This window comes from Streptomyces similanensis, assembly GCF_039543625.1.
In the GTDB taxonomy this organism is placed as follows: Bacteria; Actinomycetota; Actinomycetes; order Streptomycetales; family Streptomycetaceae; genus Streptomyces; species Streptomyces similanensis.
Genome location: NZ_BAABKC010000086.1, coordinates 57,672 through 114,283 on the forward strand (window position 1 = coordinate 57,672; position 56,612 = coordinate 114,283).

51 protein-coding genes (2 of these 51 cut by a window edge) are annotated in these 56,612 nt (G+C 72.3%); 27 read left to right on the plus strand and 24 right to left on the minus strand.

Annotated elements, in window-relative coordinates:
* The 6 genes from ABEB07_RS27095 to ABEB07_RS27120 all read left to right on the plus strand — a co-directional run.
* Positions 1-268, plus strand: partial view of a histidine triad nucleotide-binding protein gene (locus ABEB07_RS27095; protein ID WP_176148904.1) — the 3' portion only. The gene continues 86 nt to the left of window position 1, outside the view; the window shows 268 of its 354 coding nt (coding positions 87-354); its start codon lies beyond the left edge, outside the window; its stop codon occupies positions 266-268.
* Positions 269-274: 6 nt separating this feature from the next.
* Positions 275-1,180, plus strand: a complete 906-nt coding sequence (locus ABEB07_RS27100; protein ID WP_345670699.1) for a ribonuclease Z — start codon at positions 275-277, stop codon at positions 1,178-1,180.
* A gap of 20 nt (positions 1,181-1,200) precedes the next feature.
* Positions 1,201-2,193, plus strand: coding sequence for an adenosine deaminase (locus ABEB07_RS27105; protein ID WP_345670701.1), 993 nt, complete (start codon positions 1,201-1,203; stop codon positions 2,191-2,193).
* Between the two features lie 164 nt (positions 2,194-2,357).
* Entirely contained in the window at positions 2,358-3,647 is a 1,290-nt protein-coding gene (locus ABEB07_RS27110) for a glucarate dehydratase family protein (protein ID WP_345670702.1), read from the plus strand.
* A gap of 239 nt (positions 3,648-3,886) precedes the next feature.
* The gene (locus ABEB07_RS27115; protein WP_345670753.1) at positions 3,887-5,005 is read left to right on the plus strand and encodes a carbohydrate kinase family protein; all 1,119 of its coding nucleotides are present in this window, start codon (positions 3,887-3,889) and stop codon (positions 5,003-5,005) included.
* A gap of 240 nt (positions 5,006-5,245) precedes the next feature.
* The gene (locus ABEB07_RS27120) at positions 5,246-7,315 is read left to right on the plus strand and encodes a glycoside hydrolase family 31 protein (protein ID WP_345670754.1); all 2,070 of its coding nucleotides are present in this window, start codon (positions 5,246-5,248) and stop codon (positions 7,313-7,315) included.
* A 140-nt stretch (positions 7,316-7,455) separates the two neighbouring features.
* Here ABEB07_RS27120 and era read toward each other — a convergent pair whose 3' ends face one another.
* Positions 7,456-8,409 (minus strand): GTPase Era, encoded by a 954-nt coding sequence (gene era, locus ABEB07_RS27125; RefSeq protein WP_164584848.1) that lies wholly within the window; start codon positions 8,407-8,409, stop codon positions 7,456-7,458.
* A 256-nt stretch (positions 8,410-8,665) separates the two neighbouring features.
* Here era and ABEB07_RS27130 point away from each other — a divergent pair, with 256 nt between their 5' ends.
* Both ABEB07_RS27130 and ABEB07_RS27135 read left to right on the plus strand, forming a co-directional pair.
* On the plus strand, positions 8,666-9,979 hold the full coding sequence (locus tag ABEB07_RS27130) for an ammonium transporter (protein ID WP_345670755.1): 1,314 nt from the start codon (positions 8,666-8,668) through the stop codon (positions 9,977-9,979).
* Complete coding sequence (locus tag ABEB07_RS27135) at positions 9,976-10,314, plus strand: P-II family nitrogen regulator (RefSeq protein ID WP_176148899.1); 339 nt, start codon at positions 9,976-9,978, stop codon at positions 10,312-10,314. The genes ABEB07_RS27130 and ABEB07_RS27135 overlap by 4 nt, the downstream gene beginning before the upstream one ends.
* A gap of 30 nt (positions 10,315-10,344) precedes the next feature.
* Here ABEB07_RS27135 and ABEB07_RS27140 read toward each other — a convergent pair whose 3' ends face one another.
* Positions 10,345-10,701 (minus strand): cytidine/deoxycytidylate deaminase family protein, encoded by a 357-nt coding sequence (locus ABEB07_RS27140; protein WP_176148898.1) that lies wholly within the window; start codon positions 10,699-10,701, stop codon positions 10,345-10,347.
* Positions 10,702-10,801: 100 nt separating this feature from the next.
* Positions 10,802-11,623 carry a helix-turn-helix transcriptional regulator gene (locus ABEB07_RS27145; RefSeq protein ID WP_239146440.1) on the minus strand — a complete coding sequence of 274 codons (822 nt, stop codon included), beginning with the start codon at positions 11,621-11,623 and terminating at the stop codon, positions 10,802-10,804.
* 145 nt (positions 11,624-11,768) lie between these two features.
* On the opposite strand from ABEB07_RS27145, the gene ABEB07_RS27150 reads away from it, so the two are divergent.
* A complete protein-coding gene (locus ABEB07_RS27150; protein WP_345670703.1) occupies positions 11,769-13,196 on the plus strand; it encodes an MFS transporter in 1,428 nt (475 codons plus the stop codon).
* A 15-nt stretch (positions 13,197-13,211) separates the two neighbouring features.
* Here the strand turns inward: ABEB07_RS27150 and ABEB07_RS27155 are convergent, their stop codons facing one another.
* The 7 genes from ABEB07_RS27155 to ABEB07_RS27185 all read right to left on the minus strand — a co-directional run bounded on the left by ABEB07_RS27155 (position 13,212) and on the right by ABEB07_RS27185 (position 19,409).
* Complete coding sequence (locus tag ABEB07_RS27155; RefSeq protein WP_176148896.1) at positions 13,212-13,571, minus strand: MmcQ/YjbR family DNA-binding protein; 360 nt, start codon at positions 13,569-13,571, stop codon at positions 13,212-13,214.
* On the minus strand, positions 13,568-14,881 hold the full coding sequence (locus tag ABEB07_RS27160; RefSeq protein ID WP_176148895.1) for a hemolysin family protein: 1,314 nt from the start codon (positions 14,879-14,881) through the stop codon (positions 13,568-13,570). Before ABEB07_RS27160 ends, ABEB07_RS27155 begins: the two co-directional genes overlap by 4 nt.
* Before the next feature lie 5 nt (positions 14,882-14,886).
* A complete protein-coding gene (gene ybeY / locus ABEB07_RS27165) occupies positions 14,887-15,384 on the minus strand; it encodes an rRNA maturation RNase YbeY (RefSeq protein WP_164584855.1) in 498 nt (165 codons plus the stop codon).
* A 12-nt stretch (positions 15,385-15,396) separates the two neighbouring features.
* Positions 15,397-16,476, minus strand: a complete 1,080-nt coding sequence (locus ABEB07_RS27170; RefSeq protein WP_345670705.1) for a PhoH family protein — start codon at positions 16,474-16,476, stop codon at positions 15,397-15,399.
* A gap of 188 nt (positions 16,477-16,664) precedes the next feature.
* Positions 16,665-17,993, minus strand: coding sequence for a GH1 family beta-glucosidase (locus ABEB07_RS27175; protein WP_345670706.1), 1,329 nt, complete (start codon positions 17,991-17,993; stop codon positions 16,665-16,667).
* Positions 17,994-18,050: 57 nt separating this feature from the next.
* On the minus strand, positions 18,051-18,317 hold the full coding sequence (locus ABEB07_RS27180; protein ID WP_345670707.1) for a protealysin inhibitor emfourin: 267 nt from the start codon (positions 18,315-18,317) through the stop codon (positions 18,051-18,053).
* Between the two features lie 21 nt (positions 18,318-18,338).
* Complete coding sequence (locus ABEB07_RS27185; RefSeq protein WP_176148892.1) at positions 18,339-19,409, minus strand: M4 family metallopeptidase; 1,071 nt, start codon at positions 19,407-19,409, stop codon at positions 18,339-18,341.
* Positions 19,410-19,787: 378 nt separating this feature from the next.
* Between ABEB07_RS27185 and leuA the strand changes: the two genes are divergently transcribed.
* Entirely contained in the window at positions 19,788-21,509 is a 1,722-nt protein-coding gene (gene leuA / locus ABEB07_RS27190; protein WP_164585281.1) for a 2-isopropylmalate synthase, read from the plus strand.
* Positions 21,510-21,692: 183 nt separating this feature from the next.
* On the plus strand, positions 21,693-22,391 hold the full coding sequence (locus tag ABEB07_RS27195; protein WP_176148891.1) for a TerB family tellurite resistance protein: 699 nt from the start codon (positions 21,693-21,695) through the stop codon (positions 22,389-22,391).
* A gap of 109 nt (positions 22,392-22,500) precedes the next feature.
* On the opposite strand, the gene ABEB07_RS27200 is transcribed toward ABEB07_RS27195, so the two are convergent.
* Complete coding sequence (locus ABEB07_RS27200) at positions 22,501-23,064, minus strand: GNAT family N-acetyltransferase (protein WP_345670708.1); 564 nt, start codon at positions 23,062-23,064, stop codon at positions 22,501-22,503.
* Positions 23,065-23,404: 340 nt separating this feature from the next.
* Between ABEB07_RS27200 and ABEB07_RS27205 the strand changes: the two genes are divergently transcribed.
* The 6 genes from ABEB07_RS27205 (at position 23,405) to ABEB07_RS27230 (ending at position 30,284) form a co-directional block, all read left to right on the plus strand.
* Positions 23,405-24,160, plus strand: coding sequence for an SCO2525 family SAM-dependent methyltransferase (locus tag ABEB07_RS27205; protein ID WP_176148889.1), 756 nt, complete (start codon positions 23,405-23,407; stop codon positions 24,158-24,160).
* Between the two features lie 52 nt (positions 24,161-24,212).
* Positions 24,213-26,057 (plus strand): SCO2524 family protein, encoded by a 1,845-nt coding sequence (locus ABEB07_RS27210; protein WP_176148888.1) that lies wholly within the window; start codon positions 24,213-24,215, stop codon positions 26,055-26,057.
* 3 nt (positions 26,058-26,060) lie between these two features.
* A complete protein-coding gene (locus ABEB07_RS27215) occupies positions 26,061-26,978 on the plus strand; it encodes an SCO2523 family variant P-loop protein (protein ID WP_176148887.1) in 918 nt (305 codons plus the stop codon).
* A complete protein-coding gene (locus ABEB07_RS27220) occupies positions 26,975-27,940 on the plus strand; it encodes an SCO2522 family protein (protein WP_345670710.1) in 966 nt (321 codons plus the stop codon). The genes ABEB07_RS27215 and ABEB07_RS27220 overlap by 4 nt, the downstream gene beginning before the upstream one ends.
* 1 nt (position 27,941) lies before the next feature.
* Positions 27,942-28,955, plus strand: a complete 1,014-nt coding sequence (locus ABEB07_RS27225; protein WP_345670711.1) for an SCO2521 family protein — start codon at positions 27,942-27,944, stop codon at positions 28,953-28,955.
* Positions 28,956-29,033: 78 nt separating this feature from the next.
* Entirely contained in the window at positions 29,034-30,284 is a 1,251-nt protein-coding gene (locus ABEB07_RS27230) for a hypothetical protein (RefSeq protein WP_345670712.1), read from the plus strand.
* Between the two features lie 64 nt (positions 30,285-30,348).
* On the opposite strand, the gene ABEB07_RS27235 is transcribed toward ABEB07_RS27230, so the two are convergent.
* Positions 30,349-31,878 (minus strand): alpha/beta hydrolase, encoded by a 1,530-nt coding sequence (locus tag ABEB07_RS27235; protein ID WP_345670713.1) that lies wholly within the window; start codon positions 31,876-31,878, stop codon positions 30,349-30,351.
* Positions 31,879-32,055: 177 nt separating this feature from the next.
* On the opposite strand from ABEB07_RS27235, the gene recO reads away from it, so the two are divergent.
* Together recO and ABEB07_RS27245 are read left to right on the plus strand one after the other, a co-directional pair.
* Complete coding sequence (gene recO / locus ABEB07_RS27240) at positions 32,056-32,802, plus strand: DNA repair protein RecO (protein ID WP_164584628.1); 747 nt, start codon at positions 32,056-32,058, stop codon at positions 32,800-32,802.
* A gap of 64 nt (positions 32,803-32,866) precedes the next feature.
* Positions 32,867-33,715, plus strand: coding sequence for an isoprenyl transferase (locus ABEB07_RS27245; protein ID WP_345670714.1), 849 nt, complete (start codon positions 32,867-32,869; stop codon positions 33,713-33,715).
* Positions 33,716-33,803: 88 nt separating this feature from the next.
* Here the strand turns inward: ABEB07_RS27245 and ABEB07_RS27250 are convergent, their stop codons facing one another.
* The 4 genes from ABEB07_RS27250 to ABEB07_RS27265 form a co-directional block, all read right to left on the minus strand.
* Positions 33,804-34,214, minus strand: a complete 411-nt coding sequence (locus ABEB07_RS27250) for a transcriptional repressor (protein ID WP_164584630.1) — start codon at positions 34,212-34,214, stop codon at positions 33,804-33,806.
* 62 nt (positions 34,215-34,276) lie between these two features.
* Positions 34,277-35,179, minus strand: coding sequence for a metal ABC transporter permease (locus ABEB07_RS27255; RefSeq protein ID WP_345670715.1), 903 nt, complete (start codon positions 35,177-35,179; stop codon positions 34,277-34,279).
* Positions 35,179-35,946 (minus strand): metal ABC transporter ATP-binding protein, encoded by a 768-nt coding sequence (locus tag ABEB07_RS27260; protein ID WP_345670716.1) that lies wholly within the window; start codon positions 35,944-35,946, stop codon positions 35,179-35,181. The genes ABEB07_RS27255 and ABEB07_RS27260 overlap by 1 nt, the downstream gene beginning before the upstream one ends.
* Positions 35,947-35,975: 29 nt before the next feature.
* Positions 35,976-36,935: a metal ABC transporter substrate-binding protein gene (locus ABEB07_RS27265; RefSeq protein ID WP_345670717.1), complete on the minus strand. Its 960-nt coding sequence runs from the start codon at positions 36,933-36,935 to the stop codon at positions 35,976-35,978.
* Between the two features lie 239 nt (positions 36,936-37,174).
* Between ABEB07_RS27265 and ABEB07_RS27270 the strand changes: the two genes are divergently transcribed.
* Positions 37,175-38,557: a glycine--tRNA ligase gene (locus ABEB07_RS27270; RefSeq protein ID WP_176148878.1), complete on the plus strand. Its 1,383-nt coding sequence runs from the start codon at positions 37,175-37,177 to the stop codon at positions 38,555-38,557.
* A gap of 105 nt (positions 38,558-38,662) precedes the next feature.
* Here the strand turns inward: ABEB07_RS27270 and ABEB07_RS27275 are convergent, their stop codons facing one another.
* Positions 38,663-39,733 carry a chitinase gene (locus tag ABEB07_RS27275; protein ID WP_345670718.1) on the minus strand — a complete coding sequence of 357 codons (1,071 nt, stop codon included), beginning with the start codon at positions 39,731-39,733 and terminating at the stop codon, positions 38,663-38,665.
* A 184-nt stretch (positions 39,734-39,917) separates the two neighbouring features.
* Here ABEB07_RS27275 and ABEB07_RS27280 point away from each other — a divergent pair, with 184 nt between their 5' ends.
* Positions 39,918-40,928 (plus strand): aldo/keto reductase, encoded by a 1,011-nt coding sequence (locus ABEB07_RS27280; RefSeq protein WP_345670719.1) that lies wholly within the window; start codon positions 39,918-39,920, stop codon positions 40,926-40,928.
* 48 nt (positions 40,929-40,976) lie between these two features.
* Complete coding sequence (locus tag ABEB07_RS27285; protein WP_176148875.1) at positions 40,977-41,564, plus strand: TetR family transcriptional regulator; 588 nt, start codon at positions 40,977-40,979, stop codon at positions 41,562-41,564.
* 262 nt (positions 41,565-41,826) lie between these two features.
* Here the strand turns inward: ABEB07_RS27285 and ABEB07_RS27290 are convergent, their stop codons facing one another.
* The 4 genes from ABEB07_RS27290 to ABEB07_RS27305 form a co-directional block, all read right to left on the minus strand.
* Complete coding sequence (locus tag ABEB07_RS27290; protein WP_345670720.1) at positions 41,827-42,750, minus strand: hypothetical protein; 924 nt, start codon at positions 42,748-42,750, stop codon at positions 41,827-41,829.
* A 543-nt stretch (positions 42,751-43,293) separates the two neighbouring features.
* Positions 43,294-44,118 (minus strand): hypothetical protein, encoded by an 825-nt coding sequence (locus ABEB07_RS27295; RefSeq protein ID WP_345670721.1) that lies wholly within the window; start codon positions 44,116-44,118, stop codon positions 43,294-43,296.
* Between the two features lie 225 nt (positions 44,119-44,343).
* Positions 44,344-45,483, minus strand: a complete 1,140-nt coding sequence (locus ABEB07_RS27300; RefSeq protein ID WP_345670722.1) for a serine hydrolase domain-containing protein — start codon at positions 45,481-45,483, stop codon at positions 44,344-44,346.
* Positions 45,484-45,622: 139 nt separating this feature from the next.
* Entirely contained in the window at positions 45,623-47,053 is a 1,431-nt protein-coding gene (locus ABEB07_RS27305) for an MFS transporter (protein ID WP_345670723.1), read from the minus strand.
* A 101-nt stretch (positions 47,054-47,154) separates the two neighbouring features.
* On the opposite strand from ABEB07_RS27305, the gene ABEB07_RS27310 reads away from it, so the two are divergent.
* Positions 47,155-48,132 carry a helix-turn-helix transcriptional regulator gene (locus tag ABEB07_RS27310; RefSeq protein ID WP_345670725.1) on the plus strand — a complete coding sequence of 326 codons (978 nt, stop codon included), beginning with the start codon at positions 47,155-47,157 and terminating at the stop codon, positions 48,130-48,132.
* 52 nt (positions 48,133-48,184) lie between these two features.
* On the opposite strand, the gene ABEB07_RS27315 is transcribed toward ABEB07_RS27310, so the two are convergent.
* The gene (locus tag ABEB07_RS27315) at positions 48,185-48,922 is read right to left on the minus strand and encodes a DUF4232 domain-containing protein (protein WP_345670727.1); all 738 of its coding nucleotides are present in this window, start codon (positions 48,920-48,922) and stop codon (positions 48,185-48,187) included.
* A gap of 298 nt (positions 48,923-49,220) precedes the next feature.
* Between ABEB07_RS27315 and ABEB07_RS27320 the strand changes: the two genes are divergently transcribed.
* From ABEB07_RS27320 to ABEB07_RS27330, 3 genes are all read left to right on the plus strand, one after another.
* Positions 49,221-49,565: a trypco2 family protein gene (locus ABEB07_RS27320; RefSeq protein ID WP_239146252.1), complete on the plus strand. Its 345-nt coding sequence runs from the start codon at positions 49,221-49,223 to the stop codon at positions 49,563-49,565.
* Positions 49,562-51,784 carry a trypsin-like peptidase domain-containing protein gene (locus ABEB07_RS27325; RefSeq protein ID WP_345670729.1) on the plus strand — a complete coding sequence of 741 codons (2,223 nt, stop codon included), beginning with the start codon at positions 49,562-49,564 and terminating at the stop codon, positions 51,782-51,784. Before ABEB07_RS27320 ends, ABEB07_RS27325 begins: the two co-directional genes overlap by 4 nt.
* 168 nt (positions 51,785-51,952) lie before the next feature.
* Entirely contained in the window at positions 51,953-52,975 is a 1,023-nt protein-coding gene (locus tag ABEB07_RS27330; RefSeq protein WP_345670730.1) for an SHOCT domain-containing protein, read from the plus strand.
* 49 nt (positions 52,976-53,024) lie between these two features.
* On the opposite strand, the gene ABEB07_RS27335 is transcribed toward ABEB07_RS27330, so the two are convergent.
* Positions 53,025-54,476: an MFS transporter gene (locus ABEB07_RS27335; RefSeq protein ID WP_345670731.1), complete on the minus strand. Its 1,452-nt coding sequence runs from the start codon at positions 54,474-54,476 to the stop codon at positions 53,025-53,027.
* A 105-nt stretch (positions 54,477-54,581) separates the two neighbouring features.
* On the opposite strand from ABEB07_RS27335, the gene dusB reads away from it, so the two are divergent.
* A complete protein-coding gene (dusB, locus tag ABEB07_RS27340; RefSeq protein WP_164583642.1) occupies positions 54,582-55,727 on the plus strand; it encodes a tRNA dihydrouridine synthase DusB in 1,146 nt (381 codons plus the stop codon).
* Positions 55,728-55,781: 54 nt separating this feature from the next.
* Here the strand turns inward: dusB and ABEB07_RS27345 are convergent, their stop codons facing one another.
* Positions 55,782-56,612 carry the 3' end of an alkaline phosphatase family protein gene (locus ABEB07_RS27345; RefSeq protein ID WP_425589084.1) on the minus strand. 1,056 nt of this gene lie beyond the right edge of the window, so 831 of the gene's 1,887 nt are visible here — the last part of the coding sequence; its start codon lies off the right edge, out of view; the stop codon is at positions 55,782-55,784.

A 56,612-nucleotide genomic window follows, 5' to 3' on the forward strand; every position in this document is an offset into this window, starting at 1 on the left:
GACCCTCGCCTTCCGCGACATAAACCCCCAGGCGCCCACCCACGTCCTGGTGATCCCGAAGGCGCACTACCAGGACGCCGCCGCCCTCGCCGCCGGCGCCCCGCAGCTCGTCGCCGACGTCCTGTGCGAGACCCAGGCCGTCGCCGACGAGGAGAAGCTGGACAGCTACCGCACCGTCTTCAACACCGGCGCCGGCGCCGGCCAGACCGTGTGGCACGCGCACGCCCACGTCGTCGGCGGCCGCGGCCTGCAGTGGCCCCCCGGATAGGCAGCCGTGTCCGTGCGTGAACTCGTCGTCCTCGGCACCGCGAGCCAGGTCCCGACCCGGCACCGCAACCACAACGGCTATCTGCTGCGCTGGGACGGCGAGGGCATCCTGTTCGACCCCGGCGAGGGCACCCAGCGGCAGATGCTGCGCGCCGGGGTCGCCGCCCACGACCTGAACCGGATCTGCGTCACCCACTTCCACGGCGACCACAGCCTGGGCCTGGCCGGGGTGATCCAGCGCGTCAACCTCGACCGGGTGCCGCACGAGATCACCGCGCACTACCCGCGCTCCGGCCAGCGCTTCTACGACCGGCTGCGGCACGCCACCGCCTACCGCGAGACGGTCGCCCTCACCGAGGCCCCCGTCGACGCCGACGGCCCCCTCGCCGTGACGCCGTCCTACACGCTGGAGGCCCGCCGCCTCTCGCACCCGGTCGAGTCCTACGGCTACCGGCTGACCGAGCCCGACGGCCGCCGTATGCTGCCCGAGCGGCTCGCCGCGCACGGCATCCAGGGCCCGGACGTCGGCCGCATCCAGCGCGACGGCGCGCTCGACGGCGTCCCGCTGGAGGCCGTGAGCGAGGTGCGGCGCGGCCAGCGCTTCGCCTTCGTCATGGACACCCGGCTGTGCCCCGGGGTGCACGCCCTCGCCGAGGGCTGCGACCTGCTGGTCATCGAGTCCACCTTCCTCGACGAGGACGAGGCGCTGGCCGAGGAGCACGGCCACCTCACCGCCGGCCAGGCCGCCCGCGTCGCCCGCGAGGCCGGCGTACGGCACCTCGTCCTCACCCACTTCAGCCAGCGCTACAGCGACCCCGAGGAGTTCGAGCGCCAGGCGCGGGCGGCGGGCTTCGAGGGAGAACTGACCGTGGCGCACGACCTACAGCGCGTACCGGTACCGAAACGTCGGTGAACAGGCCGTACGATGCTCTGATGCCTCTGCCCAAAGCCGAACTGCACCTCCACATCGAAGGCACGCTGGAGCCCGAGCTGGCCTTCCGACTGGCCGCGCGCAACGGCGTCCAGCTGCCGTACGCGGACACCGACGCCCTGCGCGAGGCCTACCGGTTCGAGGACCTCCAGTCCTTCCTAAACCTGTACTACGAGCTGATGGCCGTCCTGCGCACCGAACGCGACTTCGAGGACCTCGCCGACGCCTACCTCGCGCGGGCCGCCGCGCAGGGCGTGCGGCACGCGGAGATCTTCTTCGACCCGCAGGCCCATCTCGCGCGGGGCGTGGACATGAGCACGGTGGTCGAGGGCCTGTGGCGGGCGCTCGGCGGCAGCGAGGAGAGGCACGGCGTCTCCACCCGGCTGATCATGTGCTTCCTGCGCGACGAGTCCGCCGAGTCGGCGCTCGCCACGCTCGACGCCGCCAAACCGTACCTGGACCGGATCACCGGCGTCGGCCTCGACTCGGCCGAGGTCGGGCACCCGCCGGTGAAGTTCCGCGCGGTGTACGAGGCGGCCGCGGCCCTCGGTCTGCGGCGCGTGGCGCACGCCGGCGAGGAGGGCCCGCCCGCCTACATCACCGAGGCTCTCGACGTCCTCGGCGTCGAACGCGTCGACCACGGCCTGCGCTGCATGGAGGACCCCGCGCTGGTGGACCGCCTGGTGCGGGAGCGGATACCGCTGACCCTGTGCCCGCTGTCGAACGTCCGGCTGCGCACCGTCGACACCCTCGCCGACCACCCGCTGCCCGCCATGCTGGACGCCGGCCTGCTGTGCACGGTCAACTCCGACGACCCCGCCTACTTCGGCGGCTACGCCGGCGACAACTTCGACGCCGTCCACCGCGCCCTCGGCCTGACCGAGGACCGGCTGCGCGAACTGGCCCGCAACTCCTTCCTCGCCGCCTTCCTGGAGGACGACGAGGAGCTGCGGCAGCGGTATCTCGCCGAGGTGGCGGCCTACGAGTTCGGGTAGGCCCCGGGCGACGTGATCCATTGACGGGTACGGCGCGGATACCTAGGCTCGGTGAGCGCTGTTCTCATCCGTGAGACATGTTCTCGTACATGAACAACGGCATAGAACAACGCCATGAACAACGCCTCGATCATCGAAGCCGAGCCGAGCCGGAGGAGCCGCCCGTGACCCGCGACCTCGCCCTCGCCGAGGTACGGCTGACGCCGATCCTGGTCGCCGACCCGCCGCTGCTCAACACCCAGGGCGTGCACCAGCCGTACACACCGCGCCTGATCGTGGAGGTGGTGACGGCCGACGGGATCACCGGCCTCGGCGAGACCTACGGCGACACCCGGTACCTGGAAGTCGCCCGCCGGCTCGCCGACCGGCTCGTCGGCCACCGGGTCAGCGATCTGAACGCCCTGCACGCGCTGGACGTCCCGGTGGCCGCCGACGGGGTGGCGGACGGCGTCGGCGCGGGCGGGCTGCGCGGCGTCCAGAACGCCGGCAAACTGCTCCTGTCCGTCGTCTCCGCCTTCGAGGTCGCCTGCCTCGACGCGCTCGGCAAGGCGCTCGGGCTGCCCGTCCACGCGCTGCTCGGCGGCAAGCTCCGCGACAGCGTCGAGTACAGCGCCTACCTCTTCTACCGGTGGGCCGCCCACCCCGAGGGCGCGGGCGGCGAGCGGGACGACTGGGGCGCCGCCCTCGACCCGGCGGGCGTGGTCGCACAGGCGCGCGCGTTCGTCGCGCGGCACGGCTTCACCTCCTTCAAGCTCAAGGGCGGCGTCTTCCCGCCCGACGAGGAGATCGCCGCCGTACGGGCGCTGGCCGAGGCGTTCCCCGGGCGCCCGCTGCGGCTCGACCCCAACGGCGCCTGGTCGGTGGCGACCTCGGCGCGCGTCGCGCGGGAACTGGCGGACGTGCTGGAGTACCTGGAGGACCCCGCGCTCGGCACGCCCGCGATGGCCGAGGTGGCGGCGCGCACCGGCGTACCGCTGGCCACCAACATGTGCGTGACGACCTTCGCCGAGATAGAGGAGGCGTTCACCAGGGGCGCGGTCCAAGTGGTGCTCTGCGACCACCACTACTGGGGCGGACTGCGCAACACCCAGCACCTGGCGGCCCTCTGCGCCGCCTTCGGCGTCGGCGTCTCCATGCACTCCAACACCCATCTGGGCATCAGCCTGGCCGCGATGACCCAGGTGGCGTCCACCCTTCCCGGCCTCCACCACGCCTGCGACACCCACTACCCCTGGCAGTCGGAGGACGTCCTCACCGAGCGCCTGGTCTTCGACGGCGGCCGGGTGGCCGTCGGGGACGCACCCGGCCTCGGGGTCGCGCTCGACCGGGACGAACTGGCACGGCTGCACCGCCGGTGGCTCGATGACGACGGCGCGCTGCGGGAGCGCGACGACGCGGCGGCGATGCGGGTCGCCGAGCCGGGATGGGCGGTGCCCGCGACGCCGCGCTGGTGACCGCGCGGCGGCCGGACACGGCGGCCCGGCCGGGCCCCGCGGCGTGCGTGCCGACGCGTTGTCGGTCCTCTGGTGCACACTGGCTTGATCCGCACCATGCCAGGGAGCGCACCGTGACCGCGTCCAACACGTCCGCCGGAGAGGGACCGGAGTACCGCGACGAGCAGGAGCAGGAGCCGAGGCCGCCGCACCCCGTGTCCGCGGCCGACGGGGAGTACCCGCGGGACCGCGAGTACATCGTGGGCGCGCCGCACGCCCCGCTCGGCCCGCAGATCGACCCGCTGGCCGCCCTGCGCACGTCGGACGACCCGCCCTGGGACGTCTACCTGACGGGCACCGTCTTCCTCGACATCGTCTTCACCGGCCTCGACACCGCCCCCGTGCGCGGCACCGAGTCCTGGGCGCGCGGCATGGGTTCGAGCCCCGGCGGCGTCGCCAACATGGCGACCGCCCTGGCCCGACTCGGCCTGCGCACCTCCCTGGCGGCGGCGTTCGGCGACGACCACTACGGCGAGTACTGCTGGGACGTGCTGGAACAGGGCGAGGGCATCGACCTCTCCCCGTCCCGCACCGTCCCCGGCTGGCACTCGCCGGTCACCGTCTCCATGGCCTACGAGGGCGAGCGCACGATGGTCTCGCACGGCCACGAACCGCCCCCCGAGGACGTGCTCGTCCAGGAGGTCGCCCCCCAACTCCTGCCCCGCGCCCGGGCCGCCGTCGCCTCCCTGACGCCGGGCCGCGGCGCGCCCTGGATCGCGGAGGCCGCCCGCAAGGGCACCCGGGTCTTCGGCGACGTCGGCTGGGACGACACCGGCGCCTGGGACCTGGCCGGCCTCGCCGACCTGGCGCACTGCGAGGCGTTCCTGCCCAACGCCGAGGAGGCGATGCGCTACACGCGCACCGACTGCCCGCGCGCCGCCGCGCACGCGCTCACCGCGTACGTGCCGGTCGCGGTCGTCACCCTGGGTTCCGAGGGCGCGTACGCGGTGGACCGGCGCACGGGGGAGAGCGCCGAGGTGCCCGCCATCGCGGTCGAGGCGCTGGACCCCACGGGCGCGGGCGACGTCTTCGTGGCCGGGTTCGTCACCGGCAGCCTGGCCGGCTGGCCCCTGGCCGACCGCCTCGCCTTCGCCGGCCTCACCGCCGCGCTGTCCGTACAGGAGTTCGGCGGCTCGCTCTCCGCGCCCGGCTGGTCGGAGATCGCGGCCTGGTGGCGCCGGGTCCAGTCGGTGCCCGGCCAGGACCCGGCGGCGCTCAGGCGGTACGCCTTCCTGGACGCCCTGGCGCCGGAGGCGAGCGTCGAGCCGTGGCCCCGGCGCAGGGCCGTGCCGACCATCGGCTTCGGCAGGTCGGCGTGACCGCGCGCCGCCCCCGCGTCACCCGCGACGCGCCCCCGCCCATATCCGGTGGACCGGGGGCCCGGGCCGGCGCCGCCATTGACAGGTGACGTCTCCTGCTCGATCATCGGCGAAATCACGCACGATCGCGCACCGGCGCGATCCTGTACGGCCCCCGCACTTCCCGACCCATGAGCGACTCCTGACCGACTCCTCCGTCGAAGGACATGCGTCGTGCGCAGACCATCACGCGGCTCCGGGGTGCTCCTCGCCGCCCTCGCCCTGCCCGCCGCCCTCGCCCTCGCCGCGACGCCGAAGCCGGCGCGGGCGGGAGACGACGCGGCCCCCGCCCCCCACGCCCCCCGGCTCACCCGGTCCGCCGGCGAACTCACCCTGACCGTCCCGGCCGGCCGCACCACCCCCGGCTACCAGCTGCGGGTGACGACCGGTCAACTCGCCCTGACCACCCGCCGTTCCGGCACGACGGTGCTGGCCACCCCCGCGGGCGACACCGGCGCCCTGCGCTTCCGCACCGCCGGCGCCTGGCAGCACGCCACCCGCGTCACCCACTGGACCTGGCGGAACGGCGCCCTCACCCTGACCGCCGCCACCACCGCCCCCGGCGCCACCGTCCAGGCCCGGATCACCCCGGCCGCCGACCGCTACCAGCTCGACTGGCAGGTCGAGGGCGCCGCCCCCGACCGGCTCGGCCTCGCCTACGACCTGAAGTCCGCGGGCCACTGGTACGGCCACGGCGAGGCGCAGACCCCGGACGGCGGCCCGGGCACCGCGCAGCCGTGGCCGCTGGACAGCGGACAGGTCGTCCACCCCGGCTTCGGACCCGCCTCCTACTACATGATCGACCCGTTCTGGTACACGTCCGCCGCGACCGGCCTGCGCGTGGACACCGGCCAGGTCATGGACGTGGCGATCAACCAGGGCAAGGACGGCCTGGGCCGCTTCGACATCGAGTCCGCGGACGCCTACAAGGCGACGGTCTTCGTGGAGTCCACCCCGCTGGACGTCTACCGGGACTACGTCGGCGTCGTCGGCAAGCCCGCCAAGTCCGACGCCTCCTACCGCCAGTACGCCGAGCCGGTGTGGAACTCCTGGGCGCAGTTCTACACCCACGTCGACCAGGCGAAACTCCTCGACTACGCCCAGGACCTGCACGACGCCGGCATCACCGGCCACGCCCTCCAGCTCGACGACAAGTGGGAGTCGGACTACGGGAACATGACCTTCGACGCGAAGGCCTACCCCGACCCCAAGGCCATGTCGGACAGGATCCACGCCCTGGGCTTCGACTTCGGCCTCTGGGTCACCCTGTGGATCAACCTCGACTCCGACCAGTACCGCTACGCCGCCGACCACGGCTACCTCCTCAGGGACGCCGCCGACACCGCCAGGCCCTGCACGGTCACCTGGTGGAACGGCACGGCCGGCATCGTCGACCTCGGCAACCCGGACGCGAAGGCCTGGTACGAGGGCCGGCTCAAGTCCCTGATGAGCGCCTACGGCGTCGACGGCCTGAAGTTCGACACCCGCTTCTTCGACGAGAGGTGCGCGCCGCACGCGGGCTACCGGCCCACCGACTACCAGCGGCTCGGCGCGCAACTCGCCGACGAGTACGACCTCCAGGGCGTCGGCATCCGGGTGCACTGGGACGCCGCCGCGCACCGGGCGGGCTTCGTCACCCGCCAGGTGGACAAGGGCACCGGCTGGAACTCGCTGCGCGCCTCGGTCACCCAGAACCTGGCGATCTCCACGATCGGCTACCCGTTCGTCGCCACCGACATGATCGGCGGCTCCAGCGGCCAGCCGGCCCCGACGAAGGACGTCCTGGTCCGCTGGGCGCAGTCGGCGGCCCTGATGCCGCTGATGTACGCCTCCACGTCACCGGTCGACACCACCGACCCCACCACCGGCAAGAAGGTCGTGTACGACGCGCAGACCACGGCCCTGTACCGCGAGGCCATCGCCCGCCACGCCCGCCTGGCCCCCTACCTCTGGGACCAGGTCCAGCACACCCTGAAGACCGGCGACCCGATCATGCGCCCGCTCTTCTTCGACTTCCCGCACGACCGGGCGACGTACACGATCGGGGACGAGTGGATGCTGGGCCCGGCCGTCCTGGCGGCCCCCCAGCTCACCGACGCCCCCACCCGCTCGATCCACCTCCCCCCGGGCACCTGGTACGACGTGGCCCGAGGCAGAACGATCAAGGGCGGCACCACCCTGAAGTCCTACGCCACCCCCCTGGGCACGACCCCGGTCTTCGTCGACCTCAAGGCACCGGGCGCGGACAAGGCCCTGCGGGCCCTGCGCTGACGAGGACGGGGCGGCGGGGGAGAGGAACGGAGGCGCGAGGCCGGGGGTGCAGGGGGCGGAGCCCCCGCCCGGGTCCGGGGCGGAGCCCCGAGGGGGCCCTGTTTCCTGCCGAGTCGGGTGGGCGGGTGGGAAATGGGGCCCTAGAAGCCGAGTCGCCGCAGCTGCTTGGGGTCGCGCTGCCAGTCCTTCGCGACCTTCACATGCAGATCGAGGAAGACCGGCGTGCCGAGCAACGCCTCGATCTGCTTGCGGGACTTGATCCCGACCTCCTTGAGCCGCTTGCCCTTGGGGCCGATGATGATCCCCTTCTGGCTCGGCCGCTCGATGAAGACGTTCGCGTGGATGTCCAGCAGCGGCTTGTCCGCCGGCCGGTCCTCCCGCGGCAGCATCTCCTCCACCACCACCGCGATGGAGTGCGGCAGCTCGTCCCGCACGCCCTCCAGGGCGGCCTCCCGGATCAGCTCGGCCACCATCACCTGCTCGGGCTCGTCCGTCAGGTCGCCCTCGGGGTACAGGGCCGGCCCCTCCGGCAGCATCGGGATCAGCAGGTCGGCCAGCAGGTCCACCTGCTGGCCGGCCGTCGCCGACACCGGCACGATCTCCGCCCAGGTGATCCCCAGCTCCTTGCCGAGCTGATCGATCGCGATCAGCTGCTCGGCCAGCGCCCTGGAGTCCACCAGGTCCGTCTTGGTGACGATCGCGACCTTCGGGGTCCGCTTGATCCCGGCCAGTTCCTTGGCGATGAACCGGTCGCCGGGGCCGAGCTTCTGGTCGGCCGGCAGGCAGAAGCCGATCACGTCGACCTCCGCCCACGTCGCGCGCACCACGTCGTTCAGCCGCTCGCCCAGCAGCGTGCGCGGCTTGTGCAGTCCGGGGGTGTCCACCAGGATCAGCTGCGCGTCCGGCCGGTGCACGATGCCCCGCACGGTGTGCCGGGTCGTCTGCGGCCGGTTCGAGGTGATCGCGACCTTCTGCCCGACCAGAGCGTTCGTAAGAGTGGACTTGCCCGCGTTGGGGCGTCCCACGAAGCAGGCGAAGCCCGCCCGGTGGACCGTGTCGCCGGGCTGCTCGGATGTCTGGGTGCGAACGCTCATGGCGCCCATTGTCCCTGATCGACGGGACCGCCACGCACGCCCGCCCGCCGGCCGCCCCCCGGCCGGCTCCCGGAAACCCCCGGCGGGACACGAAACGTCACCGAAACACACCCGTACGCGACCGGAAACGCGTACCGGTGACCCTCTGACGAGCCCCCACAGCGAGGAGACGCCGCCCGTGGAGCCCGTCACCCTGGCCGCCGCCGCCCAAGCCGTACCCGCCGTCCGAGCCTCACCCTGCGCGCACGCCCTCCAGCTGGCGGCCGCCGGCTCCCGCGTCGACACCGGCGACACCGCCTGGCTGCTCGCCGCGACCGCGCTGGTGCTGCTGATGACCCCGGGCCTCGCCCTCTTCTACGGCGGCATGGTGCGCACCAAGAGCGTCCTCAACATGCTCATGATGAGCTTCGTGTCGATCGCCCTGGTCACCGTCGTCTGGCTGGCCTGCGGCTACTCCCTCGCCTTCGGCGACGACACGGCGGCCGGACTCATCGGCGGCCTGCACCAGGCCGGCCTCGCCGGCATCGGCCCCGCCTCGGTGCACGGCACCGTCCCCACCCTCCTGTTCGCCACCTTCCAGCTCACCTTCGCGATCATCACCGCCGCGCTGATCAGCGGCGCGGTCGCGGACCGGACGAAGTTCGCGGCCTGGCTGGTCTTCGTGCCGGTCTGGGCGCTCGTCGTATACGTCCCCGTCGCCCACTGGGTGTGGGGCCCGGGCGGCTGGATCTGCCATGACCTCGGCGCGCTCGACTTCGCCGGCGGACTGCCCGTGGAGATCACCTCCGGCGCCTCCGGCCTCGCCCTGTGCCTGGTGCTCGGCCCGCGCCTGGGCTTCAAGAAGGACGCCATGCGCCCGCACAACCTGCCCATGGTGATGCTCGGCGCCGGACTGCTCTGGTTCGGCTGGTTCGGCTTCAACGCGGGCTCCGCGATGGGCGCGAGCGGCCTGGCCGCCGCGGCCTTCCTCAACACGCTCGCCGCCGGCTGCACCGGCCTGCTCGGCTGGCTGTTCGTGGAACACCGGCGCGACGGCCATCCGACGACGCTCGGCGCCGCCTCCGGCGCGGTCGCCGGCCTGGTCGCCGTCACCCCGTCCTGCGGCGCCGTCTCCCTGCTCGGCGCGCTGGTCGTCGGCCTCGCCGCGGGCGCCGTCTGCTCCGTCGCCGTGAGCTGGAAGTTCCGGCTGGACTACGACGACTCCCTCGACGTCGTCGGCGTCCACCTGGTCGGCGGCGTCATCGGCACCGTGCTCATCGGCCTGTTCGCCGAGCGCGCGATGACCGGCGGCCCCGAAGGACTCCTCTACGGCGGCGGACTCGCCCCGCTCGGCCGTCAGTTGCTCGCGGTGGCCGCCGTGGGGGCGTACGCCTTCACCGTGACGTACGGGCTCGGCAAGCTGCTCGACCGGGTCATGGGCCTGCGCGCCGACGAGGAGCACGAGCACACCGGCCTTGACCTTACGGTGCACGCCGAGACGGCCTACGATCACGGAGTCCTGGGGCACGGCGCCCCGGTCGGCGCGTCCCCCGCCCTCTCCTCCGCCCAGAAGGCCAAGACCCAGGCATGAAGCTCATCACCGCGATCATCAAGCCGCACCGCCTCGACGAGGTGAAGACCGCGCTCCAGGAACTGGGCGTGCAAGGGCTGACCGTGACCGAGGCGAGCGGGTACGGCCGCCAGCGCGGGCACACGGAGGTGTACCGCGGCGCCGAGTACCGGGTCGACCTGGTGCCCAAGGTGCGCATCGAGGTGGTCGTCGAGGACGCCGACGCGGACGCCGTCATCGACGCCGTGGTGCGCGCCGCGCAGACCGGGAAGATCGGCGACGGCAAGGTGTGGGCGGTGCCCGTCGAGACGGTCGTACGGGTCCGCACCGGCGAACGCGGCCCCGACGCCCTCTGAGACACCGGGACCCGCCCGCGGAAGACTTCGCTACCGCCCGGCCCGCTCGGTCAGCCGCACGGCTCCGTCCGGCCCCGCCAGCAGCACCGGCGTCCCGGCCCCGCCCAGATCGCCCACCGCGGCCAGGTCCTCGGGCGCGATCCCCTCCGCCTCGCCGACCACCGCCGCCGCCTCCAGCGACGTCGCGCCGGACGCCACCGCCATCGCCACCGCCGTCCGCAGGGCGCTCAGCTTCAGCGAGGCCAGGTGCACGGACCCGGCGGCGTACGTGCGGCCCGTCTCGTCGCGTACGGCCGCGCCCTCCGGCACGCCGTTGCGGGCCCGCACCGAGCGGGCCAGGGTGACGATCTTGCGGTCCTCGGGGTCGAGCCCGTTGCTGTCGGTCATGATCCGAGCATACGGAGCCGTACCGGCCGGCCGGCAGCGGGAGCCGCCCCCGCCGGCCGCCGCGCACCGGCCCGGCCCGCAGCCGGACCCTCGCCCCCGCTCAGCCCGCCACCGGGTACATCGCCCCGCGCCGGCCCTCCGGGGAGGCCAGCCACTCCATCTTCGCCGCGGTGTTCGCCTCGTCCAGCGGGGTGTGCAGCACGACCATCAGGTCCGGGCGGGCCGGCACCCTCATCGCCGTCGACTCCACGCACAGCAGCCCCACCAGCGGATGCTCCAGCTCCTTGCGGATCTGCCCGTGGTCCTCGATGTCCCGCTCCCGCCACAGGGCGGTGAACTCCTCGCTGGCCTCGGAGACCTGCGACAGCACCGCCTGGAAGCCCTCGTCGTCGGGGCGGGCGGCGCACGCGGCCCGGAACTGCGCGACCACCGTGCGCGCGTTGCGCTCCCAGCTCTTGGAGCGCGAGCGGTACAGCGGGTCGGTGAAGAAGTCGATGAGACAGTTCTGCGTGATGTCCGACCGCATGCCCAGCACCATCGCGGCGGCGTCGTTGTACATCACGCAGTTGTAGTAGATGTCCATGATGTGCGCCGGATACGGCATCCAGGTGTCGATCAGCCGCCGCAGCCCGTCGCACATGTCCCGCTTCCCCGGCGGCACTTCGGGCGTGGGCGGGTTCAGCCCGGCCAGCAGGTACAGATGGCGCCGCTCGGCGTCGCTGAGCCTGAGCACCCTGCCCACCGCGTCCAGGACCTGCGGCGACACCGAGATGTCCCGGCCCTGCTCCAGCCACTGGTACCAGGACACGCCCACCCCGGCGAGGACCGCGACCTCCTCGCGCCGCAGGCCCGGCGTGCGCCGCCGGGCGCCGCCCGCCGGCAGCCCCGCCTCGGCCGGACTCACCCGGGCCCGCCGGCTCATCAGGAACTCGCGCAGCTCCCGCAGCCGATGACTCTTGAAAGCGTCCGCCTCGCGCACGACTCCCCCTTCGCACTGTCTGGTGGTGGCACCACCACCATAAGTTGCGACTCCCCACGGCTGTTCCGATCGCAGGAAGCTCCTTGCCATGGCGATCGACACCACCACCTCATCCAGCACCCCTCCCGTCCGGGAGCCCGAACCGCTCGGCGCCCCGCGGCTGTCGACGCGCGACAGACTGGTCCTGTTCGTCCTGTGCGCGGCCCAGTTCATGGTCGCCCTGGACTTCTCCGTCCTCAACGTGGCGCTCCCCGAACTCGGCGCCGACCTCGGCATGAGCCGGGCCGGACTCCAGTGGGCGGTCACCGCGTTCGCGCTGCCCTCCGGCGGCTTCCTGCTGCTGTTCGGCCGGATCGGCGACCTGTACGGCCGCCGCAAGCTCTTCCTCACCGGCCTCGCCCTGTTCGGCGCCGCCTCCCTGCTGGCCACCCTCGCCTGGGACCCGGCGTCCTTCCTGACCGGCCGGGCCCTTCAGGGCCTGGGCGCGGCGGCGATCGTGCCCACCGGCATGTCGCTGCTGACCACCACCTTCCCCGAGGGCCCCGCCCGCGACCGGGCCCTCGGCATCTCGGGCACGCTGCTGTCGCTGGGCTTCACCGTCGGCATGGTCGCCGGCGGCGTCCTCACCGACGCCCTCGGCTGGCGCTCCACCATGGCGCTGCTCACCGTGTTCGCGCTGATCGTGCTGCCGCTCGCCCCGGGCCTGCTGCCCGAGTCCCGCACCCCCCAGCGCCCCCGCCTCGACGTGCCCGGCGCGGTCACCGTCACCGGCGGCCTGCTGTCGCTGATCTACGCCCTGTCCACCGCCGCCGACCACGGCTTCGGCCGCGCCGACGTCCTGGTCACGCTGGCCGCCGGACTCGCCCTGCTGACCGCCTTCGTGGTCGTCGAGTCCCGCAGCACGGCGCCCCTGGTCTCGCTGCCGATGCTGCGCCGCCGCACGGTGGCCTGGGGCAACCTGGGCGGACTGGTCACCTTCTCGATGATGTCGACGGTCGTCTTCGCCCTGACCCTGTACCTCCAGGAGATCCTGCACCTGTCGGCCTTCCGGACCGGGCTGGTCTTCGGCGTCCAGGGCGTCCTGTCGGCGGTCGCCGGCTCCTTCGCCGCGAAGGTCATCGGCCGCTTCGGCGCCCGCCGCACGCTGGTGGCCTCGCTGGCCGGACAGGGCGCGCTGGTCGCCGCGCTGCTCGGCCTCGACACCCACGGCTGGTCGGTGTGGCTGGCCACCGCCGCCGTCTCGCTGGCCAGCATGTGCCATCTGGGCGCGATCATCTCCTACGGCCTGACCGTCACCTCGGGCGTGCCCGACGAGGAACAGGGCCTGGCCACCGGCCTGGTCACCTCCACCCAGCAGGTCGGCATCACGGTCGGCATCCCGCTGCTGGGCGTGCTGGCCACCACCTCCGACGACCTGATGGCGGGCGTGCACACCGTCCTCGGCCTGGACGCGGTGATCGTCCTCACGGCGGCGGCCCTGATCGGTCTGGGCCTGCGCACCCGCCGGACGGCCTGAGCCGCTTGAGAAACCCTAGGGCCGGTCCAGGCGGAGCCGCTCGGCGCGCGGCAGCCCGGCCACCACCAGGTCGTACGAGTCCTCCACGAGCTCCCGGACCAGCCGGTCCGGGAGCTCGCCGTCGACCGTGACGGTGTTCCAGTGCCGCTTGTTCATGTGCCACCCCGGCACGACGAGCCCCGGATGCTCACCGCGCAGGCGGACGGCGTCCTCCGGATCGCACTTGAGATTGACGGTCAGGGGCCGGGCGTCCAGCGCGGTGAGGGCGAAGAGCTTGCCCCGCACCTTGAAGACGGAGGTCTCCGGGTTGAAGGGGAAGTCCTCGACGACGGCGTTGAAGGACAGACACAGGGCGCGCAGCTCCTGGGGGGTCACTCCGGCTTCTTCTCCTCGTCGGCGTCCTCGGCCGGCTCGGCCGGCACCGGCTCCACCAGCACGGTCACGATCTTGTTCCGGCGGCCGGCCGCGGCCTCGGCGGTCAGCCGCAGCGTCCGCCCGTCGGGCAGCTCCACCGCGGCGGACGCCCCGGCGATGGGCACCCGGCCCAGCGCCTTGGCGAGCAGCCCGCCGACCGTCTCCACGTCCTCGTCGTCGTACTCCTCCAGGCCGTACAGCTCGCCCAGGTCGGTGATGTCGAGGCGGGCGGTGACGCGGTAGCGGTCCTCGCCCAGCTCCTCCACCGGCGGCAGCTCGCGGTCGTACTCGTCGGTGATCTCCCCGACGATCTCCTCCAGGATGTCCTCGATGGTGACGACGCCGGCCGTGCCGCCGTACTCGTCGATGACGACCGCGACGTGGTTGCGCTCCTTCTGCATCTCGCGCAGCAGGTCGCCGGCGTTCTTGGTGTCCGGCACGAACACGGCCGGGCGCATCGCCGTGGACACCAGGTCGTTCTCCGCGTCCCGGCTGATGTGGGTGCGGCGGGCCAGATCCTTCAGGTACACGATGCCGACCACGTCGTCCTCGCTCTCGCCGGTGACCGGGATGCGCGAGAAACCGGAGCGCAGGGCCAGGGTGAGGGCCTGCCGGATGGTCTTGTACCGCTCGATGACCACGAGGTCGGTGCGCGGCACCATGACCTCCCGCACCAGGGTGTCGCCCAGCTCGAAGACCGAGTGCACCATCCGGCGCTCCTCGTCCTCGATCAGCGACTCCTGCTCGGCCAGATCCACCAGCGCCCGCAGTTCCGCCTCCGAGGCGAACGGGCCGCGCCGGAAGCCCTTGCCGGGCGTGAGCGCGTTGCCGATCAGGATCAGCAGCGACGGGATCGGCCCCATGATCCGGGCGAGCGGCACCAGCACGTACGCCGCCACGGTCGCCGTGTTCAGCGGGTGCTGGCGGCCGATGGTGCGCGGGGAGACCCCGACGGCGACGTAGGAGACGAGGACCATGACCGCGATCGCGACCGCCAGCGCCTCGGCCGTGCCGGCGAACGCCTCCAGGCACGCGTACGTGACCAGCGAGGCCGCCGCCATCTCGCAGGCGACCCGCACCAGCAGCGCCACGTTCAGATAGCGGGTCGGGTCGGCGGCGACCTGGGCCAGCTTGGCGGCGCCCCGGCGGCCGGACTTCGCGGCCTCCTCGGCCCGGAAGCTCGACATCCGGGCGAGGCCCGCCTCCGCGCAGGCGGCGAGCCACGCCACGACGACCAGGGCGACCGCCCCGACGACGATCTGAGGACTCATCGGCGTTACGAGACGGTGGGCGCCGGGGAGGGGCCGGTCAGGCCCTTCTCGGCACGCCAGTCGTCCACGATCGCGGCCTGGAGGCCGAACATCTCGGCCTTCTCGTCCGGCTCCTCGTGGTCGTAGCCGAGCAGGTGCAGCACCCCGTGGACGGTGAGCAGCTGGAGCTCCTCGTCCATGGAGTGCTGGGTGGGCGCCTCGGCGCCCTGCCTGGTGGCGACCTCCGGGCACAGCACGATGTCGCCGAGGAGCCCCTGCGGGGGCTCCTCCTCGTCCTTGCTCGGCGGCCGCAGCTCGTCCATCGGGAAGGACATGACATCCGTGGGGCCCGGCAGGTCCATCCACTGGATGTGCAGCTGCTCCATCGCGTCGGCGTCCACGACGATCACCGAGAGCTCGGAGAGCGGGTGGATGCGCATCCGGGCCAGTGCGTAGCGGGCGATGTCGAGGATCGCCTGCTCGTCGACCTCGGTTCCGGACTCGTTGTTGACGTCGATCGACATGGTCGTGCTGGTCTACTTCCCCTTGTGCCCGTGCCCGGCGGCCCTGGGACGCGCCTTGGCCGCGCCGCCGTTCTCGGTGCCGTGCGTGTTGTCGTACTTCTCGTACGCGTCGACGATACGGCCCACGAGCTTGTGGCGTACGACGTCCTGCGACGACAGGCGGGAGAAGTGGACGTCGTCGACGCCCTCCAGGATGTCCTGCACCTGCCGCAGACCGCTCTTCGTGCCGTTGGGCAGGTCCACCTGCGTGACGTCGCCCGTGATCACGATCTTCGAGTCGAAGCCGAGCCGGGTGAGGAACATCTTCATCTGCTCGGGACTGGTGTTCTGCGCCTCGTCCAGAATGATGAAGGCGTCATTGAGAGTACGCCCCCGCATGTATGCCAGCGGGGCGACCTCGATGGTTCCGGCGGCCATCAGGCGGGGGATCGAGTCGGGGTCGAGCATGTCGTGCAGCGCGTCGTACAGCGGGCGCAGGTAGGGGTCGATCTTCTCGTAGAGGGTGCCCGGCAGGAAGCCGAGGCGCTCGCCGGCCTCGACCGCCGGACGGGTCAGGATGATGCGGTTGACCTGCTTGGACTGCAGGGCCTGCACCGCCTTGGCCATGGCCAGGTAGGTCTTGCCGGTACCGGCCGGGCCGATGCCGAAGACGATCGTGTGCTTGTCGATCGCGTCGACGTAGCGCTTCTGGTTGAGCGTCTTGGGGCGGATGGTGCGGCCCCGCGAGGACAGGATGTTCTGCGTCAGGACCTCGGCCGGGGTCTCCTGGCCGTCGCTCTCCCCGTTCTCGCTCGCCTTGAGCATGGCGATCGAGCGTTCCACTGCGTCCTCCGTCATCGGCTGCCCGGTGCGGAGCACCAGCATCATCTCGTCGAACACGCGCTGGATCAGGGCGACGTCCGCCGTGTCGCCGACCGCGCTGATCTGGTTGCCCCGGACATGGATGTCGGCTGCCGGGAAGGCCTTCTCGATCACGCGCAGAAGGGAGTCGCCGGAGCCCAGGACGGTCACCATGGGGTGCTGGGCGGGGACGGTGAACTCTGCTCTCGCCTGCCCCTGCGCGGGGGTGTTGGCTGCGGATGTCTGAGTCATGGGCCGGCGCTCGACGCCTGCGATTCCTCCTCGTCACGGCCGCACAGCTGAGGGCGGCCTCGCGCTTCCCAGGGTACGACGGGCGAGTGACAACGCCGTAGGACTTCTCGGCGGCCCGGCCGCACGGTCACGCGGGCGCGCGCGGGCGTGGGCTGCCGGGCCCGTACGCGTCGCCGCCCGCCGGCGGATCACCGCTGCGCCCGCAGCACCTCCTGGAACCACGCGTACGACGCTTTCGGCGTGCGCCGCTGAGTCGCGTAGTCGACGTGGACCAGGCCGAAGCGGCGGGTGTAGCCCTCCGCCCACTCCCAGTTGTCCAGGAGGGACCACACGAAGTAGCCGCGCACGTCCACGCCCGCCGCCAGGGCCCGGTGCAGGGCGCGCAGGTGGCCGTCCAGGTAGGCGATCCGGGCCTGGTCGTCCAGGCCCTCGTAGGAGCAGCCGTTCTCGGTGACGACGATCGGCGGGAGGCGGTCGCCGTAGCGGTCGCGGAAGCCGGTCAGCAGCTCCGTCAGCCCCTCGGGCACGACCGGCCAGCCGAAGTCGGTGACCGGGTACCCCTCGATCTCGCGCAGCGAGAAGGGCAGCTCCGCCGGGACGGACACGCCGCCGACGTCGCTCCCGTTCTCCTGCGGGGCGCCGACGCACGCGGGGGCGTAGTAGTTGATCCCGTACCAGTCCAGCGGCTCCGCGATGATCCTCAGGTCCGCCTCGACGTCGCCCGGCATCAGCTCGCCGAGCCCGGCCGGGTAGGCGCCGAGCAGCAGCGGATCGGCGAAGAGGCGGTTGAGCAGCATGTCGTAGAAGTCCGCCGCCGCCACGTCCGCCTCCGCCCGCGAGGCCGGCCAGGTCGGGCCGTGCGAGTTGGCGACGCCGATGTGGCGCGCCCCGGCGGCGCGCAGCGCCCGCACCGCGAGCCCGTGCGCGAGGAGCTGGTGGTGGGCGACCGGCAGCGCGTCGAACAGGAGCCGCTCGCCGGGAGCGTGCACACCGAGCGCGTGGCCCAGCAGCGTGTGCTCGGCCGGCTCGTTGAGGGTGATCCACTGGGTGACGCGGTCGCCCAGCCGCTCGGCGACCGTCGAGACGTACTGCGCGAACCGGGCCGCCGTGTCCCGCTCCCGCCAGTCCAGCCGGGCCGGCAGGTCCCAGTGGAAGAGGGTGGGGACGGGACGCACCCCGGCCGCGCACAGGTCGTCCACGAGCCGGTCGTAGAAGTCGAGCCCGCCCGGGGAGCCGGCCCGGGGCCAGGAGACGGAGAAGCGGTAGGCGTCCACGCCGAGCCCGGCCAGCAGGGCCACGTCCTCCCGGTGGCGGTGGACGTGGTCGCAGGCCACCGCGGCGGTCGAGCCGTCCTTGATCCGGCCCGGCTCGGCGGCGAAGGCGTCCCACACGGACGGCTCGCGCTCGCCGGCCGCGCCCTCGATCTGGTGCGCCGAGGTGGACACGCCCCACAGGAAGCCGTCCGGGAACCGGGGGAGCGGGGTGCCTGGGCCCGTGGTGCCTGCGTCAGTCGCCATGCGCGGATCATCCGTACCGGCGGTAAGGGAAGTCAACGCCCGTGCCGGAGGCGGTAGTTACGCTCCCTCCTTGAGTACGCGGGAGATCAGCTCCCGCTGGTCCTCGGTGAGCCGGGGGTCGGCGGCGCGGATCGTGCGGCCGTCCACGGTGATCTCGTAGCTGAAGCCGTCCGGGACCACGGGCTCGCGCGCGCTCTCGCCCGCGGTCAGCACCTTCTCGGCCAGTGACCGCCACTCCTGGGCGTCGGACCGCTCGTCGGTGTCCACCTCGGCGTTGCGCTCGATGCCTGCGAACCCGCCCGTACGCCGTACCTGAATACGCATGGCTCCGTGTCTAGTACGGATTCAGAGCGTCCGCACCCCCACCTGTTCCCATGCCTTCTTCACGCCCTGGAGTTCGTCGCCCGCGCCGTACCTCTCCCGGGCCGCCTTGACGGTGAGCGTGGCGAAGTCGGCGAACTGCGCGTCCGACGTGAGCTTGCCGCCGGTCAGCACGTCGTACCAGACCTGGCCCGCCTTCTCCCAGGCGTGGCCGCCGAGTTCGGTGGCGGCCAGGTAGAAGGCGTGGTTGGGGATGCCGGAGTTGATGTGCACGCCGCCGTTGTCGCTGCCGGTGTGGACGTAGTGGTCCATGGTGGCCGGCTGCGGGTCCTTGCCGAGCACGTCGTCGTCGTAGGCGGTGCCGGGCGCCTTCATGGAGCGCAGCGCCTTGCCGGTGACGCGCGGGGCGAGCAGGCCCGCGCCGATCAGCCAGTCGGCCTCCGCGGCGGTCTGGCCGAGGGTGTACTGCTTGATCAGCGAGCCGAAGACGTCGGAGACCGACTCGTTGAGCGCGCCGGACTGGCCCTGGTACTCCAGGTTGGCGGTGTGCTGGGTGACGCCGTGCGTCAGCTCGTGGCCGATGACGTCCACCGGGATGGTGAAGTCGAGGAAGATCTCGCCGTCGCCGTCGCCGAACACCATCTGCTCGCCGTTCCAGAAGGCGTTGTTGTACTTCTCGTCGTAGTGCACGGAGGCGTCCAGCGGCAGCCCGCGGCCGTCGATGGAGTCGCGTTTGTACGCCTTCAGGTACAGCTCGAAGGTGGCGCCGAGGCCGGAGTAGGCGCGGTTGACGCTGGCGTCCTTGCCGGGCTGCTGGCCCTCCGCGCGGACCTTGCGGCCGGGCAGGTCGGTGCCGTGCCCCGCGTCGTAGACCGTGCGGTGCGGCTGCCCGGCCTGCTTGCCGGCGGGCGGGGTCACGGCGGCGGCGCCGGTGACGGCGGTCAGATGGCGCCGGGTGCGCTCCATGGCGTCGCGCTGGAGGGTGCGGCGCGCGGGGCCGTGCAGCGCGGGGTCCTCGCTGCGGGCGAGGCGGTCGAGGACGTGCGGCGGCACGATGGCGCAGAAGACGGGCTCGAGGCCCCCGTGAGTCGTCATGCTTCGACCATCGCACTGCGTTACGCCAATGTCACTACCTGCAACCTTGATTGGTGAAATAACGGGTCAAGACGGTTGCGGTGCGGCCGCGCAGGGTAAAGGGCGGTTGCGTGGCGTGACATCGGGCGGGCGGCGGCGTGACATCGCACACGTTCTGTCCGGTTCGTCCCCCCGATTTCGCATACTGGACGAGGCCCGCACGTCCGGCGCGGCTCGGCTAAGGTGCACAGCATCATGCGTTTCGGGCTGCTTCTCCTTAGCTGCCGCGGCGAGGGCCTGTAGTCGAGGCCGACCCCCTCCCCGCGGAGTCTGGCGTTGCGCCGTCGGCCGCCTTTTTGGCCCCGCATCCCGCGGACTTCCCGAGGAGCCCACGCAACCATGGTCAATCGCCAGCAGCCCAGTTCCATGCCGGTCCACAAGTACGGCGGCTACGAGCAGGTCGCCATCCCCGACCGCACCTGGCCCGAGAAGCGGATCACCGCCGCCCCGCGCTGGCTCTCCACCGATCTGCGCGACGGCAACCAGGCCCTGATCGACCCGATGTCGCCCGCCCGTAAGCGCGCGATGTTCGACCTGCTGGTCAAGATGGGCTACAAGGAGATCGAGGTCGGCTTCCCGGCCTCCGGCCAGACCGACTTCGACTTCGTGCGCTCCATCATCGAGGAGGAGGGCGCGATCCCGGACGACGTCACGATCTCCGTGCTGACCCAGGCCCGCGAGGACCTGATCGAGCGGACCGTGGAGTCGCTGAAGGGCGCCAGGCGCGCCACCGTCCACCTGTACAACGCCACCGCGCCGGTCTTCCGCCGGGTCGTGTTCCGCGGCTCCAGGGACGACATCAAGCAGATCGCCGTCGACGGCACCCGTCTGGTGATGGAGTACGCCGACAAGCTGCTGGGCCCGGAGACGGAATTCGGCTACCAGTACAGCCCGGAGATCTTCACCGACACCGAGCTGGACTTCGCGCTGGAGGTCTGCGAGGCGGTGATGGACGTCTACCAGCCGGGCCCGGGCCGCGAGATCATCCTCAACCTGCCCGCCACGGTGGAGCGTTCGGCGCCCTCCACGCACGCGGACCGCTTCGAGTGGATGGGCCGCAACCTGTCCCGCCGCGAGCACGTCTGCCTGTCCGTGCACCCGCACAACGACCGCGGCACGGCCGTCGCGGCCGCCGAGCTGGCCGTCATGGCCGGCGCCGACCGTGTCGAGGGCTGCCTGTTCGGGCAGGGCGAGCGCACCGGCAACGTCGACCTGGTCACCCTGGGCATGAACCTGTTCTCGCAGGGCGTCGACCCGCAGATCGACTTCTCCGACATCGACGAGATCCGCCGTACGTGGGAGTACTGCAACCAGATGGAGGTCCACCCGCGCCACCCGTACGTGGGCGACCTGGTCTACACGTCCTTCTCCGGCTCCCACCAGGACGCCATCAAGAAGGGCTTCGACGCCATGGAGGCCGACGCGACGGCCAAGGGCGTCACGGTCGACGACATCGAGTGGGCGGTGCCGTACCTGCCCATCGACCCCAAGGACGTCGGCCGCTCCTACGAGGCCGTCATCCGCGTCAACTCGCAGTCCGGCAAGGGCGGCATCGCCTACGTCCTGAAGAACGACCACAAGCTGGACCTGCCGCGCCGGATGCAGATCGAGTTCTCGAAGATCATCCAGGCCAAGACGGACGCCGAGGGCGGCGAGGTCACGCCCAAGGAGATCTGGTCGGTCTTCCAGGACGAGTACCTGCCCAACCCGGACAACCCGTGGGGCCGCATCCAGGTCAACAACGGCCAGTCCACCACCGACACCGACGGCGTGGACAGCCTCACCGTCGAGGCCCAGGTGGACGGCGTGGACACCGTCCTGACCGGCTCCGGCAACGGCCCGATCTCCGCGTTCTTCGACGCCCTGCACTCCGTGGGCGTGGACGTACGCCTGCTGGACTACCAGGAGCACACGATGAGCGAGGGCGCCTCCGCGCTGGCCGCCTCGTACATCGAATGCGCGATCGAGGACAAGGTCCTGTGGGGCATCGGCATCGATGCGAACACGACACGTGCGTCGCTGAAGGCGGTCGTCTCGGCCGTCAACCGGGCGGCCCGCTGACCGCACTGACCGGTGTTTTCCGGGCTCCGGCCGCCTCTTCGGGCGGTCGGAGCCCGTTTTCCGTGGCGTCGGTTACCGGCCAGGTCACGGAAAGGTCTCGTCCGGGGTACTGACTCAGCCTCACCGATGTGGCTAACATCACGCCATCGCGGCGATGTTGCCGCGAGGTGACGGAGGTGCGACGTGCTGCCTGTACGGGGACGAGACGACCGTGCCGCCGGGCACGCCCGCGTGCTGGGCACCCGCACCTCGTGGACGCCCGTAGGCGACGGCGAGTTCTTCTGCCCCGGCTGCGGCGGCGACCGCAACTACCAGCGGCTGAGCGGCCGGCGGCGGTTCACCGTCCTCGGCGTGCCCGTGCTGCCGCGCGGCGCGGCCGGGCCGGTCGTGGAGTGCGCCGCCTGCCGCGGCCACTTCGGCACCGACGCCCTGGACCATCCGACCACGAGCCGCTTCTCCGCGATGCTCCGCGACGCCGTGCACACCGTCGCCCTCGCCGTGCTCTGCGCGGGCGGCGCGGGCGCCCGGACGAGCCTGGAGACCGCGGCGGCCGCCGTCCGCGCCGCCGGCGTCGCCGACTGCACCGAGGAGCGGCTCGCCTCGCTGGTGGAGGCGCTGGCCGCGGACACCGGCCGGGTCTACGAGGAGCAGCCCTGCACCACGGGCCTGGCCATAGAGCTGCACGAGGCGCTGGACCCGCTGGCCCCCCACCTGGCCGCCGCCGGCCGCGAGTCGATCCTCCTCCAGGCCGCCCGCATCGCCCTGGCCGACGGCCCCTACACCCCCGCCGAACGCGACGCCCTCGCCACCGTCGGGGCGGCGCTGACGATCTGCGCGGACGACGTGACCCGCCTGCTGGCCGCGGCCCGCACCCCGTCCTGACCCCGGCCGGGGCCCGCGGGCGACGGCGGGCCACCGGCGTCAGCGGCCCACCGGCCTCAGCGGCGCGGCGTCACCGGCCCGGCGTCAGCGATCCGCGGCGGCCCAGGCGTCACCGGCCCGGCCTCAGCGGCCCGGCCCCCAGTTCCAGGCGCAGCACCAGGCGGTCCATGGCCGGGCCGAAGTAGTCCCGGCGCAGCCCCCCGTCCGGTTCCTCGGGGCGGAAGCCCAGCGAGCGGTAGAGCAGGACCGCGGCCCGGTTGGCGGGCTCCACGGTCAGCCTGACCTGCTCGATCCCGCTGCGCCGCAGCCGGGCGAGGACCTCGATCATCAGTTCCCGGCCCAGCCCGTTGCGGCGGCGGTCGTGCGTCACGCACAGGCCGAGGATCCAGCTGTCGCGGTCCAGCGCCGTGGTGCCGGCCAGCACGTACCCGCGCAGCCGGCCCGCGCCGTCGTCGAGGACCAGGAAGTGCTCCGCGTACATGTCGAAGAGCTGGCGCAGCAGGAAGCCCGGGTAGGCAAACTCCTGGAAGACCTCCGCGTCCAGGCGCTGGAGTTCGGGCAGGTCGGCGATCCGGGCCGTGCGCAGCACCGGCGGCGGGGGTTCCGGGAACGGCGCCTCGGCCGTGAGCTGATCGTGGCGGTCCAGGGATCGTTCCAGCGGTTCGGCGGTCATGCCACCCCCCAGTCGGACGTGCGGGCGTCAACTCGACGGGGCACCGGCGTTACCCGAAGGAATGAATCCAGGTTCGGTAGCGGCCGGTGCTCCGTTCTGACTAGAGTGGGCCGCCCAACTCCGCGCGTGCAAGGGCGAGTTAGCGTGTGCGCCCAGGTGTGCTGACGTGCGCCCGAGTGCCCCCTGCACAAGGGGAGTGGCGTATTCCCGGCTGTCTGCGCCCCTCGGGTGGGCCTACCGTGCGGGGATACGGGGATGCCGCCTCACTCGCCGACGACGTCCACGGCTCAGAACACGGCACACGGGCTAGCTCGGAAGACGAACGGAACGCGGCAGGGTGATGATGGATCGCAACGCTGACGCACCTTGGTCGAAGTTCGATCCAGAGGTGTACGTCGACAACAACTACCGCACGCCGCTGGAGGCGGACCTCCAGATCGTGCGGCTGCTGCGCGACTACTTCGGCCGCTGTCTGGCCGACGTCACCCCGCGTTCGCTGTGGGGCGTCGACGTCGGCGCCGGCGCGAACCTCTACCCCGCGCTCTCCATGCTTCCCTGGTGCGCCAAGCTGATGCTGCTCGAATACGCCCAGCCGAACGTCGAGTACCTGGAGCGGCAGGTCGCGCCGGAGGGCTTCGACGGGGCCTGGGACGCGTTCTGGGAGGTGCTGCGGGAACGCCCCGCCTACCGGGACGTCGCCGAGCCCAGGAGCCGGGTCAGCGAGATCGTCCGGGTCGAGCGGCTCAACCTGTTCGACCTCGACGGACACCGGCGCTGGGACATCGGGACGATGTTCTTCGTCGCCGACTCCATGTCCGAGTGCCCCGAGGAGTTCCAGCGGGGCGTGTCCTGCTTCATGAACGCGCTCGGCGAGGGGGCGCCGTACGCGGTCGCGTTCATGAAGGAGTCCATCGGCTACGACGTCGGCGAGCACCGTTACCCCGCCTACCGGGTGAACCGGGAGCGGGCCGCCGGGAGCCTGGCGCCCTTCAGCGCCGAACTGGAGATCCACGATCTCGACCATGTCGTACGGCCGGGCCACGAGGGCATGCTCCTCGCCCTGGGGCGGCGGAATTCGGAGATTGCCGTCCCCTAGGAACGGGGACCATGTCGGGACAGGCAACGAGATCTGTACGAGGGGTGCGGGGATGCAGATCAAGCCACGGCAGCATCTGCTGGACGTCTGGCGGGCCATCGGCCGTCATTCCTTCGAGGACGGAAAGCTCGTCCTGGAGGAGACCGACGGGCTGAGCAGCGTGGCCGACGCCGAACGCCTGCTCTGCCTGCTGTACCCCGCCACCGAGGTCCCCGCCTTCCGCCTCGACCAGCCCGACACCACCGAACGCGACGTCCTGCGCGCCCTAGAAGGCGTCGGCAGCCGGCTGGAGATCCCGCCCAACCTGATCACCGCGCTGACCCAGTTCATGCGCACCCACACCGGAGCGGACGAGAGCCCCACCTTCGCCGGCGGCCACTACTTCAAACCCTCCGACACCAAGCTCGAACTCACCCACGAGCAGAGCCAGTTGGGCGTGGTGGACTCCTACTCGATGTCCGTCACCCTGTGCCTGGCCACCCTCGGCTTCCTCAAGGTCTACGAGAGCACCACCACCCGCCCCGAGGTGCGCCGAGCCGTCGTGGAACTGCGCGACGCCACCAACGCCCGGCTGACCTCCGCGATGATCAGCCTGCTGCGCTCCTTCACCGTCAACGTCTTCGACGCCGAGTCCGAGCAGGGCCGCCGGCTGATCCAGGTCATCGGACAGAACAGACAGTCCGAGCGGGCCGTCCTCCAGCAGTTCTCCCGCCGGTTCCGCCCGCTGCGCGCCACCATCATCGAGAGCCTCACCCGCGGCATCCAGGTCGACGAGAGCATCCGGGACGAGACCCAGCTCTTCGAGTGCGGCTGGGCCTGGGGCGTGGTGCAGGACGCGCCCAAGGTCACCGACCTCGACGTCCAGGTCCCCGGCCAGCCCGACGGCATCGCCGACCGGCTGCCGTACGTGTACTTCACCGTCGTCGCCCTCGACGGCATCCAGGACCTGTTCTCCGAGCGCACCCTCACCCTGGGTCTGCTCGACGCCGACCAGCAGAAACTCGCCGAAGCGCTGCGGCTGCGCTGGGAGCTGAGCCAGCAGTACTGGTCGGCCGTCGCCCGCTTCGGCAGCGAGCGCTGGCCGCTGGAGGACCTGCCCTGGCAGACCACCGGACTGCGCCTGGAGTCCGAGTACTTCTCGCTGACCGTCGCGGCCATCCTCGTGCACGACCTGATCCGCCGGAAGGCCACCGACGACGACCTCACCCGCACCGTCGCCATCATGGAGCGGCTGGCCGACCGCGGCCGGATCACCAGCCGGATGACCCGGGAGGACCCCATCCTCCGGATGCACAGCTCCGGCGTCACCATGCCGCTGGCCGGCTCCGACCGCTCCGGCGGACTGCTCCTGTGGCGGATGACCGACTTCTCCGCCCAGCTGCTGAAACGGACCATCCAGCTCGCGACGCTCTCCCGCAACATCGACGCCCAGGACCGCCTGCTGCGCCTGGCCGAGATGACCTTCGAACACCTGTGGGACCGGCGCATCGACGCGGGCCACGGACTGGAACTCTGGGACGACGTCCGGTCCGTCTACCCCGAGGCGCGGCACACCGCCCCGCGCCTGTCCTGGAGCATCACCGAGCGCCTCACCGAATGCCTCGTCGCCGCCCGCAACCTCTACGAACAGCAGCCCATCCGCAGCCCCGAACTGGGCCAGCTGGCCCGGGAACTGCTCAGCGAGGCCACCCATCTGTTCGGCAAGGAGCAACTGGAGGCGTCCGCCACCGGCGACGGCACCCGGGCCCGCACCATGCGCAGCATCGAGAGCCGCCTCGACCGCGCCCGCACCCTCCTGGACGAGCGGCCCGCCACCGCCTTCGCGCTCGCCCTGCCCGTGCTCCAGGAACTCGACACCCTGGCCCAGGCCAGGGGCGCCGCGACACAGGAGGTGTGAGCCGTGCTCGTCTTCGCCGCCTCCGACAAGGGAGGCACCGGCCGCTCGGTGACCAGCGCCAACCTCGCCTACCAGCGCGCCCTGACCGGCGACCACGTCGCCTACGTCGACTTCGACTTCGGCTCGCCGACCGCCGCCGCCGTCTTCGACGTGCCCAGCGCGATGCGCGGCACCGAGGAACGCGGACTGCACTCCTACCTGGAGGGCGAGATCGCCGAGCCGGTCCGGATCGACGTCTGGCGGCAGACCGAGCACCCGCTGCTGCGCGCCCGCCCCAACCAGTCCGGCCGCCTGGTCCTGCTCCCCGGCGACGCCGGCGGCGGCGAGTTCGCCACCGGCGAGGAGGCCCTCGAGCGCTGCATCGACCTGCTGCTGCGGCTCAACGGCGAGTTCGACCTGATCGTGGTCGACCTCAGCGCCGGCCGCAGCTACGCCGTCGACATGGTCCTGGCCGCCACCGCCCACCCCCGGATGCGCAACGTCCCCTTCCGCTGGCTGGTCTTCCACCGCTGGACCCGCCAGCACGTCATCGCCGCCGCCGGACTGGTCCACAAGGAGCACGGCATCATCAAGGGCGGCGTGGAGCGCGGCCACGACGAGGACGCGCTGCGGGCCGCGATCCGCTTCGTCCGCGCCGCCGTGCCCGACCCGGAGTCGCCGCTGTGGTCCCAGGGCTCGCCCGCCCAGGCCGCCTGGATGCAGGCCTGCGACGAGACGCTGCGCCGGCTCGCCGCCGAACACCGCATCGGCGACAGCGTCGTCCTCGGCATCGTCCCCCTGGAACCGATCCTCCAGTGGCGCGAACAGCTGATCACCGAAGAGGACGTCCTCTCCACCCAGATAGCCAACAAGGAGACCCTGGAGGCCCTGGAGGAGATCGCCCTGCGGCTGACGGACGACGCGCACTGGGGGCGGCCATGACGGAGGCGGCGTTCCGCGAGACCACCGCGGAACCGCGCACCCAGTCGGTGCCGCTGTCCCACCTCTCCCTGGAGCTGGGACACCTCTACATGGAGGACTTCGAGGCCGGACCGCACCGGCTGCGCGAGCACTTCACCCAGGTCCGCCCCTGGGTGGAGGCCGCCCGCGCCGCCGCGGCGGCCCGCACCGGCGGCCGGCGTCCCCGCATCAGCACCTGCTTCCTGATCGACGACTACTTCACCCGCTTCTCCAGCCCCCGCGAACTCGTCCCGCTGCTGCTCGCCGAGGCCGACCGGGCCGGACTGCGGATCGACTACCTCGCCCGCGAGTCCGGCTGCGCCGTCACCGGCAAGGTGCCCGTCGCCCAGGCGGTCGCCGCCCGCATCGTCGAGTCGCCGCCGCCCGGCAGCTACGGCAACCGCCCGCCCGCCGCCCAGACCGGCTGGCTGGCCAACGGCGAGCGCAGCCCGGTGGCCCGGGCCCCGCAGGCGATGAAGCCGGCCACCGCCTGGCAGCCGCCCCAGGAGACCGCCGCCCGCCGGCACTCCGTCTTCCTCGACGTCGAACTGTGGAACGACGACGCCGACGGACACCGCACCTGGTCCTGTCCCTTCCTCGCCGCCGTGTGGCAGCTCGCCCGCCTCGGCCTGCTGCGCCACGAGGGCGAACCCCTCTTCACCCCCGACGCGCACACCGGCCAGGACTTCCCCGACGACTGGGACGAACTGCCCTCGCTGGTCCGGCTCAACGCGCGCGCGGACCCGTTCGCCGCCTACCGGACCTGCTCGGTGCTCCCGAACCGGTTCTTACCCGTCGAACACGCCGTCCGCGTCGTCCTCGACCAGACCGAGGTGGACACGGCGGCGCTGCGCCAGGCCGCCGAGCGCTCCGCCCGCGAGGGCGTGCCCGTGCCCGACTCGGTCGCCGACCGCGTCTCCTACGTCTTCTACGCGGGCCCCTGACATGGCGGCGGGAAGGGGACCCGGACCGCGGGAGGAGGGCGCGGTGCTCGTCTGCGGCGAGATCCGCACCTGCCTGCTGCCCACCCGGCAGGCGCTCGACATCCGGGCCGCCGCCCAGCTCCTCGGCCTGCGCGCCGACGAACGCGTCCTGCTCTCCGAGCGCCCCAACCTCTACGCCCGCTCGCCCGAGACCCTGACCGGCGTCGACTGCCCGCTGCCCAGCGCCAACGGCGCCCGGGTCCGCGCGGTCGGCACCGTCGTCGCCCGGGCCGCGCTCACCGAGGGCCGCGTCCTGCAGACCTCCGCCTACTTCCGCCTCCCGGCCACCGGCCCCGACCAGCGCCGGCCGTGGGGCCACTACCTGGTGCGGCCCGGAGTGCTCGAACCGTTCGGCAAGCTGCCCCACGAGGCGGTCGCCCACGGCGTGCTCGACGGCGGCCGGCACGGCGACCTCGACGTCGGGCTCATCGCCGACGGACTGCTCACCCGGCTGCTGCGCCACCCCCTGCTCGACCACTGCCCGCCGCTGCGCTCCCGCCCCACCCGGCTGCGCTGGGCGGCGCTGCCCGCGCACCCCGGCGAGGGCCCGAGTCTGGAACGGTTCACCCTGGCCGAGGACGAGCTGCGCACCGTACGGCTCCGGGTGCCCGAGGACACCGACAGCGCCGAGATCGCCGTGCTCTGCGACGACCTGGCCCTGCACGACTGGCTGCTGACCACCCTGGTCCGCATGCTCGACGGCATCGCCCTGGGCTCCGGTACGCCGCCGCGGTCCAGACCCGGCGCGCCGGAGCGCCCCGCCGTCCTCGCCGCCCTCCGCCCCGCCGTCGACCACCTGCTGCACCTGTGGATGCCGCGGGCCCGGGTGGCCGCGGAACTGGCCCCGCTGTGGGAGGCGCTGGAGGAGCGGCCCGGATTCACCCGGCAGTGGCTGGCGCTGGTGCAGCGCATCCGCGACCAGCTCGCCCTGCACGCCATCCCGGCGCTGTACCGGGAGGTGGAGCCGGCTCCCTGACCGGACGCCCGACCAGGTCCGTCACGCACGTCCCCGCACCCCGATTCCGACGCGCATCCCAACGGGGGGAGAAGCGAGATGAGCACGGCACAGTCACCCCAGCCCGAGGAGGCGGCGGGCGCACCGGCCACGGCGCGCCCGGCCGGCCCGGCGGCCCCCGGCCCGCCGGGCGGGCCGCCGCCTACCGCCGGCGGTCTCCGGCGCGCCCTGACGGCGGACGCCGACCGGTCCCGGTGGGGCCGCCGGCTGGCGGCCGGCGCCGTCCTGGGCGGCCTCGCCTGGGGCGTCACCGCGCTGCTGAGCCCGGACACCGCGCCGCTCAGGCAGTTCGCGACCGGGCTGCTCTGCGCCGCCGCCGCGGTGCTCGTCCAGTACGTGCTGGGCCTGGACCGGCGGGTGGAGGAGCACACCCGGCGCACGGAGAGCCTGCTGACCGAGACCGCCGCCGCGGTGCGCGACAGCGTCCACCGGCTCGAACGGCACGACGAGGAACTGCGCGGCGGCCTGGCCCGCCAGGCGCGGGAGCTGCGCTCGGGCCTCGACCGCCAGTCCGAGGAACTGCGCACCGGACTGACCCGGCACACCGAGAGCGTGCGGCAGCTGGTGGAGAGCCGGGTCTCCGAGGTGGAGCGGTCCGCCGACCCCTACCCCGGCCCGGACCGGGTCCGTATCGACAGCGTGCCCGAGCTGGCCAAGAGCTTCGCCGAGGTGCTGGCGCCCCAGCCGCCGATCCTCTACACGTTCGTCCGCCTGGAGATGAAGCGGGTGGTCGGACACATGAGCGACCTCACCAATCTGAGCGCCGAGTGCCCCGGCGAGAACCACGACTGGATGCTCTCCCTGACCCGCGCCGCCGAGCAGTCCGTCTGCGCCACCAGCACCTCCGTGGACCGCCAGTTCTGGAACAGCGAGCCCGCCAGCCGCTACCTCCAGGCGCAGCAGGAGGCCATCGAGGAGCGCGGGGTGAGCGTGCGCCGGGTGTTCCTGCTGGAGAGCGCCCGCGAACTGGACGACCGGCTGCTGCGGCTGTGCGAGGAGCAGGAACTGCTGCGCATCGAGGTGCGCGTCGCGGTCCTGCCCGAACTGCCGCCGCACCTACAGCGCGGCACCACCAACGACTTCATCGTCTACGACGAGGAGGCGTCCTTCGAGATCGACCAGGACCTGCGCGACGTCAACGTCCGCACCCGCCTCATCGCCCGCCAGGACCACGTCCAGGACCGGATGAAGCGGTTCAAGGAACTCTGGGACGCGGGCATGGGCGTGCGCGAGCTGGAGGTGCGCGTGGACGACGAGGAGGACGGCACCTGGATGGTGGACCGGGGCTGACGGGCCGGGGCTGAGGGGCCAGGGCTGAGGGGCCGGGGCTGAGGGGCCGGGGTGCCGTACGGGGTCAGCGGCAGTACAGATCGGTCGCCGGGCGCGCTCCGCCCGCCAGGAAGTCGGACACGACGCGGTCGCCGCAGGCGTTGCCGTTGGCGAGGTAGGCGTCGTGGCCGGTGGAGTTCACGGTCACCATGACCGCGCGCCCGCCGAACGCCTTACGCAGCTTCCGCGCGCCGCTGAGCGGGGTGGCGACGTCGCGTTCGTTCTGCACCAGCAGGACGTTGGCCGGTCCGTCGCCCGTGATGCGCACCGGCGCCTCCTTCGGCGCGTACGGCCAGGCGGCGCACAGCATCGCGTTGCGCGGCATGCCAGCGGTCAGCGGGAACTCCGCGCGGCTCGCGGCCACGTCCGCGCGGTAGGCGGCGGCACCGTGCGGCCAGGCGACGTCGCCGCACAGGGTGCCGGCGCCGACGGCGGTGACGTTCTGGAGCACGGCCTCCGGCGGGCTCGCGGGGGCGGGCGGCACCGTGCCCTGCCGCGCGGCCCGGATCAGCTGCGCCAGGGCCGGGTACTTGGCCGGCGCGTAGAGGCTGTCCAGCATGGTCTGGCGCAGCACGTTGCCGTTCAGCTCCTCGGGGTTGGCACCGGGCCAGGGGATCGGGGAGCGGTCGAGCCGGGCGGCGAGCGCCAGGAACAGCGGCCGGACGTCGGCGGCCCGCTCGGCCAGGCGGTCCGGGTTGCCGGGCGCGGCGGCCCAGGCGGCGAAGTCCGGGAAGACGTCCTCCACGCCCCGCTCGTGCCCCGCGAGCCAGGCCCGGCCGACCAGGCCGGGATCGGGGTTGTCGTTGCTGTCCAGGACGATCCGGTCGGTGCGCTCGGGGAACAGCCGGCTGTAGACCGCGCCGACGTACGTCCCGTACGACACGCCCCAGGCGGAGATCCTCCGCTCGCCGAGGGCGGCGCGCAGGCGGTCGAGGTCGCGGGCCTCGTTCGCGGTGCTGAGGTGCCGGATCAGCTCGCCGCCGTTGCGGGCGCAGGCGGCGGCCGTGCGGCGCGCGGTGGCCAGATTGCCGTCGACGGAGCCGTCCGGGGCCGGCCAGGGGCGCAGCCGGGAGGTGGCGAGGTCGGCGTGGTCGAGGCCGCAGTCGACGGCGGTGGAGGGGGCCAGGCCGCGCGGGGCGAAGCCGATCAGGTCGTAGGCGTCGCGGACCTCCTGCGGCAGTCTTCGGCCCTTGCCGGACGGGTCGTCGAGGCTGGAGTTGCCGGGGCCGCCCGGGATGAGGAACAGCGCGCCGCGCCGGGCGGAGGTCTTCTCGCTCGGGACGCGGGAGACGGCGATGTCGATGAGCGGGCTGTGCGGGTCGGCGTAGTCCATGGGGACCTTCAGCGTGGCGCACTGCCGGCGCGGGTCGGCGGCGCCGCCCGCGCACTTCGTCCAGTTCAAGGTGGTGCGCTCGGCGGAGGCGGAGGCGGAGGCGGAGGAGGCGGTGGGAGCGGTGGAGGCCGTGGCGGCGGGCGCGGTGAGGCCGAGGACGACGGCGCAGACGCCGGCGAGGGCGGCGGCGCGGCGGACACGGCTGCGAGTGGAGTGCGTCATGTGACGAGCCTCACCGATCGGGGCCGCCCGCCACATCCGGGCAACTGCCCGGATCTTCGGGGGGTTTACCCCCGTGGGTTCCCCTAGGGAACCGGAGCCGCGGGCCCCGTGCATGGTCCGGCGCCGGGTCCGGGTACGCGACAATGGGCGCATGAGCCTGTTCCGCGACGGTGCGCGATGAGTCTGTTCCGCGACGACGGCATCGTGCTGCGCACCCAGAAGCTGGGCGAGGCGGACCGGATCATCACCCTGCTCACCCGCGGGCACGGACGGGTGCGGGCGGTGGCCCGGGGCGTGCGGCGGACGAAGTCGAAGTTCGGGGCCAGGCTGGAGCCGTTCTCGCACGTGGACGTGCAGTTCTTCGCGCGGGGCAGCGAGCTGATCGGACGCGGGCTGCCGCTGTGCACGCAGAGCGAGACCATCGCGCCGTACGGCGGCGGGATCGTCATGGACTACGCCCGCTACACCGCGGGCACCGCCATGCTGGAGACCGCGGAGCGGTTCACCGACCACGAGGGCGAGCCGGCCGTGCAGCAGTACCTGCTGCTCGTGGGCGCCCTGCGCACTCTGGCCCGGGGCGAGCACGCCCCGCACCTGGTGCTCGACGCGTTCCTGCTGCGCTCGCTCGCGGTCAACGGCTACGCGCCGAGCTTCGGCGACTGCGCCCGGTGCGGGATGCCCGGGCCGAACCGGTTCTTCTCGGTGGCCTCCGGCGGCTCCGTCTGCGTCGACTGCCGGGCGCCCGGCAGTGTCGTACCCTCGCCGCAGACGCTCGTCCTGCTCGGTGCGCTGCTCACCGGGGACTGGGCGACGGCGGACGCCTGCGAGCCGCGGTTCGTGCGGGAGGGCAGCGGGCTGGTGTCCGCCTACCTGCACTGGCACCTGGAGCGCGGTCTGCGCTCGCTCAGGTACGTCGAGAAGTAAGCGCGAAGTAAGCGACGTAGGCGCAGTAAGCGCAACAAGGGAAAGCAAGGGAGACGAGGAGCACATGGCCGTACGCGGGATCCTTGGGGGACGGCGGCGCGACTACCGGGCGCCGGAGCAGCATCCGTCCGGGGCCCGGCCGCCGAAGCTCCCCGGCGAGCTGGTGCCCGAGCACGTGGCGATCGTCATGGACGGCAACGGCCGCTGGGCCAAGGAGCGCGGCCTGCCGCGCACCGAGGGGCACAAGGTCGGCGCGGAGCGGGTGCTGGACGTGCTCCAGGGCTCGATCGAGATCGGCGTGCGCAACATCTCCCTGTACGCGTTCTCCACCGAGAACTGGAAGCGCTCGCCCGACGAGGTGCGCTTCCTGATGAACTTCAACCGCGACTTCATCCGCAAGACCCGTGACCAGCTCGACGAGCTGGGCATCCGGGTGCGCTGGGTGGGCCGGATGCCCCGGCTGTGGAAGTCGGTCGCCAAGGAGCTCCAGGTCGCCCAGGAGCAGACCAAGGGCAACGATCTGCTGACGTTGTACTTCTGCATGAACTACGGCGGCCGGGCCGAGCTGGCGGACGCGGCCAAGGCGATGGCCGAGGACGTGGCGGCGGGCCGCCTGGACCCGTCGAAGGTCAGTGAGAAGACCATCCAGAAGTACCTGTACTACCCGGACATGCCGGACGTGGACCTGTTCCTGCGTCCGAGCGGCGAGCAGCGCACCTCCAACTACCTGCTGTGGCAGAGCGCGTACGCCGAGATGGTGTTCCAGGATGTGCTGTGGCCCGACTTCGACCGCCGTGACCTGTGGCGGGCCTGCCTGGAGTTCGCCTCCCGCGACCGCCGCTTCGGCGGCGCGATCCCGAACGAACAGCTTCTGGAGCTGGGGGGCCGAAAGGACAGCCCGTCCGGCGATTGAGGACGAGGCCGTTCAGGCCGAAGCGGGGGTCTGGGGGCGGCAGCCCCCAGGGCCGCCGCGCATCCGCACCGCGCGCACCGGCCCCCGCTCACCCCGCGGAGCACTCCGCGCAGGTGCCGAAGATCTCCACCGTGTGGGCGACGTTCACGTAGCCGTGTTCGGCGGCGATCGCCTCCGCCCACTTCTCCACCGCCGGCCCCTCGACCTCCACGGCCTTGCCGCAGACGCGGCACACGAGGTGGTGGTGGTGCTCGCCGGTGGAGCAGCGCCGGTAGACGGACTCGCCGTCGGAGGTGCGCAGCACGTCGACCTCGCCGGCGTCGGCGAGGGACTGGAGCGTGCGGTAGACCGTGGTCAGGCCCACCGAGTCGCCCTTGTGCTTGAGCATGTCGTGCAGCTCCTGGGCGCTGCGGAACTCGTCGACCTCGTCGAGGGCCGCGGCGACGGCGGCGCGCTGCCGGGTGGCGCGGCCCTTCACGGGCGGTCCTGCGGTGGTCACCGGTTGCCTCCTCATTCCGCTGCGCCTGCCGGGGCCATTGTGCCAGCCCCGGCCGGGCGCGGTCAGACGCCGATCCCGCCGGCGGGCTCGCGGGGGGCCGGGACGGCGCACTCGGCCGGGTCCCCGGCGGGCCGGGCGGCGACCAGGGCCCGGGCGCGGCGTCGGGCGAGCGGGGTGGCGAGGACGGTGAGGACGAGGAACGCGGCGATGGTCAGCAGCACGATCGTCGGGCCGGGCGGCACGTCCTGGTAGTAGGAGGTGACGGTGCCGCCGACGGTGGAGCCGATGCCGAGGGCGACGGCGATCGCGAACGTGGCGGCGAACGAGCGGGTGAGCTGCTGGGCGGCGGCGACGGGTACGACCATCAGGGCGGAGACCAGGATCAGGCCGACCACCCGCATGGCGACGGTGACGGTGACCGCGGCGGTGACGGCGACCAGCAGGTTCAGGGCGCGCACCGGCAGTCCGGTGACCCGGGCGAACTCCTCGTCCTGGCTGACCGCGAACAGCTGGCGGCGCAGTCCCAGGGTGACGGCGACGACGAACGCGGCCAGGACGGAGATCGCCAGGACGTCCTCGGGGGCGACCGTGGACAGGGAGCCGAAGAGGTAGGAGCTGAGGTTGGCGTTGGAGCCGCCCGGCGCGAGGTTCACGAACATCACGCCGCCCGCCATGCCGCCGTAGAAGAGCATGGCGAGGGCGATGTCGCCGCGGGTGCGGCCGTACCAGCGGATCAGTTCCATCAGCACCGCGCCGAGCGCGGAGACGGCGGTGGCCATCCACACCGGCGAGGTGTTCAGCAGGAAGCCGAGGCCGACGCCGGTCATGGCGATGTGGCCGATGCCGTCGCCCATCAGGGGCTGGCGGCGCTGCACCAGGTAGATGCCGATGGCGGGGCCGGTGACGCCGACCAGGACGGCGGCGAGCAGGGCCCGCTGCATGAAGGCGTAGTCCAGGAGTTCCATCAGCTCAGCAGTCCCGTGCGGATCGGTTCGGCGCCGGCGGCGTCGTGCGGGTGGACGTGGTCGTGGCCGGGCAGGGCATGCTGGCCCACGGCCTTCGGGGGTGGGCCGTCGTGGAGGACGCAGCCGTCGCGCAGGACGACCGCGCGGTCGATCAGCGGCTCCAGCGGGCCGAGTTCGTGCAGCACCAGCAGCACCGTCGAACCGGCCGCCACCTGGTCGCGCAGGGTGTCGGCCAGGACGCCCTGGCTGGCGAGGTCGACGCCGGCCATCGGCTCGTCCATGATCAGCAGCTCGGGTTCGCAGGCCAGGGCGCGGGCGATGAGGACGCGCTGCTGCTGGCCGCCGGAGAGGGCGAACGCGGAGTCCTTGGCCCGGTCGGCCATGCCGACCCCTGCCAGGGCGCGCTGGACGGCGTCCCGGTCGGCCTTGCGGAACCGGCCGAAGCGGGTGCGGGCGAGGCGGCCGGCGGAGACGATCTCGGTGACCGTGGCCGGGACGCCGGAGGCGGCGGTGGTGCGCTGGGGGACGTAGCCCACCCGGGCCCAGTCGCGGAAGCGGTGGCGCGCGGTGCCGAACAGCTCGATCTCGCCGGCGGCGAGCGGCACCTGGCCGATGACGGCGCGGACGGCGGTCGACTTGCCGGAGCCGTTGGCGCCGAGCAGGGCGACCACCTCGCCGCGGCGGACGGTGAGGTCGATGCCGCGCAGTACGGGGCGGCCGCCGAGTTCGGCGCGCACCCCGCGCAGGGATATGACGGGCTCGCCCATGGCGCCGTCCCCTTTCGTTTCCGCGGCCGTCACCGGGCGCCCAGGGCCTGGCGCAGGGCCTTGAGGTTGGCCTCCTGGACGGCGAGGTAGTCGGCGCCGCGGGACTTCTTGGTGATGCCCTCGATGGGGTCGAGGACGTCGGTGCGCAGGCCGGCGTCGTGGGCGACGGTCTTGGCGGTCCTGTCGCTGACGAGGGTCTCGTAGAAGACGGTGGTGACGCCGTCGGCCTTGGCCATCCGGTCCAGGTCCTTGATCCGGGCGATGCTGGGCTCCGACTCGGGGTCGAGGCCGTTGATGGCCTCCTCGGTCAGGCCGTAGCGCTCGGCGAGGTAGCCGAAGGCGGCGTGCGTGGTGATGAAGACCTTGGTCCTGGTGTGCGCGAGGCCGTCCTTGAACTGCTTGTCCAGGTCGTCGAGCTGCTTGACCAGGGCGGCGGTGTTCTTGCGGTAGTCGGCGGCGTGCTTCGGGTCGCCCTTCTCGAAGGCCGTGCCGACGCCCTCGGCGATCTGGGCGTAGCGCACCGGGTCGAGCCAGACGTGCGGGTCCTTGCCGCCGCTCTCCTCGCCCTCGTGGTCGTCGTGGGCGGCGGCGTGCCCGCCGACCTCGTTGCCGTGCTCCTCCAGCGTGGTGAGGGCGGCGGCGTCGATCCGCGTCTTCGGCCCGGACTGGTCGACGGCCTTGTCGACGGCGGGCTGGAGGCCCTTGAGGTAGAGGACGGCGTCGGACTCCTGGAGGCGGCCGGTCTGGCGGGCGCTGATCTCCAGGTCGTGGGGTTCCTGGCCGGGTTCGGTGAGGCTGGTGACGTGGACGTGGTCGCCGCCGATGCGCTCGGCGAGGAAGGCCATCGGATAGAACGACGCGACGACGTCGTACTTGTCCGTGTTGCCACCCGCGGCGTCGGCGGAGGAGCAGGCGCTCAGGGCGCCGAGTCCGAGGGCGGTGGCCGCGGCGATCGCGGTCCCCGGTATGAGGCGTCGTCGTACGTTCATGACAGTCATTTTCAACAAAAATGGAAACCGTTGTCAACAAGCTGTCCCGGAGGTCCCTCCGGCACCCCGGAAGGCCCCGTAACCGGCACCGATTTGATTGAGGGGCGACCTGCGCCGGTACTCTGAAGCATTCGCTCTGAAGCGTCTCGCTTCGCCCGCCCGTCTCCCGACCGCCACCCCCCATCGAGGCGCTTCGCGCCGCACCAGTCAGTCACCGTCGTCGTAATGAAGAGAGCACCGTGGCCGCCGACAAGATCGACACCATCGTCAGCCTGAGCAAGCGCCGTGGCTTCGTATTCCCTTGCAGTGAGATCTACGGCGGACAGCGCGCCGCCTGGGACTACGGGCCGCTGGGTGTCGAGCTCAAGGAGAACCTCAAGCGCCAGTGGTGGCGCTACATGGTGACGTCCCGCGAGGACGTGGTCGGCATCGACTCGTCCGTCATCCTGGCCCCCGAGGTCTGGGTCGCCTCCGGCCACGTCGCCACCTTCACGGACCCGCTGACCGAGTGCACCGCCTGTCACAAGCGGTTCCGCGCGGACCACCTGGAAGAGGCGTACGAGGAGAAGAAGGGGCACGCCCCGGCGAACGGTCTCGCCGACCTCAACTGCCCCAACTGCGGCAACAAGGGCCAGTTCACCGAGCCCAAGCAGTTCTCGGGCCTGCTCTCCACCCACCTCGGCCCCACCCAGGACTCCGGTTCCGTCGCCTACCTGCGCCCGGAGACCGCCCAGGGCATCTTCACCAACTTCGCCCAGGTGAAGACCACGTCGCGCCGCAAGCCGCCGTTCGGCATCGCCCAGATGGGCAAGTCCTTCCGCAACGAGATCACGCCGGGCAACTTCATCTTCCGCACCCGCGAGTTCGAGCAGATGGAGATGGAGTTCTTCGTCAAGCCGGGCGAGGACGAGCAGTGGCAGGAGTACTGGATGGAGCAGCGCTGGAGCTGGTACACCGGTCTCGGCCTGCGTGAGGAGAACATGCGCTGGTACGAGCACCCCAAGGAGAAGCTCTCCCACTACTCCAAGCGCACCGCCGACATCGAGTACCGCTTCCAGTTCGGCGGCAGCGAGTGGGGCGAGCTGGAGGGTGTCGCCAACCGCACCGACTACGACCTCAACGCCCACGCCAAGGCCTCCGGCCAGGACCTCGCCTACTACGACCAGGACAGCCAGGAGCGCTGGACGCCGTACGTCATCGAGCCCGCGGCCGGTGTCGGCCGGGCGATGCTCGCCTTCCTGCTCGACGCCTACGTCGAGGACGAGGCGCCCAACGCCAAGGGCAAGATGGAGAAGCGCACGGTGCTGCGCCTGGACCACCGCCTGGCCCCGGTGAAGGTCGCGGTGCTGCCGCTGTCGCGCAACCCGGAGCTGTCGCCGAAGGCCAAGGGCCTGGCCCAGACGCTGCGGCAGAACTGGAACATCGAGTTCGACGACGCCGGCGCCATCGGCCGCCGCTACCGCCGCCAGGACGAGATCGGCACGCCGTACTGCGTGACGGTCGACTTCGACACCCTGGACGACAACGCGGTGACCGTCCGCGAGCGCGACTCGATGAAGCAGGAGCGCGTGTCGCTCGACCAGATCGAGGGCTACCTGGCGCAGCGCCTCGTCGGCTGCTGACAACGGCCGCTGACACCGGCTGCCGCCCTGGCTGTTCCCGACGCCCGCGCCCCCTCCGATCCGTTCGGAGGGGGCGCGGGCGTTCTGCTGCCGGTGGCCCTGGCGTCAGCGGCCCTGGAGGGACCTCACGTTGTCGCCGAAGGTCCAGTTCTTCGAGCCGTCCCAGTTCACCGACCAGGTCATCAGGCCCTTCAGGGAGCCGCCGAAGTGGCTCCAGGCCTGGGAGACCAGGGACGGCGACATGTAGCCGCCGCCCGCGCCGGGCTGGGCGGGCAGGCCCGGGACCTGCTTGTCGTAGGGCACCTTGACGGTGGTGCCCTGGATCACCAGGCCCTTGTTCAGGCAGTCGGTCTGGGCGGTGAAGCCCTGCACGGTGCCCGCCGCGTACGAGTCGCCGGAGCAGCCGTACATGCTGCCGTTGTAGTACTGCATGTTGAGCCACCACAGGCGGCCGTTGTCGGCGTACTTCTTGACGATCGGCAGGTAGGCGCCCCAGATCGACCCGTAGGCGACGCTGCCGCCGGTGACGTAGGCGGTCTCCGGGGCCATGGTCAGGCCGAAGTTCGACGGCATCTGGGCGAGGATCCCGTCGATGATCCGGATCAGGTTGGCCTGGGAGGCGGAGAGCTGGCCGATGCTGCCGCTGCCGGTCAGGCCGGTCTCGATGTCGATGTCGATGCCGTCGAAGTTGTACTTCTTCAGGATCGGCACGATCGTGGCGACGAAGCGGTCCGCCACCGTCTGCGAACTCAGGTCGATGCCGGCCGCCGCGCCGCCGATGGAGAGCAGGACCGTCTGCCCGGACGCCTTGGCCGCGCACATCTCGGCGGGCGTGGCCACCTTCACGCCGGTGTCCATGCCGTCCTCCCACAGGGCCGTCCCGTCGGAGCGGATGACCGGGAAGGCCGCGTTGAGCACGTTGTAGCCGTGCGCGGCGATACGGGAGTCGGTGATCGGGGTCCAGCCGAAGGGCGGGTGGACGCCGTTGGCTGCGCCGTCCCAGTTCTCCCAGTAGCCCTGGAGGACCTTGCCGGCGGGCCGTGACTTCACGGCACAGGTGTCGGCCGTCGCGGCGGCGGGGGCGGCCGCGGCGGCGGGCGCGAGGGTCAGGGCGAGCGGGGCGAGACACGCGCCGGCCAGGGCGGCGGCGAGCAGACGCAGTCTGCGGCGGATCATGCGGGGCCTCCCGGTGGGGGTGCGGTGAGGGGCATTTATGTCGCAGGCATGACAGTGCTCTGGTCCAGACCTTTCGTCAAGAGGTCTGGACCAGGTCCGGTCCGGCCCGGATTCGAGGGGGGTGGCTGACACCTGACAGCTGACAGATATTGAAAACTGTCAGTCGTTATGTCAGGCTGGAGTCATGACGATGCACACGCGCTCCCTCGGAACCACCGGCCCCCAGGTCTCCGCCCTCGGTCTCGGCTGCATGGGCATGTCCGGCATGTACGGCGACGCCGACCGCGCCGAGTCGATCGCCACCGTCCACGCCGCCCTGGAGGCCGGCGTGACCCTCCTGGACACCGGCGACTTCTACGGCATGGGCCACAACGAACTGCTCATCGGCGAGGCGCTGCGCTCCGCCCCGGCCGCGCACCGCGACAACGCGCTGCTCAGCGTGAAGTTCGGCGCGCTGCGCGACCCGGAGGGCGGCTGGGGCGGCTTCGACGGCCGGCCCGCCGCCGTGAAGAACTTCGCCGCCTACTCCCTCCAGCGCCTGGGCGTCGACCACCTCGACGTCTACCGCCTCTCCCGCCTCGACCCGGACGTGCCGATCGAGGAGACCGTCGGCGCCATCGCCGAACTGGTCGAGAAGGGCTGGGTGCGGCACATCGGACTGAGCGAGGTCGGCGCCGAGACCGTCCGCCGGGCCGCCGCCACCGCCCCGATCGCCGACCTCCAGATCGAGTACGCGCTGATCTCCCGCGGCCCCGAGAAGGAGATCCTGCCCACCCTGCGCGAGCTGGGCATCGCCGTCACGGCGTACGGCGTGCTCTCGCGCGGTCTGCTCTCCGGCCGCGTCGCCCACGACCAGCGGTTCGACGCGACCGACTTCCGCGCCCACTCGCCCCGCTTCCAGGGCGACAACCTGCGGCACAACCTCACCCTGGTCGACTCGCTGCGGCGGATCGCCGAGCAGAAGGGCGCCACCGTCGCCCAGACCGCCATCGCCTGGGTGCTCTCCCGCGGCGAGGACGTCGTCCCGCTGGTCGGCGCCCGCACCCGCGAGCGGCTGACCGAGGCGCTGGGCGCGCTGGAGGTGACTCTCACGGAGGCCGACCTCGCCGCGATCGAGGCCGCCGTCCCGGCCGACGCGGCGGCGGGCGAGCGGTACGCGCCCGCCCAGATGGCCATGCTCGACAGCGAGCGCTGACCCCCGCGCCGGACCACGCCCCACCCCGCTCCAGGTACGGTCTACGACATGTCACCCACCACCGAGCCGCTGACCGCCGAGCGCATCCTCGCGGCGACCGAGGAAGTGCTGCGCCGCCACGGCCCGGCGAAGGCCACCGTGGTGGACGTGGCCCGCGCGCTCGGCGTCAGCCACGGCAGCGTCTACCGCCACTTCCGCACCAAGGCGGCGCTGCGCGAGGCGGTGACCAAGCGGTGGCTGGACCGCACCTCGGACGCGCTGGCCGGCGTCGCCGCCGCCGAGCGGGATCCCGGGGAACGGCTGCGGGACTGGTTTTGGACGCTGTTCGAGGCCAAGCGGCACAAGGCGGGCGACGATCCGGAGATGTTCGCGACGTACCAGGTCCTCGCCGGCGAGAGCGGCGAGGTGGTCGGCGAGCACATCGACGAGCTGACCGGCCAGTTGACCGGGATCGTCGCCGCGGGCGTCGCCTCGGGCGCCTTCACGGCCCCCGACCCGGCGGCGACGGCCCGCGCCCTCTTCCACGCCACCGGCCGCTTCCACGACCCGGGTTACGCGGGTGAGTGGACCCGGCCGGGCGTCGAGGACGAGTTCACCGCGGTCGTGGACCTGCTGATGCGGGGCCTGCGAGCGTAGCCGGGCTCTTTGGGCAGAGTCGGTGATGTCACGGATGGATGTCAGTCAGTCCGGTCCATGCGCCATTGCATCCCGCCCAGCCACGGTCAGTGTCTGCTCAGGGTCATACCCCGCAGAAGGGTCGTGTCCAAGATGATCAACGCGACGCTTCCATGGACGGCTGAGCTGCTTTCCCGGTATCCCAGGCGGTCTGTACGCATGCGCGCGATTCCGGCATCGTAAGCCAGTACACGAGGCACGCGGTGGTGGAGTGAGTTCAACCTCAGTAACGCGGAAACTCGACGGGGGTGAATTTGAACGCCTCCGAGTGGTGGGTGGAGTTCGGATTCTCCACCTCGAAGGAGAGCGTACTGCCGTCCTCACTCACCGAGCCGCGAAAACGTGCTGCTATCCCATCCGCAGATCCCACGGTGAACCACAATGCCCGTCCGCTCATGCGATAGCTGCCCTGGTAGATGCCGAGACGCTCGGTGCCGGGACGGAGCCATTGGGCGATCTGCCGCGGCTCCCCGTCCGCGGACACATAAGTGACGTTCGCAGGGTCGGTAAAGCGGAGATAGCCGAACGAGTTGCCGCGTGCTGACATGTAGAGACCATCCCGTCGCGGAAGCTGGACAGGACGGGACAAGGGCTGCGGTGGTTGAGTCTTTGAGGCGGACACCTCGGCAGGAAGGCAGGGGAGCAGGTCGCGGAGGACGGTGAGGAGTTCGGTGGGCGCGTTGGTCGACTCGTAGAAATCGATCACATGAGCCCGGACCCGAGGTTCCCTGAGGCTGTAGACGTAACCCGTGGAGGCCCGCAGCGGAGGGCGCAGGGTGTACGGGGGCTCGTCCGAACTGGAGTGAACGTCTGCGCGCAGCGCGCCACGGTAGTCGGATGGGACCACGAGTTCGGTGAGGGAATGGGAGCCTGGACTTTCGAGCGCCCTTCTGAGGTTGCCATCCCCGGCGATGTAGTAGTCGCGTGCCTGAACGGGGTCATATCGTCGGACCACCTCCAGCCGGCCTGGATCCCGATTCAGCCAGCTCTTTTTCTCGTGACACTCGACAATGTCGAAGCGCGCGGACCCGCCCGTGCCGCTGGCGTCGATCTGCTTGACCAGCGCGAGGCACAGGCGCAAGAGCTGAGGACCCGGGGGCTGCTTATAGGAGATGTCCGGGCTCAGCAGCGGTCGCAGCGAGCGCACGGTTGCCGGTCCCCGAAGGGCGGCATCAAGCGCGTCACCTCCGCGCTGGAACGATCGGGCGACCGCGTCATCTGCGCTTCTGTCCCGGCAGCGTAGACACCCCGGTCCCCCTTCGGCGAAGCCCCGCCACCATATGGCCCTGACCTGCCTGCCGTCCGGAATCGGACCCGGCCATCCGGACGACTCGGAGCCCGGGGGGAGTTCGTCCGTGGACAGGTGTTCCGTCCTGCCCACAAAGGAGAGCTGGGCGCTGATGCCGTTCGTCACCGCCTCCGGGACGAAGTGTTCACCGCAGCACCGCGCACCGCACCTCGGACAGGTGGCAAGGGAGTCCACTCCACACCAGCACGCCGTCATGGCGAGAGACCGTAGCAGGGCTCGGCTGCGGCGTCATGGGCTTGGAACTGACGGACGATGAGCGCCTGGGGCCCTGGCCGGGATGGAGGCCGTCGTCAAGAACGACGTCACCGGCCTGGTGACCCTTTCGGGCAGTGCCGGCGAGCGTTCGCTGCCGCTGCTGGCCGCGTACGGGCGGCATAAAATTCATTGCCGCACCGTAGGCTCTCCAACGGCAACGTGCATATCGCCGAGCCATCCATAGAAACGGATTCGCAGTATACCCACTTCGGAAACGTCGAGTTGCTTGACGGGAATCACCGCGCCGTATTTAAGCGTGAAGGCTTCAAGTTTTCGGCCTGTACCCCGATCGGTGATCTCGACCTTCACCGTATGGGTCCTGTCGTTGGCAGGCGAGTCCGCTGCGATGCCGAAGCTTCCATCGAACCATTTATATTTTCCCGCCAGTTTCACATCGTACCAGGACTGCTCGCCCCCTGAACAAAGGAGACTGCACCTCGCGACGAAAGAACTGTCGAAAGTTTGGTTTCCGATCGTCACGTCGTCGACGCTCCAATCGGTGACCTCGCCGCCCCCGTCACCATCAGTCGACACCTTCATGCCATCCGGGACTTCACTCCCGGAAAGCAGCACACTGACGGACTCAGGAGGAGCTGTCGAGAAGGAGGGGCTACTCGAAGAGGATGGCGTGCCCATATCCGATGGGTCAGGCGAAGTGTTCGGCGGAGCCGAAGTGACGGCCTGCGAAACCGATGGCTTCGCCGATGCGTTTGAGGGCTTGGCGTCGTCGCCCGCTTTGTGATGTCGGAACAGAAAAAAGGCCACTGTGGCGACAAGGCAGAGCACAAGCATGCCGACGCCGACGATGCGCCAATTCCGCTTTTGCTGGGGAGTGATGGGCTGCCCGTTATGGTTTCCACCGATTGGGCCGACGGTCACTTGGCCGTCGAATTGCGCGTAAATGAGTACGCAAACGGCAAGAAATACAATCGACGACAAGATCGTCGCCAATAAACCACCGTTCACTCGGCCCCCCTGAAGGCTCAGCTGTGGGACTGAGTATCTCATCCGCATGCAGGAGAGCCGAGTTGATCGCGGTATCACAGCCACCTCGTAGACGACTGCCTCGCCGGGACCGTCCTGTCCGTCAGACCGGCCTGACCAGCAGCACGACATCACGAGTTCAGCCTCAGTGACCCAACACTGCCGAAGCCGTGGTGACCTAGCCCTGCCGCTCTACGCGGTCGCTCGCCAGAAGGCGCGCATCAGCGGGGGCGGGGTCGGGTTCGTCATCGAGACCTGGGTGAGGAGGATCGTCACCTTGCCGGTGGCGGGGACGAGGTGGGCGGTGGTGCCGGTGCCGCCGATCCAGCCGTAGCGGCCGGGGACGTTCCACGGCTGGGCGGAGGTGAGGTCGACTCCGCCGCCGTAGCCCCAGCCCTGGCCTTCCAGGAAGAGGTCGGCGGGCTCGCGCTGGGCTGCGGTCAGGTGGTTGGCGGTCATCCGGCGCACCGAGTCGGGGCCGAGCAGGCGGTGGCCGTTGGCCGTGCCGCCGCCGAGCAGCATGCGGGCGAAGGCCAGCAGGTCGTCCGCCGTGGAGACCAGGCCGCCGCCGCCCGAGGGGAACGCGGGCGTACGGCTGTAGTCGCCGTCCGGCCCGTCCACCAGCCTCAGGCCCTCCGTCTCGTGCGGGAAGTAGAAGCTGGTGAACCGGTCGCGCTTGGCCGCCGGCACCTCGAACGCCGTGTCCCGCATGTCCAGCGGTGCGAAGATCCGCTCGGCCAGGAACTCGGGGAACGTACGGCCCGACGCCCGCGCGACCAGGATGCCCTGGAGTGCGGAGGAGGTGCCGTACAGCCACGCCTCGCCCGGCTGGTGCAGCAGCGGCACCCGGGACAGCCGCTCCAGCCAGACGTCCGGCTCCGGCCACTCCTGGAGGGGCGTGCCGTGATCCTCCACCTCGGCCAGGGCGCGGACGGCCGGGAGGGAGAAGTCGGCGTGCAGGCCCCAGCCGGTGCGCGAGCTGAGCAGGTCCTCCACCGTGATCGGCCGGGCGAGCGGCACCACGTCGTCCACCGGGCCCGCCGGGTCCCGTACGACGACCGGCTCCGCCAGCTCCGGCAGCCACTTCGCCACCGGGTCGGCGAGGCCGAGCACCCCGTCCTCCAGCAGCGTCAGCACGGCCGCCGCCGTGATCGGCTTGGTGAGGGAGGCGACGCGGAAGATCGTCTCCCGGCTCATCGGGGCGCTTGCGGCGGTGTCGGCCGAGCCGGCGGCCACCGCCTCCACGTCGTCGCCGAGGGCCACCAGGCCCACCGCTCCCGGCACCGTGCCGTCGTCCACGTGCCGCCGCAGCATGTCGTGCAGTGCGCTCATCGTCCGGGCCCGCCTCTTCCTCAGGTTCCTCGCCGTTGTCCGCCGTACGTACGACTCCCGCCGACGCGGAAAGTCATCGGGGCAGTCATCGGGGCGGACGAATCCCCGTCCGGGGCCGCGCGTCAGGCGATCGGGCGCGTCAGCCGATCGTGCGGGGCAGGCGGAGGCTGAGCAGACCGGTCAGGACCACGCCGGCCAGCTGGACCAGGAGCGTGATCGCCAGGGCGTCGCCCATGCCCATGGCCGGGACCAGGGACAGGAAGAGGGTGCCCAGGGTGGCGACGCCGAGCGCCAGGGCCGACTGCTGGGTGGTCACCATGACTCCGCTGCCCACCCCGGCCCGGACGGCCGGCACCTCGGACAGCACGATCCGGAAGATGATCGGCAGCTGGAGCGCCTGCCCCGCGCCGGCCACGGCCGTGCCGGGCAGCAGCGCCAGGAAGCCGACGTGCGGCCAGGACGCGTGCACCACCAGCGCCATCAGGCCCACGCCCGCGAACTGCACCACCGCGCCCGCCGTCACCACCCGGGTGCCGAACCGGGCGACCAGCCGGGGACCGGCCAGCGAGACGAGGAAGAAGACGACGGCCATCGGCGCCAGCGCCAGCCCCGCGGCGACCGGACCCAGGCGCGCGCCCTGCTGGAGGGCCACCGCGATGACGAACATGAAGCCGCTGAAGCCGATCGAGAACGGCACGATCAGCGTCAGACCGCGGCGCAGCGACAGCAGGCGGAACAGGCTCGGCGGCACCAGGGGCGTCCGGCCGAGCCGGTCCGCGCGCCGCTCCACGGCGTAGAAAGCGGCCGCCACCAGCGGGAACGCGGCCAGCGACAGCCAGGTCCACAGCGGCCAGCCGGCCGCGCGGCCCTCGGTGAGCGGGGCGAGCAGGGTGAGCAGGGACAGCGCGAGCAGCACCGTGCCGGGGCCGTCGACCGGCTCGGGGCGCTCCGAGCGGGTCTCCGGGACGGCGCGGGTCGCGAGCAGCAGTCCGGCGACGACGACGGGCACGTTCACCAGGAACACCGAGCGCCAGCCGCTGCCCCACAGGTCGGCGGCGACCAGGACGCCGCCGAGGATCTGGCCGGCCACCATGGACAGGCCCGCCGTCGCGCCGTACAGGCCCATCGCCTTCGCCCGGCGCGGGCCGGCCGTGGTGGCCTGGATGGTGGCGAGCACCTGCGGCAGCATCGCGGCGGCCGACGCGCCCTGCGCCACCCGCGCCGCGACCAGCGTCCACGCGCTCGGCGCGAGTCCGCAGGCCAGCGAGGTCAGGCCGAAGGCCGCCATGCCGCCGAGGAAGAGCCGGCGGCGGCCGAACAGGTCGCCGAGCCGGCCGCCGAGGACGAGGAGGACGGCGTAGGCCACTCCGTAGCCGGCGACGACGAGTTCGAGGACGGCCTCGCCCGCGTGCAGGTCGCGGCCGATGGTGGGCAGGGCGACGTTGACGATGAAGAAGTCGATGAGGGGCAGTGCCGCGCCCAGCAGCACCGTGAACAGTCCGAGCCCGCCCAGGGCGGCGGTGGCCGCCGGGCGCCGGACGGTGCGGGAGGAGAGGGTTTGCGTGGTCACGGGGACGAGCCTGCGCCTGCTGCGAGACGGGTACCAGAGTGTCCTTATCCTGGTAGCGGAAGTACCTGGAAACAGGGTCCGTCCGGCGGCAAGCTGGGAGCATGAGCACCATGACACAGGAGACGACCGTACGGAACGCGCCGACGCCCGCCCGGAGCGCGCGGCCGGCCGCCCGGAGCGCGCAGGCGAGCGCCGACCCGTCCGCGCGCAGCGGCCCGGCCGCCACGTCGGCGATCCGGCGGCACGAACTGGCCGCCTTCCTCCGGCACCGCCGCGAGCACATCGCGCCCGAGCGGGTCGGGCTGCCCCGCGGCGTCCGGCGCCGTACGCCCGGGCTGCGCCGCGAGGAGGTCGCCCAGCTCTCCGCGGTCGGCGTCACCTGGTACACCTGGCTGGAACAGGGCCGGGACATCCAGGTCTCCGTGCAGGTGCTGGACGCCCTGGCCCGTACGCTGCTGCTCGACCCGGGCGAGCGGGCCTTCCTCTTCCAGCTGGCCGGCGCGACGGACCCGACGCCGGCCACGGTCTGCCCGTCGGTCACCCCGGCGCTGCGCGCGGTGCTGGAGCAGCTGGAGCCGTTCCCGGCCTGCCTCCAGAACAGCCGGTACGACATCCTCGCCTACAACCGCACCTACGGCCTGCTCTTCTGCGACCTGGAAACGGTGCCGCCCGAGGACCGCAACTGCATGATCCTGTCGTACACGCACGAGGAGTGGCGCTCCTCGATCGTGCACCTGGAGGACGCGCTGCGGCACATGGCAGCCCGCTTCCGCGCGGCGATGGCCGGCCACCTCGGCGAACCGGCCTGGAAGACGCTGCTGAAGCGGCTGCGCGACACCTCGCCGGACTTCCGTGAGGCGTGGGACCGGCACGAGGTGGTCAGCCCGGCGAGCAAGCGCAAGGAGTTCCGCAACCCCCACGTCGGCCGGGTCACCGTCGATCACACCGACCTGTGGCTCAGCCCGGAGGTGGGCCCGCGCATGGTGACCTACGTCCCGGCGGACGACGAGTCCCGGGAGCGGCTGGAGAAGCTGCACGCCCTCGCGCTGGAGCGGCGTCAGTCGCCGACGCGGCCCTGAGGGGCGGGGACAGCGGGGACGGCGGGGGCGTGCGGGGGGCTGTCTGTACGGGTCAGCCGCCCTGGCCCTCGCCGCCCATCGGGCCGACCTTCACCCCGGAGCCGCCGCCCTCCGTGACGGGCAGCGAGCCGCCGCCCGGCCAGGCGAGCGTGACCGTCTTCGTCTCGTTCGGCGGAGTGACCAGCAGTCCGGTGACGCGGACGCCGGAGCCGCCGGAGGTGGTGACCGTGTAGTAGATGCCGAAGTACGTCGTCTGCCCGGCCTTGAGGACGTCCGGGCCGGTGCTCTTGCCGGTGCGCCGGGCGGACAGCGAACCGGCGTTGGTCTTCAGGTCGACGCCCGCGTACCCGGAGAGGGTGCAGGACCGGCTGCCGCGGTTGGTGAGCTGGACCGTGACGGTGCCGTCGGGATCGCCGCCGATGGTGGTGTCCCGCGCCGTGATCTTCAGGTCGTCGGTGCGGCACTTGCCGCTCCGGCCGGACCCGGAGCCGGACCCGGAGCCGGACCCGGAACCGGAGCCGGAACCCGACCCTGACCCGGTGGTCCCCTGCCCTGCGGAGCCCTTGCCGGAGGAGGCGCTCCCGCCGGTGCCGGTGCCGCCCGAACTCCCCTCGGCGGAGCCCGGAGTGCCCCCTTGGTCCGAACCGGCCGAGCCCGAACCGCCGCCGGAGGAGGACGCGGCGGCCGACGGACCGCTCCCTCCCGCGCTGTCGTCGTCGCTCTGGCACGCCGTGAGCGAGAGACTCGCGGCGACGGCCAGGACGGCGAGGGTGACCTTGTGAACGCGCATCGCTTCTTCCTCAGCATCGATTGCGGGGGGCTCGTCCGCTCGGCACCGGCCGGTGCGAGCGTGCGTCTCTGAGCGCTAGGAGCCGCCCGGCCGGGTGCGCCGTTCCACCCCGCCGACGTCTAGTACGCCGCTGTTACACGGTCACGGCGAGGTGCGGGCGCGCCCGCGCCGGCGTTCCGCCCCCGGCAGGTGATCCGGCCCGATCCGGTCGTGCGCCGACGCGCCTCCTCCGGCACTCTGGTGTCCTACTGTGGGTGCACCACGATGCGCGGCTCGACTCACCACGGGGGCAAGGAAGTTGGAGATCACAGGGAGTGCCGGGGGCATCGAGCTCGCGGCGGCCGTGCAGGCGGTGCGCGACGAACTGCTGCGCGCCGCCGCACAGGGGGCCGGAAGCGACATGGTGTTCCAAGTGGGACCCATACAACTGGAGTTCACGGTCGAATTGCGCGCGGACGCCCGGGTGCGCGGCGGGATCAAGGCGTTCGTCGTCTCCGGCGAGGCCGACGCGGGGGCGGGCCGCACCCGCACCCATCGCGTCGCGCTGACCCTGGAGCCCCGCAGGGCCACCGGGGATCCGCTGCTGATCTCCGGTGAGGGCGAGGCCGACGCCTCCGGTCTCGCCGCGGCCGGGCCGCTGTGACCGACGCTCCGGGGCCGGGAGCGGGACGCGCGAGCGGACCGGAACTGGAGCGTGTCGCCGCCCTGACCGGAGGCGGCCGGACGGGCAGCGGCTATCTGCTCACGCCCCGGCTGGTGCTGACCGCCGCTCACGTGGCCGAGGGCCTGGAACACGTCAGCGTGTCGACGGTGGGCGGCGGCACGCGGCTCTGCCGGGTCGTGTGGCGGCGGCACGATGCGGCCGTCGACGCCGCTCTGCTGCTGGCCCCCGGCGATCTCGTGCCGCCGGACGTCGCGCACCGCCTGGGTCCGGTGCACTGGGCCAGGCTGACGGACGCGTCGCCGATCGGGGACTGCCAGGCGATGGGCTTCCCCCGCATCGCGCGGGCCCCGGGAGGCCGGCTGGACATCGAGCACATCGAGTGCGCGCTGCGCCCCGGGGCCGGTCTGGTCCGCGGCCGGTACGTCCTCGACGTCAAGGACGTCGCGCCCGAGGCGGCCGGGGCGGGCTCGCCGTGGGGCGGCATGTCGGGCGCGGCGCTCTTCGCCCGCGGCCAGCTGCTGGGCGTGATCGTGAGCATGCCCGAGAACTTCAGCAGCCGCCGGCTCGAAGCGGTGCGCAGCTCGGCGCTGCTCGCCGACGCCTCCCTCACGGCGGCCGTCGCCGCGCACGGTGGGGCGCCGCCCCTGGTCACCGAGCTGTCGGCCGCCGCTCCCGAGCGCAAGCCCCTCGTCCTCGCGGGTGTCCGGCACACCGCGCGGCGGGACCTGGCGGCGACGATCCGCTCGCACTGGGCGGAGGCGGCGCGGCAGTTCTTCGGCGGCGGGGGCCGGGCCGAGGAGCGGTCCGAGGGGTCGCGGCACCTGCTGGCCTGGCTGCGGCAGTTCGACGACGCGGAGACCGACGACGTGGAGGGGCTGCGGCTCCTGATCGACCGATGGCTGCTGCGTCCCGGCCTGACGGCCGACCTGAAGCTGCTGCGCCTGCTGAGCTGGCTGGATCCCTCGGGCGATCCCGTGTGGCGGGGCGCGGCGGTGACCTTCCCGTCGCTGACGCGGGCGTGTCTGGAGGGGCGGCTGGCGGACGGCGGTCCCGACCGGGACCTGTACGACGACCTGTGCCGGGGCGAACTGCTGGACGCGCTGGCCGGGTTCACGGCGCTGAGCGGCGTCGAGGGCCTGCAGCGGGACTGGGACAGAGCGCGGGCGGCCTCGCTCGACCTGGTCCGCCGGGCCCCCGGAGTGCCGGCGGACGTCCGGGAGTGGACCGGGGACGGCGCGCGCGGCCTGCTGCTCGCGGCGCTGCTGCCCCACCCCGAGGCGGGGGAGCGGCTGCGGCTGGCCGGCGAGCGGGTCACCCCGCCCGCCGACGGGGTCCTGGCCTGGTACGACTGGCTGCGCTCGCACGGCGCGGACGCGGGCGCTCCCGTCGCGTGGCTGGTGCGCACCGACCTCGCCGCCTACGCCGCGCGCCACGCGGAGCTGGCCGCCCGGCAGGCCGCCGAGGAGTGGACGGCCCGGCGGACGACGGAGGCGCTGCGGGAAGCGCACGCCCTGCGGGCGCGCCAGTGGCGCGCGTACGAGGAGGAGCGGCGCGCGCCCGGGGCGCGGCTGGCGGCGGCCAGGCGGGCCGTGGTCTGGGTGGGGCTGTGGGGAGCGGCGGCGACCGGGACGGTGTGGCTCGTCTGGGGTCACGCCGAGCCCGGCATCGCCCGCACCGTGTCCTGGCAGTGCGGTTGGCTGACGGCGGCCGGCGTCCTCGGCCGGGTCCTGGCGGCGCTGCGGCTGGGCGCGGCCTACCGGCCGCCCCTGTTCGGCGTGCGCCGCGGGACGCGGGCGGCGGACGCCCGGTCCCGTCCGTTCGCACGCCTGGCCGGGGACGCCGGGAGGTGGCTGCTCCGCGCGGGCGTCGCCGTCGCCGCCATCGCCCTCCAGGGAGCGCTGGTGCACGACAGCACCGTGGTGTCCCTGGCCGTCTTCGGTCTCGCGCTGTGCCTCGTCCTCATGGCCTCCGTCGGCGGCGCGCGGTCGGGCGCGGTGTTCCGGGACTGGGACGAGGAGCACCGAGGACGGCTGGAGGAGTACCGGGAACGGCAGGCAGGAGTGCCGCGGGACGTCCTGGCGAAGGGGAGGTCGGGCGCGCCGGGGGACCGGGCCGAGGCGTACGCGGCGGTCCTGCAGCAGTTCACGGATCTCGGCCGGGGAGGACCCGGCGGCGGACGACCGGACCGGCGCGGATGACCCGCGCGGCCGGACCCGCGGCACGTACGCGCACGGCCGGACCCGCGGCACGTACGCGCACGGCCGGACCCGCGGCACGCACGCGCACGGCCGGGCCCGCGGCACGTCGCGCGCGTGGCGGGAACGGGCCGGACGACCACCCGCAGTCGATCGGACGGAGGCAACGTGATGGCCAGGTACGAGGGTGCGGGCGGCTGGGTCGAGGTCGGCCCGGCGACGCTCACCGTCTGCCGGACGGACAGGAGGCCGGAACCCCTCGCACCGCGCGTGCTGCCCTTGGGGGCGCTGTCCGGCGTGGAGGTGAAGGACGCGACCCGGCTGCGGCGCGGCCGGCTCCACCTGTGGTTCGGCGGACGGGTCCTGGTCCCGGTGGGGTCCGACGAGGACCCCAACACCATCGGGTTCACGTACGGGCAGCGCGAGGCGTTCCGGACCCTGTACGACTACCTCTGGAGCGTCGTACGGACGAACGAGGCACAGGACGTCGACGTGGCGGCCGCCTACGAGGCCGCCGCCGACCCGCTGGTGGCGTGGCTGGCCGGGCGCGAGCGCGCCCGGAAGGAGGCCGAGGAGGAGCGGGCCGCGGCCGAGGACGCCGCGCGGCGGGACCGCGCCGCCCGGCTCGCCCGGGACATCGGCCCGCGGGCCGCCGCCCGCCAGGACATCATGGCCGCCGGGCTCGCCTCGGCCACGGGTGAGCGGTGCCGGTCCGCCCTCAAGGCGCTGCCCGGCCTCCTCCTCGGCGACGAGCAGGTGTTCGTCGTGGCGGAGTGCTCTCTCGGCGACGGCGGTACGGGCAGCACGGGCACGGTCGTCCTCACCCAGCTGCGGCTGCTGTTCGTCCGGAGCGGGTTCTCCCGGGACGAGGTGTCCGCGCTCTACCTGAGGGAGGTCAGGACGGTGGCGAGCCGGCAGAAGGTCACCAGGGGCAGCATGCAGGTGGAGACCCTTCAGGGCGTCGTCGTGGAGTTCAACGGCCTCAGGACGGAGGACCTCGCCCGGCTCGACGAGGCGCTGCGGCTGGCCGTCGGCAGTCCGGGACGGACCGCCCCGGCCCCTCCGGCCGGCGTCCCGGCCGCCTCCGAGGACGTCCTCGGCCAGATAGCCAGGCTGGGCGAGCTGCACGCGGCGGGTGTCATCACCACCGCCGAGTTCGAGCAGAAGAAGAAGCAGTTGCTCGACCGGCTGTGAGGGCCGCCAGGCGCGGCCGGACCCGGTCCGCTGGGTGTGGTCGGTCGGGTCAGGCGTGCGCGTTCACGCCCGCCGCCTCGCGGACCTCGTTCTCCTGGAGGCGGTCGGCGGTGTGCTGGGCCGTGCGGCGGGCCCAGCGGCCCGAGGTGAGCGCGCCGAGGACGAGGACCGCCGCGCCGCAGAACACCAGCACCCACCAGCCGGGGCGGGCGGCCGAGACGAAGGCGTCCCGGTAGCCGGAGGAGCCGACGCCGGAGGCGAGCAGCGCGCCGACGACGGCGACGCCGAGGGTCTGGCCGAGCTGCCGGCTGGTGGAGGCGACGGCCGCGGCGACGCCCGCCTGGGCGCGCGGCATCCCGGAGACGGCGGTGTTGGTGATCGGGGCGTTGACGAAGCCGAAGCCGATGCCGAACAGGACGTAGCCGATCACGAGCGTCAGGTCCGAGGTCTCGGCCTCGAAGGCGGCGAACAGCACCGCGCTGACCGTCATCGCCGCCCCGGCCACCAGCAGCGGCAGCCGCGGCCCCCGGGTGCCCACCAGGCGTCCGGAGAGCGGCGCGCACAGGAAGGTGGGCAGCGCCATCGGCAGCATCCACAGGCCCGCGTGCAGGGCGTCCAGGCCGCGGACGTTCTGGAGGTACAGCGTGGACAGGAACAAGAAGCCGCCGAGCGCGGCGAACGCGCTGACCGCGATGACGGTTGCCCCGCTGAACGGCGCGGAGCGGAAGAAGCGCAGGTCGATCAGGGGTTCGGCGCGGCGCGGCTCGTAGACGAGCAGGCCGGTCAGGGCGGCGAGGGCGACGACGGCGAACGGGACGACCTGGGCGAGGCTCGCGCCCGGGGCCTCGATGATCGCGTACGTCAGCGCCCCGAACAGGGCGATCACCAGCACCTGGCCGACCGGGTCGGGACGGCGGGCCTTCGGCGCGCGGGACTCCGGGACGAAGCGCAGGGTGAGCAGCAGCGCGGCCAGGGCGACCGGCAGGTTGATCCAGAAGATGGAGCGCCAGCCGACCGACTCCACCAGCAGGCCGCCGACCAGCGGTCCGGCGGCCATGGAGATGCCGACCACCGCGCCCCACACGCCGATCGCGCGGGCGCGCTCGCGCGGGTCGGTGAAGGTGTTGGTGATGATCGACATGGCGACCGGGTTGAGCATCGAGCCGCCGACCGCCTGCACCATGCGGAAGACGATCAGCAGTTCGAGGTTGGGGGCCAGCGAGCAGAGCAGCGAGCCGACGCCGAAGACGATCAGGCCCGTCATGAAGACCCGTTTGCGGCCGATCCGGTCGGCGGTGGAGCCGGCCAGCATCAGCAGCGAGGCGAGCACCAGCGTGTAGGCGTCGATGGTCCACTGGAGTCCGGACGTGCTCGCGTGCAGCTCGCGCTGCATGGAGGGGAGGGCGACGTTCAGGACGGTGTTGTCGATGCTCACGATCAGCAGGCTCATGCAGCAGATCGCGAGCACCAGCAGCCGTCGGCGGTGGCTCAGCTCGGGCATGTGTTCCATCGTACGGGACTTCGATAGTGCGGTTAACTAATTACCGATACAAGATTCTCCGGGATCCGGGGCGGGGCCTCCCCGGCGGTACGCGACAATGGGGGAATGCCCACCACCCCCGAGTCCCCGCTGCGCATCGGTCCGCACACGGTTTCGCCGCCGGTCGTCCTGGCCCCCATGGCCGGGATCACCAACGCCCCCTTCCGCACCCTGTGCCGGGAGTTCAGCGGCGGCAAGGGCCTGTTCGTCAGCGAGATGATCACCACCCGGGCCCTGGTCGAGCGCAACGAGAAGACGATGCAGCTGATCAGGTTCGACGCGAGCGAGCGGCCGCGCTCGATCCAGCTGTACGGCGTCGACCCGGCGACCGTCGGCAAGGCCGTCCGCATGATCGCGGAGGAGGACCTCGCCGACCACATCGACCTGAACTTCGGCTGCCCGGTGCCCAAGGTGACCCGCAAGGGCGGCGGCTCCGCCCTGCCCTACAAGCGCAACCTGCTGCGCGCCATCGTGCGCGAGGCGGTCAGTGGGGCCGGCGACCTGCCGGTCACCATGAAGATGCGCAAGGGCATCGACGACGACCACCTCACCTACCTCGACGCCGGCCGCATCGCCGTCGAGGAGGGCGCGAGCGCCATCGCGCTGCACGGCCGCACCACCGCCCAGCACTACGGCGGCACCGCCGACTGGGACGCCATCGCGCGCCTCAAGGAGCACGTGCCCGAGATCCCGGTGCTCGGCAACGGCGACATCTGGTCGGCCGAGGACGCCCTCAGGATGGTGCGCGAGACCGGCTGCGACGGCGTGGTCGTCGGCCGCGGCTGCCTGGGCCGCCCGTGGCTCTTCGCCGACCTGGTCGCCGCCTTCGAGGGCCGCCCCGACGACTTCGTACGGCCCACCCTGCGCGAGGTCGCCGACGCGATGGTGCGGCACGCCGCCCTGCTCGGCGAGTGGATCGGCGACGAGGCGCGCGGCGTCATCGACTTCCGCAAGCACGTCGCCTGGTACCTGAAGGGCTTCGCGGTCGGCTCCGAGATGCGCAAGCGGCTCGCGATCACCGCGTCGCTGGCCGAGCTGCGCGCGGGACTGGACGAGCTGGACCTCGACCAGGCGTGGCCGGTGGGCGCGGACGGGCCGCGCGGCCGTACGTCCGGCAACAACCGGGTGGTGCTGCCGGACGGCTGGCTGAAGGACCCGTACGACTGCGCGGGCGTGACGGAGGACGCGGAGCTGGACACCTCCGGCGGCTGAGCGGCTGCCTTTGGCGGTCGAGCGGCTGCCGCCGGGGGCTGCGCGGGCGGCGGCTCAGTCCTTCGAGGGGTGCGGGGTGGAGCCGTACGCGGTCAGGAAGCGGTCGCGGAAGGCGCTCATCCTCCACACCGGCGCGCCGTGCGCGGGCCGCAGTCCGTCCGTCCACCCCCAGCTCGCGATCCGGTCCAGCACCTTCGGGTCCTTGGCGACGATCGAGACCGGCACGTCCCGGCTGGCGTGGTCGCCGCTGACCCGGGCGATGGGCTGGTGGTCGCCGAGGACGACCAGGACGGTGTCGTCGGTGCCGTAGCGCTGGAGCCACTGGGTCAGCGCGGTCACCGAGTACTGGACCGACTTGCCGTACTCCTCGCGGGAGCGGGCCTGGTCGGTGATGACGTCCTGCGGGCGGGTGCCCGCCGCCTCGATGCCCCGGAAGACCGAGCCGTCGCCGAGCCGGTCCCAGTCGACCATTTCCGGGATCGGCGCCCAGGGCTGGTGGCTGGAGGTCAGGATGACGAACGAGGTCAGCGGCTTGTCGTGCTTCTTTCCGTGCGCCAGGCGCTGGAACGCCTCCAGGGCGTACTGGTCGGGCATGGTCGACCAGCTGAACTTCGGGCCGCGGTAGCCCAGCCGGAAGGCGTCGTAGACCTTGTCCAGGCCGTACCACTTCGCCTCCGGCCAGCCCTTCTGCACGCCCGGCATGACGCCGACCGTGTCCCAGGCGCCGGTCTTCCTGAACGCCTCGGTCAGGGTGAGGTGGTCGCCCGAGGTCACCGTGCGGTAGCGGTTCTGGTTGTCGACCCACAGGCCCGACATGAAGGTGGAGTGCCCGAGCCAGCTGCCGCCGCCGTACGTCGCCGAGGTCAGCCAGCCGCTCTCGGCGCG

Excerpts from the sequence above, each read along its gene's own strand:
- ABEB07_RS27245 (WP_345670714.1), top strand. The coding sequence starts at position 32,867 with ATGGCCGTACGCGGGATCCTTGGGGGACGGCGGCGCGACTACCGGGCG.
- ybeY (WP_164584855.1), bottom strand. The coding sequence starts at position 15,384 with ATGTCGATCGACGTCAACAACGAGTCCGGAACCGAGGTCGACGAGCAG.
- ABEB07_RS27230 (WP_345670712.1), top strand. The coding sequence starts at position 29,034 with ATGAGCACGGCACAGTCACCCCAGCCCGAGGAGGCGGCGGGCGCACCG.
- ABEB07_RS27105 (WP_345670701.1), top strand. The coding sequence starts at position 1,201 with ATGCCTCTGCCCAAAGCCGAACTGCACCTCCACATCGAAGGCACGCTG.
- ABEB07_RS27205 (WP_176148889.1), top strand. The coding sequence starts at position 23,405 with ATGATGGATCGCAACGCTGACGCACCTTGGTCGAAGTTCGATCCAGAG.
- ABEB07_RS27225 (WP_345670711.1), top strand. The coding sequence starts at position 27,942 with ATGGCGGCGGGAAGGGGACCCGGACCGCGGGAGGAGGGCGCGGTGCTC.
- leuA (WP_164585281.1), top strand. The coding sequence starts at position 19,788 with ATGGTCAATCGCCAGCAGCCCAGTTCCATGCCGGTCCACAAGTACGGC.
- dusB (WP_164583642.1), top strand. The coding sequence starts at position 54,582 with ATGCCCACCACCCCCGAGTCCCCGCTGCGCATCGGTCCGCACACGGTT.
- ABEB07_RS27330 (WP_345670730.1), top strand. The coding sequence starts at position 51,953 with ATGGCCAGGTACGAGGGTGCGGGCGGCTGGGTCGAGGTCGGCCCGGCG.
- ABEB07_RS27285 (WP_176148875.1), top strand. The coding sequence starts at position 40,977 with ATGTCACCCACCACCGAGCCGCTGACCGCCGAGCGCATCCTCGCGGCG.
- ABEB07_RS27185 (WP_176148892.1), bottom strand. The coding sequence starts at position 19,409 with ATGACGACTCACGGGGGCCTCGAGCCCGTCTTCTGCGCCATCGTGCCG.
- ABEB07_RS27255 (WP_345670715.1), bottom strand. The coding sequence starts at position 35,179 with ATGGAACTCCTGGACTACGCCTTCATGCAGCGGGCCCTGCTCGCCGCC.
- ABEB07_RS27170 (WP_345670705.1), bottom strand. The coding sequence starts at position 16,476 with ATGACTCAGACATCCGCAGCCAACACCCCCGCGCAGGGGCAGGCGAGA.
- ABEB07_RS27180 (WP_345670707.1), bottom strand. The coding sequence starts at position 18,317 with ATGCGTATTCAGGTACGGCGTACGGGCGGGTTCGCAGGCATCGAGCGC.
- era (WP_164584848.1), bottom strand. The coding sequence starts at position 8,409 with ATGAGCGTTCGCACCCAGACATCCGAGCAGCCCGGCGACACGGTCCAC.
- ABEB07_RS27300 (WP_345670722.1), bottom strand. The coding sequence starts at position 45,483 with ATGAGCGCACTGCACGACATGCTGCGGCGGCACGTGGACGACGGCACG.
- recO (WP_164584628.1), top strand. The coding sequence starts at position 32,056 with ATGAGTCTGTTCCGCGACGACGGCATCGTGCTGCGCACCCAGAAGCTG.
- ABEB07_RS27160 (WP_176148895.1), bottom strand. The coding sequence starts at position 14,881 with ATGAGTCCTCAGATCGTCGTCGGGGCGGTCGCCCTGGTCGTCGTGGCG.
- ABEB07_RS27310 (WP_345670725.1), top strand. The coding sequence starts at position 47,155 with ATGAGCACCATGACACAGGAGACGACCGTACGGAACGCGCCGACGCCC.
- ABEB07_RS27135 (WP_176148899.1), top strand. The coding sequence starts at position 9,976 with ATGAAGCTCATCACCGCGATCATCAAGCCGCACCGCCTCGACGAGGTG.
- ABEB07_RS27200 (WP_345670708.1), bottom strand. The coding sequence starts at position 23,064 with ATGACCGCCGAACCGCTGGAACGATCCCTGGACCGCCACGATCAGCTC.
- ABEB07_RS27265 (WP_345670717.1), bottom strand. The coding sequence starts at position 36,935 with ATGAACGTACGACGACGCCTCATACCGGGGACCGCGATCGCCGCGGCC.
- ABEB07_RS27150 (WP_345670703.1), top strand. The coding sequence starts at position 11,769 with ATGGCGATCGACACCACCACCTCATCCAGCACCCCTCCCGTCCGGGAG.
- ABEB07_RS27280 (WP_345670719.1), top strand. The coding sequence starts at position 39,918 with ATGACGATGCACACGCGCTCCCTCGGAACCACCGGCCCCCAGGTCTCC.
- ABEB07_RS27235 (WP_345670713.1), bottom strand. The coding sequence starts at position 31,878 with ATGACGCACTCCACTCGCAGCCGTGTCCGCCGCGCCGCCGCCCTCGCC.
- ABEB07_RS27275 (WP_345670718.1), bottom strand. The coding sequence starts at position 39,733 with ATGATCCGCCGCAGACTGCGTCTGCTCGCCGCCGCCCTGGCCGGCGCG.
- ABEB07_RS27260 (WP_345670716.1), bottom strand. The coding sequence starts at position 35,946 with ATGGGCGAGCCCGTCATATCCCTGCGCGGGGTGCGCGCCGAACTCGGC.
- ABEB07_RS27210 (WP_176148888.1), top strand. The coding sequence starts at position 24,213 with ATGCAGATCAAGCCACGGCAGCATCTGCTGGACGTCTGGCGGGCCATC.
- ABEB07_RS27315 (WP_345670727.1), bottom strand. The coding sequence starts at position 48,922 with ATGCGCGTTCACAAGGTCACCCTCGCCGTCCTGGCCGTCGCCGCGAGT.
- ABEB07_RS27145 (WP_239146440.1), bottom strand. The coding sequence starts at position 11,623 with ATGAGCCGGCGGGCCCGGGTGAGTCCGGCCGAGGCGGGGCTGCCGGCG.
- ABEB07_RS27220 (WP_345670710.1), top strand. The coding sequence starts at position 26,975 with ATGACGGAGGCGGCGTTCCGCGAGACCACCGCGGAACCGCGCACCCAG.
- ABEB07_RS27175 (WP_345670706.1), bottom strand. The coding sequence starts at position 17,993 with ATGGCGACTGACGCAGGCACCACGGGCCCAGGCACCCCGCTCCCCCGG.
- ABEB07_RS27140 (WP_176148898.1), bottom strand. The coding sequence starts at position 10,701 with ATGACCGACAGCAACGGGCTCGACCCCGAGGACCGCAAGATCGTCACC.
- ABEB07_RS27335 (WP_345670731.1), bottom strand. The coding sequence starts at position 54,476 with ATGCCCGAGCTGAGCCACCGCCGACGGCTGCTGGTGCTCGCGATCTGC.